This is a genomic window from Pseudomonas sp. TMW22080, assembly GCF_022496745.1.
Lineage (GTDB): Bacteria > Pseudomonadota > Gammaproteobacteria > Pseudomonadales > Pseudomonadaceae > Aquipseudomonas > Aquipseudomonas bubulae.
The window spans coordinates 570,218-626,656 of sequence record NZ_SCFF01000003.1 but is presented as its reverse complement, the minus strand read 5'-3'; the positions used below and the strand labels follow the sequence as shown (position 1 = coordinate 626,656).

At 57.9% G+C, this 56,439-nt stretch carries 53 protein-coding genes (2 of these 53 only partly in view); 34 read left to right on the top strand and 19 right to left on the bottom strand.

Annotation, left to right across the window (positions count from 1 at the left end):
* Positions 1–961 carry the 5' portion of an NCS2 family permease gene (locus tag EQV96_RS13175; RefSeq protein ID WP_094999374.1) on the bottom strand. Its footprint begins 335 nt before the window's first position, so only the first 961 of its 1,296 coding nucleotides appear in the window; its start codon is at positions 959–961; its stop codon lies off the left edge, out of view.
* 210 nt (positions 962–1,171) lie between these two features.
* Here EQV96_RS13175 and EQV96_RS13170 point away from each other — a divergent pair, with 210 nt between their 5' ends.
* The gene (locus tag EQV96_RS13170; protein ID WP_094999373.1) at positions 1,172–1,609 is read left to right on the top strand and encodes a DUF4879 domain-containing protein; all 438 of its coding nucleotides are present in this window, start codon (positions 1,172–1,174) and stop codon (positions 1,607–1,609) included.
* Positions 1,610–1,711: 102 nt separating this feature from the next.
* On the opposite strand, the gene EQV96_RS13165 is transcribed toward EQV96_RS13170, so the two are convergent.
* Positions 1,712–2,941, bottom strand: coding sequence for an MFS transporter (locus EQV96_RS13165; protein WP_095018390.1), 1,230 nt, complete (start codon positions 2,939–2,941; stop codon positions 1,712–1,714).
* Between the two features lie 392 nt (positions 2,942–3,333).
* Between EQV96_RS13165 and EQV96_RS13160 the strand changes: the two genes are divergently transcribed.
* The 3 genes from EQV96_RS13160 to EQV96_RS13150 are packed head-to-tail and all read left to right on the top strand — an operon-like array spanning position 3,334 to position 6,009.
* A complete protein-coding gene (locus EQV96_RS13160; protein ID WP_240882102.1) occupies positions 3,334–4,773 on the top strand; it encodes a cytochrome ubiquinol oxidase subunit I in 1,440 nt (479 codons plus the stop codon).
* A 3-nt stretch (positions 4,774–4,776) separates the two neighbouring features.
* Complete coding sequence (cydB, locus tag EQV96_RS13155; RefSeq protein WP_094999370.1) at positions 4,777–5,784, top strand: cytochrome d ubiquinol oxidase subunit II; 1,008 nt, start codon at positions 4,777–4,779, stop codon at positions 5,782–5,784.
* Between the two features lie 57 nt (positions 5,785–5,841).
* Positions 5,842–6,009: a DUF2474 domain-containing protein gene (locus EQV96_RS13150; RefSeq protein WP_016779358.1), complete on the top strand. Its 168-nt coding sequence runs from the start codon at positions 5,842–5,844 to the stop codon at positions 6,007–6,009.
* A gap of 178 nt (positions 6,010–6,187) precedes the next feature.
* Here EQV96_RS13150 and EQV96_RS13145 read toward each other — a convergent pair whose 3' ends face one another.
* Together EQV96_RS13145 and EQV96_RS13140 are read right to left on the bottom strand one after the other, a co-directional pair.
* Positions 6,188–7,312 (bottom strand): class I SAM-dependent methyltransferase, encoded by a 1,125-nt coding sequence (locus EQV96_RS13145; RefSeq protein ID WP_094999369.1) that lies wholly within the window; start codon positions 7,310–7,312, stop codon positions 6,188–6,190.
* 152 nt (positions 7,313–7,464) lie between these two features.
* A complete protein-coding gene (locus EQV96_RS13140) occupies positions 7,465–8,178 on the bottom strand; it encodes a LuxR family transcriptional regulator (protein ID WP_240882101.1) in 714 nt (237 codons plus the stop codon).
* Between the two features lie 367 nt (positions 8,179–8,545).
* Between EQV96_RS13140 and EQV96_RS13135 the strand changes: the two genes are divergently transcribed.
* A complete protein-coding gene (locus EQV96_RS13135; RefSeq protein WP_094999367.1) occupies positions 8,546–9,322 on the top strand; it encodes a ferredoxin--NADP reductase in 777 nt (258 codons plus the stop codon).
* Between the two features lie 70 nt (positions 9,323–9,392).
* Here EQV96_RS13135 and mscL read toward each other — a convergent pair whose 3' ends face one another.
* Entirely contained in the window at positions 9,393–9,806 is a 414-nt protein-coding gene (mscL, locus tag EQV96_RS13130) for a large-conductance mechanosensitive channel protein MscL (RefSeq protein ID WP_094999366.1), read from the bottom strand.
* Between the two features lie 266 nt (positions 9,807–10,072).
* Here mscL and katB point away from each other — a divergent pair, with 266 nt between their 5' ends.
* The 6 genes from katB to yjiA all read left to right on the top strand — a co-directional run bounded on the left by katB (position 10,073) and on the right by yjiA (position 17,239).
* Positions 10,073–11,614: a catalase KatB gene (gene katB / locus EQV96_RS13125; RefSeq protein WP_094999365.1), complete on the top strand. Its 1,542-nt coding sequence runs from the start codon at positions 10,073–10,075 to the stop codon at positions 11,612–11,614.
* A gap of 71 nt (positions 11,615–11,685) precedes the next feature.
* A complete protein-coding gene (locus EQV96_RS13120; RefSeq protein WP_095018386.1) occupies positions 11,686–12,216 on the top strand; it encodes an ankyrin repeat domain-containing protein in 531 nt (176 codons plus the stop codon).
* 45 nt (positions 12,217–12,261) lie between these two features.
* On the top strand, positions 12,262–13,629 hold the full coding sequence (gene radA / locus EQV96_RS13115; protein WP_083369766.1) for a DNA repair protein RadA: 1,368 nt from the start codon (positions 12,262–12,264) through the stop codon (positions 13,627–13,629).
* 215 nt (positions 13,630–13,844) lie between these two features.
* Entirely contained in the window at positions 13,845–15,911 is a 2,067-nt protein-coding gene (locus EQV96_RS13110) for a carbon starvation CstA family protein (RefSeq protein ID WP_240882100.1), read from the top strand.
* A 15-nt stretch (positions 15,912–15,926) separates the two neighbouring features.
* On the top strand, positions 15,927–16,124 hold the full coding sequence (locus EQV96_RS13105) for a YbdD/YjiX family protein (protein ID WP_007937254.1): 198 nt from the start codon (positions 15,927–15,929) through the stop codon (positions 16,122–16,124).
* A 146-nt stretch (positions 16,125–16,270) separates the two neighbouring features.
* Positions 16,271–17,239, top strand: a complete 969-nt coding sequence (yjiA, locus tag EQV96_RS13100) for a GTPase (RefSeq protein ID WP_153400103.1) — start codon at positions 16,271–16,273, stop codon at positions 17,237–17,239.
* A gap of 100 nt (positions 17,240–17,339) precedes the next feature.
* Here the strand turns inward: yjiA and EQV96_RS13095 are convergent, their stop codons facing one another.
* From EQV96_RS13095 to EQV96_RS13085, 3 genes are all read right to left on the bottom strand, one after another.
* Positions 17,340–17,894 (bottom strand): hypothetical protein, encoded by a 555-nt coding sequence (locus EQV96_RS13095; protein WP_240882099.1) that lies wholly within the window; start codon positions 17,892–17,894, stop codon positions 17,340–17,342.
* A gap of 142 nt (positions 17,895–18,036) precedes the next feature.
* Complete coding sequence (gene glyA, locus EQV96_RS13090; RefSeq protein WP_088378929.1) at positions 18,037–19,290, bottom strand: serine hydroxymethyltransferase; 1,254 nt, start codon at positions 19,288–19,290, stop codon at positions 18,037–18,039.
* A gap of 99 nt (positions 19,291–19,389) precedes the next feature.
* Complete coding sequence (locus EQV96_RS13085; RefSeq protein WP_094999966.1) at positions 19,390–23,253, bottom strand: EAL domain-containing protein; 3,864 nt, start codon at positions 23,251–23,253, stop codon at positions 19,390–19,392.
* Between the two features lie 256 nt (positions 23,254–23,509).
* On the opposite strand from EQV96_RS13085, the gene ettA reads away from it, so the two are divergent.
* Positions 23,510–25,177: an energy-dependent translational throttle protein EttA gene (gene ettA / locus EQV96_RS13080; protein ID WP_094999360.1), complete on the top strand. Its 1,668-nt coding sequence runs from the start codon at positions 23,510–23,512 to the stop codon at positions 25,175–25,177.
* A gap of 283 nt (positions 25,178–25,460) precedes the next feature.
* Positions 25,461–26,798, top strand: coding sequence for an NADP-specific glutamate dehydrogenase (gene gdhA / locus EQV96_RS13075; RefSeq protein WP_094999359.1), 1,338 nt, complete (start codon positions 25,461–25,463; stop codon positions 26,796–26,798).
* 46 nt (positions 26,799–26,844) lie between these two features.
* On the opposite strand, the gene EQV96_RS13070 is transcribed toward gdhA, so the two are convergent.
* The 3 genes from EQV96_RS13070 to EQV96_RS13060 all read right to left on the bottom strand — a co-directional run bounded on the left by EQV96_RS13070 (position 26,845) and on the right by EQV96_RS13060 (position 29,574).
* Positions 26,845–27,138: a chorismate mutase gene (locus EQV96_RS13070; RefSeq protein ID WP_095018382.1), complete on the bottom strand. Its 294-nt coding sequence runs from the start codon at positions 27,136–27,138 to the stop codon at positions 26,845–26,847.
* A gap of 14 nt (positions 27,139–27,152) precedes the next feature.
* Positions 27,153–29,006, bottom strand: a complete 1,854-nt coding sequence (locus tag EQV96_RS13065; RefSeq protein ID WP_094999357.1) for a DUF4105 domain-containing protein — start codon at positions 29,004–29,006, stop codon at positions 27,153–27,155.
* 79 nt (positions 29,007–29,085) lie between these two features.
* On the bottom strand, positions 29,086–29,574 hold the full coding sequence (locus EQV96_RS13060; protein WP_029611228.1) for a DUF3015 domain-containing protein: 489 nt from the start codon (positions 29,572–29,574) through the stop codon (positions 29,086–29,088).
* A gap of 273 nt (positions 29,575–29,847) precedes the next feature.
* Here EQV96_RS13060 and EQV96_RS13055 point away from each other — a divergent pair, with 273 nt between their 5' ends.
* Together EQV96_RS13055 and EQV96_RS13050 are read left to right on the top strand one after the other, a co-directional pair.
* Positions 29,848–32,286, top strand: coding sequence for an ATP-binding protein (locus tag EQV96_RS13055; RefSeq protein WP_094999356.1), 2,439 nt, complete (start codon positions 29,848–29,850; stop codon positions 32,284–32,286).
* Positions 32,287–32,601: 315 nt separating this feature from the next.
* Positions 32,602–32,913, top strand: coding sequence for a hypothetical protein (locus EQV96_RS13050; RefSeq protein ID WP_094999355.1), 312 nt, complete (start codon positions 32,602–32,604; stop codon positions 32,911–32,913).
* An 8-nt stretch (positions 32,914–32,921) separates the two neighbouring features.
* Here the strand turns inward: EQV96_RS13050 and EQV96_RS13045 are convergent, their stop codons facing one another.
* A complete protein-coding gene (locus EQV96_RS13045; RefSeq protein WP_095024964.1) occupies positions 32,922–34,754 on the bottom strand; it encodes a hypothetical protein in 1,833 nt (610 codons plus the stop codon).
* A gap of 142 nt (positions 34,755–34,896) precedes the next feature.
* Between EQV96_RS13045 and EQV96_RS13040 the strand changes: the two genes are divergently transcribed.
* Positions 34,897–35,385 carry a TIGR00645 family protein gene (locus EQV96_RS13040; RefSeq protein ID WP_016779412.1) on the top strand — a complete coding sequence of 163 codons (489 nt, stop codon included), beginning with the start codon at positions 34,897–34,899 and terminating at the stop codon, positions 35,383–35,385.
* A 124-nt stretch (positions 35,386–35,509) separates the two neighbouring features.
* Positions 35,510–36,127, top strand: a complete 618-nt coding sequence (locus EQV96_RS13035) for an FKBP-type peptidyl-prolyl cis-trans isomerase (RefSeq protein ID WP_016779413.1) — start codon at positions 35,510–35,512, stop codon at positions 36,125–36,127.
* 62 nt (positions 36,128–36,189) lie between these two features.
* Here EQV96_RS13035 and EQV96_RS13030 read toward each other — a convergent pair whose 3' ends face one another.
* From EQV96_RS13030 to EQV96_RS13020, 3 genes are all read right to left on the bottom strand, one after another.
* Positions 36,190–36,462, bottom strand: coding sequence for a hypothetical protein (locus tag EQV96_RS13030; RefSeq protein WP_094999353.1), 273 nt, complete (start codon positions 36,460–36,462; stop codon positions 36,190–36,192).
* Between the two features lie 190 nt (positions 36,463–36,652).
* The gene (locus tag EQV96_RS13025) at positions 36,653–36,994 is read right to left on the bottom strand and encodes a zinc ribbon domain-containing protein YjdM (RefSeq protein ID WP_094999352.1); all 342 of its coding nucleotides are present in this window, start codon (positions 36,992–36,994) and stop codon (positions 36,653–36,655) included.
* 122 nt (positions 36,995–37,116) lie between these two features.
* A complete protein-coding gene (locus tag EQV96_RS13020; protein ID WP_095021257.1) occupies positions 37,117–38,085 on the bottom strand; it encodes a polyprenyl synthetase family protein in 969 nt (322 codons plus the stop codon).
* Positions 38,086–38,325: 240 nt separating this feature from the next.
* Here EQV96_RS13020 and rplU point away from each other — a divergent pair, with 240 nt between their 5' ends.
* The 5 genes from rplU to EQV96_RS12995 all read left to right on the top strand — a co-directional run bounded on the left by rplU (position 38,326) and on the right by EQV96_RS12995 (position 42,092).
* On the top strand, positions 38,326–38,640 hold the full coding sequence (gene rplU / locus EQV96_RS13015) for a 50S ribosomal protein L21 (protein WP_007901869.1): 315 nt from the start codon (positions 38,326–38,328) through the stop codon (positions 38,638–38,640).
* A 34-nt stretch (positions 38,641–38,674) separates the two neighbouring features.
* Positions 38,675–38,950: a 50S ribosomal protein L27 gene (rpmA, locus tag EQV96_RS13010; protein ID WP_003443913.1), complete on the top strand. Its 276-nt coding sequence runs from the start codon at positions 38,675–38,677 to the stop codon at positions 38,948–38,950.
* Between the two features lie 197 nt (positions 38,951–39,147).
* Positions 39,148–40,374, top strand: a complete 1,227-nt coding sequence (cgtA, locus tag EQV96_RS13005; RefSeq protein WP_094999350.1) for an Obg family GTPase CgtA — start codon at positions 39,148–39,150, stop codon at positions 40,372–40,374.
* Between the two features lie 123 nt (positions 40,375–40,497).
* Positions 40,498–41,616, top strand: coding sequence for a glutamate 5-kinase (gene proB, locus EQV96_RS13000; protein ID WP_019824017.1), 1,119 nt, complete (start codon positions 40,498–40,500; stop codon positions 41,614–41,616).
* A gap of 14 nt (positions 41,617–41,630) precedes the next feature.
* Positions 41,631–42,092, top strand: a complete 462-nt coding sequence (locus EQV96_RS12995) for a CreA family protein (RefSeq protein WP_094999349.1) — start codon at positions 41,631–41,633, stop codon at positions 42,090–42,092.
* Positions 42,093–42,366: 274 nt separating this feature from the next.
* On the opposite strand, the gene rpsT is transcribed toward EQV96_RS12995, so the two are convergent.
* On the bottom strand, positions 42,367–42,645 hold the full coding sequence (gene rpsT, locus EQV96_RS12990) for a 30S ribosomal protein S20 (protein ID WP_003443902.1): 279 nt from the start codon (positions 42,643–42,645) through the stop codon (positions 42,367–42,369).
* 250 nt (positions 42,646–42,895) lie between these two features.
* Here rpsT and murJ point away from each other — a divergent pair, with 250 nt between their 5' ends.
* The 6 genes from murJ (at position 42,896) to ispH (ending at position 50,285) form a co-directional block, all read left to right on the top strand.
* The gene (gene murJ / locus EQV96_RS12985) at positions 42,896–44,434 is read left to right on the top strand and encodes a murein biosynthesis integral membrane protein MurJ (protein ID WP_095018378.1); all 1,539 of its coding nucleotides are present in this window, start codon (positions 42,896–42,898) and stop codon (positions 44,432–44,434) included.
* 118 nt (positions 44,435–44,552) lie between these two features.
* The gene (ribF, locus tag EQV96_RS12980; RefSeq protein WP_094999347.1) at positions 44,553–45,503 is read left to right on the top strand and encodes a bifunctional riboflavin kinase/FAD synthetase; all 951 of its coding nucleotides are present in this window, start codon (positions 44,553–44,555) and stop codon (positions 45,501–45,503) included.
* Entirely contained in the window at positions 45,500–48,331 is a 2,832-nt protein-coding gene (ileS, locus tag EQV96_RS12975) for an isoleucine--tRNA ligase (protein WP_095018377.1), read from the top strand. The genes ribF and ileS overlap by 4 nt, the downstream gene beginning before the upstream one ends.
* Positions 48,324–48,842, top strand: a complete 519-nt coding sequence (gene lspA, locus EQV96_RS12970; RefSeq protein WP_094999345.1) for a signal peptidase II — start codon at positions 48,324–48,326, stop codon at positions 48,840–48,842. The genes ileS and lspA overlap by 8 nt, the downstream gene beginning before the upstream one ends.
* Positions 48,835–49,272: an FKBP-type peptidyl-prolyl cis-trans isomerase gene (fkpB, locus tag EQV96_RS12965; protein ID WP_086795845.1), complete on the top strand. Its 438-nt coding sequence runs from the start codon at positions 48,835–48,837 to the stop codon at positions 49,270–49,272. The genes lspA and fkpB overlap by 8 nt, the downstream gene beginning before the upstream one ends.
* 65 nt (positions 49,273–49,337) lie before the next feature.
* Positions 49,338–50,285 (top strand): 4-hydroxy-3-methylbut-2-enyl diphosphate reductase, encoded by a 948-nt coding sequence (gene ispH, locus EQV96_RS12960; protein ID WP_094999344.1) that lies wholly within the window; start codon positions 49,338–49,340, stop codon positions 50,283–50,285.
* On the opposite strand, the gene EQV96_RS12955 is transcribed toward ispH, so the two are convergent.
* Positions 50,282–50,803, bottom strand: coding sequence for a GspH/FimT family protein (locus EQV96_RS12955; protein ID WP_240043139.1), 522 nt, complete (start codon positions 50,801–50,803; stop codon positions 50,282–50,284). The two genes, ispH and EQV96_RS12955, sit on opposite strands and share 4 nt — an antisense overlap.
* A 234-nt stretch (positions 50,804–51,037) precedes the next feature.
* On the opposite strand from EQV96_RS12955, the gene pilV reads away from it, so the two are divergent.
* The 5 genes from pilV to thiO are packed head-to-tail and all read left to right on the top strand — an operon-like array spanning position 51,038 to position 54,059.
* On the top strand, positions 51,038–51,280 hold the full coding sequence (gene pilV, locus EQV96_RS12950) for a type IV pilus modification protein PilV (protein ID WP_094999343.1): 243 nt from the start codon (positions 51,038–51,040) through the stop codon (positions 51,278–51,280).
* Positions 51,277–51,960: a prepilin-type N-terminal cleavage/methylation domain-containing protein gene (locus EQV96_RS12945; protein ID WP_240882098.1), complete on the top strand. Its 684-nt coding sequence runs from the start codon at positions 51,277–51,279 to the stop codon at positions 51,958–51,960. The genes pilV and EQV96_RS12945 overlap by 4 nt, the downstream gene beginning before the upstream one ends.
* A gap of 10 nt (positions 51,961–51,970) precedes the next feature.
* Entirely contained in the window at positions 51,971–52,513 is a 543-nt protein-coding gene (locus tag EQV96_RS12940; protein ID WP_240882097.1) for a PilX N-terminal domain-containing pilus assembly protein, read from the top strand.
* Positions 52,514–52,523: 10 nt separating this feature from the next.
* Positions 52,524–52,925 (top strand): type IV pilin protein, encoded by a 402-nt coding sequence (locus tag EQV96_RS12935; RefSeq protein ID WP_094999340.1) that lies wholly within the window; start codon positions 52,524–52,526, stop codon positions 52,923–52,925.
* A gap of 33 nt (positions 52,926–52,958) precedes the next feature.
* Positions 52,959–54,059: a glycine oxidase ThiO gene (gene thiO / locus EQV96_RS12930; RefSeq protein ID WP_095018372.1), complete on the top strand. Its 1,101-nt coding sequence runs from the start codon at positions 52,959–52,961 to the stop codon at positions 54,057–54,059.
* 154 nt (positions 54,060–54,213) lie between these two features.
* Here the strand turns inward: thiO and EQV96_RS12925 are convergent, their stop codons facing one another.
* Positions 54,214–54,444, bottom strand: a complete 231-nt coding sequence (locus tag EQV96_RS12925; RefSeq protein WP_094999338.1) for a PP0621 family protein — start codon at positions 54,442–54,444, stop codon at positions 54,214–54,216.
* Between the two features lie 118 nt (positions 54,445–54,562).
* Positions 54,563–55,576 (bottom strand): outer membrane protein assembly factor BamD, encoded by a 1,014-nt coding sequence (locus EQV96_RS12920; RefSeq protein WP_094999337.1) that lies wholly within the window; start codon positions 55,574–55,576, stop codon positions 54,563–54,565.
* Between the two features lie 148 nt (positions 55,577–55,724).
* Here EQV96_RS12920 and rluD point away from each other — a divergent pair, with 148 nt between their 5' ends.
* Positions 55,725–56,439 carry the 5' portion of a 23S rRNA pseudouridine(1911/1915/1917) synthase RluD gene (gene rluD / locus EQV96_RS12915; protein ID WP_094999964.1) on the top strand. It continues 248 nt past the right edge of the window, so only the first 715 of its 963 coding nucleotides appear in the window; its start codon is at positions 55,725–55,727; its stop codon lies off the right edge, out of view.

The following is a 56,439-nucleotide window of genomic DNA, read 5'->3' as shown; positions in this document are numbered from 1 at the left end:
TGGCGGTCAGGCCGGTACGGCCACCGGCGCTCACGCCCGCTGCCGACTCGATGTAGCTGGTGGTGGTCGAAGTGCCCAGCAGCGAACCGGCCATGGCCGCGGTGCTGTCGGCGATCAGGGCGCGGCCCATTTTCGGCATGTGGCCGTCCTTGCCCATCAGCCCGGCGCGCTTGGCAACGCCGATCAGGGTGCCGGAGTTGTCGAACAGGTCAACAAACAGGAAGGCAAAGATCACGCTGATCAGGCCGATATCCAGCGCGCCTTTGATATCCAGCTGCAGGAAGGTCGGAGCCAGGGAGGGCGGCATCGACACGACACCACCGAAATCGGTCACGCCCATGGCAATCGAGGCAATGGTCACGGCCAGGATGCCAATCAGCACCGCCCCGCGCACTTTCATCGCTTCAAGGGCCACGATCAGGGCAAAGCCCAGGGAGGCGAGGATCACTTTTGGCTGAGCCAGATCGCCCATACCTACCAGGGTAGCCTTGTTGGCAACCACGATACCGGCGTTGCCCAGGGCGATCAGCGCCAGGAACAGGCCGATACCGGCGGCAATGGCCGAGCGCAGCGGTAGCGGGATGCTGTTGATGATCCATTCGCGGATGCGAAAGATCGACAGCAGGAAGAACAGCACTGCCGAGATAAACACTGCGCCCAGCGCGACCTGCCAGGTATGGCCAAGGTGCAGCACCACGGTGTAGGTGAAAAAGGCGTTCAGGCCCATGCCCGGTGCCAGTGCAATCGGGTAGTTGGCGATAATGCCCATGGTGGCTGAACCGATGGCGGCCGCCAGACAGGTGGCAACAAACACGGCGCCCTTGTCCATGCCCGTTTCACCGAGGATGCTCGGGTTTACGAACAGGATATAGGCCATCGCCAGGAAGGTGGTGATACCCGCAAGTATCTCGGTACGCACATTGGTGTTGTGTGCTTTGAGTTGAAACAGCCTTTCCAGCATGCCAGTCCCCGTGGCGCCAAATGCGCCGTGATTAAATCGTTTTCAACAGCAAAGCACAGACGCGGACCGCCTGAAGATTTTCTGTCTGTCGGAAAAAGCCGCGCATCATACCAGCAGCTCGTGGATATGGCTGCTTTGGTTACCTTGCGAGGCCATGTTTTATAACCTTGATGTGGCAGGCATACTGCGTGCCAGTTTTCGGAGGGACCCATGAAGCACTTCATCAAACCTGTTTCAGCCTGTTTTGGCCTCTTTATAAGTGCCGCTGTCAGCGCTGCGCCTGCCATGCCTTTGAGCACTGTCGAGATCCTCAAGGTAGCGTCTGTTTCCTGTGCGGTGGAGGATGTGTCCGATGGTCGCGAGCAGACCCGCTGCGACCATAACGGCCCCCATATCAAGGTCTATGTGCTGGAACGCGGTTACGGCGGCCAGCCCAATGTGACTCTGGACGGCCAGGAAGTGGATGGCGTACGGGCGCCGGTATGCAATCAGGGCGAGGGGCTGGTGGCCTGTAACGGTTCAGGCACCACCGTGGGGCACTTGTACACCTTTGATCTGGGTAACAAGAACGGTGGCTGGTTCGAGTTCAGTAACAGTTCGCTGGTACCGCCGCACAATCGGCTGGGTGTGAAGCTATATATAAGGTAGCAGCGGCTACAGAAAACCTCCGCCGTGGGAGCGAGCCTGCTCGCGAACGCTTTTCGCGAGCAGGCTCGCTCCCACGGAAGGGCTTGATCGGGAACAGAATATCTAGAGGGTATTGCGCTCTTCCACCATCCGGTCCCGATTGGCCAGCCCCGGGAACAGTTTTATCCACAGCCCGGTAACAATCAGCGTACCGACGCCGCCCAGCACGACAGCAGGCACTGTGCCCAGCCAGTGAGCCGTGGCCCCGGATTCAAACTCCCCCAACTGGTTGGACGCGCCGATAAACAGACCGTTAACCGCGCTCACCCGGCCACGCATCTCGTCCGGGGTCTCCAGTTGCACAAACGAGGCGCGAATCACCATGCTGATCATGTCCGCCGCGCCGAGTACCACCAGTACCGCCAATGAAAACCAGAACGAGGTCGACAGGCCGAAGGCGATGGTGGCAACGCCGAAGACCCCCACAGCGGTGAACATCACGCGCCCCACCTTGCGCTCCACCGGGAATCTGGCCAACCACAGTGACATCAGCAAGGCGCCGATCGCCGGTGCCGAACGCAACATGCCCAGACCCCAGGGGCCGGTCAGCAGAATATCCTTGGCAAACACCGGCAGCAGCGCCGTGGCCCCGCCCAGCAGCACGGCAAACAGGTCCAGGGAGATAGCGCCCAGCACGTCCGGGCGACTGCGAATAAAACGAATGCCCGCCAGCAATGAGTCCAGCGTGGCCTTGGCCTTGTTCAACGGCAACTGACGGGCTGGCAGGTTGCTCATCAGCAGTGCCGCAATCAGGTACAGCGCCACGCTCGGGCCATACACCCACACGCTGCCAAAGGCATACAACAGGCCGCCAAACGCCGGTGCGACGATGGTGGCCGATTGCTGTGCCGCTTGTGCCGCCGCCACGGCCCGGGGAAACAGTTCAACTGGCACGATGGAAGGTAGCAGCGCCTGGGTGGCAGGCATTTCGAAGGAGCGGGCCGCGCCGAGCAAAAACGCGAGGATAAAGATCATTTCCCGGGTGATATGGTCGCTGGCACTGCTAATGGCCAGTGTCAGGGCAATCATCGCCTGCAGTGACTGGCACACGGCGGCCACCCTGCGGCGGTCATAGCGGTCGGCCACATGCCCGGTGTGCAGCATGAACAGCAGGCGTGGAGCGAACTCGATCAAGCCCACCCAACCCAGGTCCATCACGTTGCCGGTGAGCTGATAAAGGTTCCAGCCGATGGCCACTGTCAGCATCTGAAATGCACTGGCGGTGAAGATGCGGGCAAACCAGAAGGCCACAAAGGGTCGGTGATGGCGTAGCAGAAGGGGCTGGCTGGTCATGTGGGAGGATCGTGCTGAAGGGTTGGGGGAGGCCGAGATTATCACTGTTTTGTAACAAATAATGACTCAAAACATCATGATCTCCGGGAGCCTGATAAGGGATTTCTGCGATTCCCTGCACTTCTTGCAACGGTCTATATCAAGGGCTGAGGCATCGTGTCACGCGACAACAAACCACATTAGCCGTGTGTCAGGAATGGACTACTCTTTCCTCCATGCTTGATCCAGATCAAAACCTCTCCGGTTTTGTCTGAGTGGCCAGTCGGCCAGATCCCTTTTTGTTGTGGTTAAAAAGCGAGCAGCGATTCGCAGCGGCCATGGCTTGCGGGGAAGTTGGATTCGGGCGCGACGCTCGGGTCCTCAACGACCTGATACCTGATAGAGGAAGACTTATGTTCGGTTTGGAGGCTCTCGATCTCGCCCGAATTCAGTTCGCGTTTACCGTGTCGTTCCACATTCTTTTTCCCGCCATTACCATCGGTCTCGCCAGTTATCTCATGGTGCTCGAAGGCATGTGGCTGAAAACCCGTGACGACACCTACCGCGACCTGTACCACTTTTGGTCGAAGATATTCGCCGTCAACTTTGGGATGGGCGTGGTGTCGGGCCTGGTCATGGCCTATCAGTTCGGTACCAACTGGTCGAGGTTCTCGGACTTCGCCGGTGCTGTTACCGGGCCGCTACTGACCTATGAAGTACTCACCGCATTCTTCCTTGAAGCAGGTTTTCTGGGGGTCATGCTGTTTGGCTGGAACCGCGTCGGTCGCGGGATGCACTTTTTCTCGACCGTCATGGTGGCCATCGGCACACTGATCTCGACCTTCTGGATCCTGGCCTCCAACAGCTGGATGCAGACCCCGCAAGGTTTTGAAATCATCGATGGCCGAGTCATTCCGGTGGACTGGCTGGCGGTGATTTTCAACCCGTCGTTCCCTTACCGTCTGGCGCACATGGCCACGGCCGCCTTTGTTGCCACGGCATTTTTCGTCGGTGCCTCGGCCGCCTGGCACCTGTTGCGCGGTCGCAATACACCGGCCATTCGTCGCATGTTCTCGATGGCGATGTGGATGGCCCTGGTGGTTGCGCCGGTGCAGGCCTTTATTGGTGACGCCCACGGCCTGAATACCCTTGAGTATCAGCCGGTGAAAATCGCCGCGATCGAAGGTCACTGGGAAAACAATCCGGGTGAACCGACGCCGCTGATTCTGTTCGGCATTCCCAACATGAAAACCGAGACCACGGACTACAAGATCGAGGTGCCATACTTGGGCAGCCTGATCCTGACCCATAGTCTGGACAAGCAGATCCCGGCCATGAAGGACTATCCGGCAGCGGATCGTCCGAACTCGACCATCGTGTTCTTCACCTTCCGCATCATGGTTGCGTTGGGCATGTTGATGATCTTTATCGGCCTGTGGAGCGTGTGGCTGCGGAAACGCGGCACCCTCTACGAGAACCGCTGGTTCTTGCGCCTGGTGCTGTGGATGGGGCCATCGGGCCTGATCGCGATCCTCGCGGGCTGGTTTACTACCGAGATTGGTCGTCAACCGTGGGTGGTCTACGGGCTGATGCGCACGGCTGATGCTTCGTCCAACCACAGCGTCACGCAAATGAGCATCACGCTGGTCATGTTTGTCGTGGTGTATTTCTCGCTGTTCGGTGTAGGTCTGGGCTACATGATGCGTCTGGTACGCAAGGGCCCGATCACCCACGAAGGCGATGACGAAACCCACGGTGGCCCAGGCCAGCAACGCACGCCTGCCCGTCCTCTGTCTGCAGCCCATGAGGGTACAGATGAAGGCCACAGCGACAGCCTGACGAAGGGGAATTGAGTCATGGGTATTGATCTGCCACTTATCTGGGCAATCATCATCATCTTCGGGATCATGATGTATGTGGTCATGGATGGTTTCGATCTGGGGATCGGCATCCTCTTTCCCTTTATCAAGGGCGAGAAAGATCGCGATGTGATGATGAACACGGTCGCCCCTGTCTGGGACGGTAACGAAACCTGGCTGGTACTGGGCGGCGCGGCGCTGTTCGGTGCCTTCCCGCTGGCCTACTCGGTCGTGTTGTCGGCGTTGTACCTGCCACTGATCCTGATGCTGATGGGCCTGATCTTCCGCGGCGTGGCCTTTGAGTTCCGCTTCAAGGCACGCCCGGAAAAACGCCATATCTGGGACAAGTCCTTTATTGGCGGTTCGCTGGTGGCGACGTTCTTTCAGGGCGTGGCATTGGGGGCCTTTATTGATGGCCTGCCGGTAGTCAACCGCCAGTACGCCGGTGGCGGGCTGGACTGGCTGTCACCGTTCACGGTGTTCTGCGGTATTGCCCTGATCGTGGCTTACGCCTTGCTCGGCTGCACCTGGCTGATCATGAAGACCGAAGGCGAGCTGCAAGAGCGCATGCACAAGCTGGGTCGTCCGTTGGCACTGGCCGTGCTGGCATTGATGGGTGTCGTCAGCCTGTGGACGCCGCTGGCCCACACAGACATCGCGGCCCGCTGGTTTACCCTGCCTAACCTGTTCTGGTTCCTGCCGGTGCCGATCCTGGTGCTGGTGACCATGTACGGTCTGCTCAAGGCAATCGCGCGCAAGGCCCACTACACGCCGTTCCTGCTGACCCTGGTGCTGATATTCCTGGGTTACAGCGGCCTGGGCATCAGCCTGTGGCCGAATATCATTCCGCCTTCGATCTCGATCTGGGACGCGGCGGCACCGCCGCAAAGCCAGGGCTTCATGCTGGTGGGCACCCTGTTTATCATCCCGTTCATTCTGGGCTACACCTTCTGGAGCTACTACGTGTTCCGCGGCAAGGTGACCCACGAAGACGGTTATCACTAGTAGCAAGTGCCGCTGTGGCCTGAGGGCCACAGCCTTTTCCCCAAGAGGAGGCCCCACATGGCTGGCAAGGATTATCTACACGACGTGCAAGAATGCGAAAAGAAGCCTTTATGGCAACGCATAGGCTGGCTGCTGGTGATCTGGACCGGCAGTGTGGCCACCCTGGCAGTATTTGCCTGGCTGATCCGCATGTTCATGACGGCGGCAGGCATGAAAAGCCACTGACTTCCCATCCCGTTGCCTTGCGGCTACGGTTTTATGACCCGCTTCGGCGGGTTTTTTTTGTACTGTCTTCTGTGGGAGCGAGCCTGCTCGCGATACAGGCGCTGCGCGCTTGTCGGTTCAATCGAGTCGGCGCTTTGCGGGCAGGCCCGCTCCCACAAGGGGCTTGCAAGGATCAGGTTTACTTGCGCGCCTTGAGGATCACGAACTTGGGCGTGGCGGCCACTTGCTCGACACCACGAAACAGCTTGGCCAGCTTGCTGTGATAGCCCAGGTGGCGATTGCCGACGATATACAGCGCCCCGCCCACCACCAGCGCTTCACGCGCCTGCTGGAACATGCGCCAGGCCAGAAAATCCCCCACCACCTGTTGCTGGTGAAACGGCGGGTTGCACAGCACCACGTCCAGTGAGTCCGGTGCCTGGCTCGCCAGCCCGTCATCGGCCCGCACTGTCACTTCGCGATCACCCAGGGCCGCTTGCCAGTTTTCCCGGGCGGACTGCACGGCCATAAACGACTCGTCGACCAGCGTGTACTGCGCCTGCGGGTTGGCCAGTGCGCTGGCAATGGCGAGCACGCCGTTGCCGCAGCCCAGGTCGGCAACCCGGGCCGAGCCCAGGTTTTTCGGCAGGTGGGGCAGGAACGCCCGGGTACCGATATCCAGGTCTTCGCGGCAGAACACGTTGGCATGGTTGAGCAGCTCGATGGCCGGCTTGTCCAGTCGATAGCGGGTAGGGTAGGGCGAGGTAAATGGTCCCAGGCCCTGTGCTGTGGCGATCAGCAGCCGGGCCTTCTTGACCGCCAGCGAGGCATGCATCGGGCCGATATAACGCTCCAGCAAATCGCCAGCAGCCCGCGGCAGGTGCTTGACCATCGCGCCCGCGATCACTTGGGCACCCGGTGCCAGCTGACCTTGCAGGCGGATCAGTTGTTCTTCAAGCAAGGCCAGGGTCTTCGGCACGCGTACCAGCACGCAGTCGAATGGCCCTGCCAGTGGTTCACTGGCCGGAATGATCGAGACCGCATCGTAAGCATGGCCGTTGCGCACCAGGTTTTTTTCCAGCGCTTGCATGGCCAGGAAGGAGTCACTGCTGCTGGTGACCTGCATTGTGCCCACCAGGCTGATCGCCAGGGCCCCAAAGCTGTCATTGAGCACCAGCACCCGGCTGTTTGCGGGCAGCGCCTGTTCGGCCAAGTGATTAAGCAAATACTCATCCGCCGCATCAAAGGCCTGCAAGGGCTCGTTCTGCTGCTCGGGTTGGCGGATCAGGCGAAGTTGGGCGAAAGGGCTTTCTAGCACGGGCATTTATACAAACTCTGAGGAATCAACTGTTGCATGGCCTGCCCCTGAGGGAGTCTGGCAAGCAGAAGCGTCCGTGGGTTTTACAGGTGGCGGTGATTTTACTTTTTTTTACCGAAGATTACCTGATGGGTTTATTGCTGCTGCGCAGGGCAGGCCTACAACAGGCCTGACTTGGCCGCCATGACCACCGCGGAGGTTTTGTTGTTGGCCCCCAGTTTTTTCATGGCGCTGCTGATGTGAAAGTTCACGGTACGGGTGCTCAGGCCCAGAATCATGCCGATGTCGGAAGCGATTTTACCTTCGGCAGTCCATTTCAATATCTCCAGCTCGCGACAAGACAGGCGGATGATATGAATCTCCAGCCGGTGATGAAGGTGGCAGCGCTCGAGCATGGCACTGTGCAGTTGGTTGCAGAGCCACAACACATTGGCAGCCTTATCTGAAAACTCGTCCTCGGTGACTGGCGTGCTTTTTCTGGCGAGGCTCAACATGCTCACAGCGCCATTGGGGTCGTGTACCGATTGCGACCAGCCATAGGTCAGCCCGCAGTTTTGCGTGGCTCTCCACTGGTCAGGCGTCTCACGAAAGACATCAGAACTCCAGATAATGGGCAGGATCGATAACTGGCAGTGGGTCAGCAGAGGGTTTTTTTGCGAGAGGTGACCTTTTTCATATCTATCGACATAGTCATTTGGATAGTTTGTAATTACTTTGCTATTCGTTGTGGTGTTTCCAAGGCGAGGAATCATTCGAAAGAAGAAATAGTCAAAGCCGTATTCTTCTATTCGTTTGAGTGTGTTTGAACAGAGTTCAGCCTCGCTTATGCAAGAAAGGTAATGGTTTTTACTGATTGAATGATGTGCGGTCATAAGGCGCTCCTGCGGCCCGGCAGTAAGTAAGCGGTGTTGTGAGGTGGCCCGTTAAGAAGATTTTAGGTGCTGTTTCGAATAATGCTAATTATTCGAAAGTAGGGGTTGGTATGTGAAAACTTTGTTAGTTGTAGATGTGGGTGCTCATGTAATAACAGCATCTAATTATACGTTTTCGGGTGTTTCTATATAGCAGTTGCGTGGGGTTAACGGCACCGGATCCAAAAGCTCAATGCAAAGCTATCTTTCCGGCTGCAGTCCGGGCGGTGTTTGCGATGCGGCTGGATGCCGTAAAGCCATCACAAACCATCGGTTTTTCTCAGGCCCTCTTTGCGCGACACTAGGGCATTCGCCATTGGAGTGCCCCATGACTGCCACTGCAGAAAAATTCACCCAACAGACGCTTCTCGACGTCACACCGCTGACGCCCAGCCTGTTCACGTTGCGTACCACACGTGATCCGGGTTTTCGCTTTCGCGCAGGGCAATTCGCCAGGCTGGGGGTGACCAAGGCCGATGGCAGCACGGTGTGGCGCGCCTATTCAATGGTCTCTTCCCCCCATGACGAGTTTCTGGAGTTCTTTTCGATCGTGGTGCCAGGCGGGGAATTTACCAGTGAGCTCAGTCGCCTGGAAGTGGGTGACACCTTGTTGGTGGAGCGTCAGGCCTACGGCTTCCTGACTCTGGACCGCTTTGTCGACGGTCGTGACCTGTGGCTGTTGGCAACCGGCACTGGCATCGCGCCTTTCCTCTCGATCCTGCAGGATTTTGAGGTGTGGGAAAAGTTCGAGCGCATCGTGCTTGTTTACAGCGCCCGCCATGCCTGCGAAATGGCCTATCAGGAACTGATCGCCGGGCTATGCAGCCGTGAATACCTGGCCGACTATGCGCACAAATTTATCTACATACCGGTGGTTACCCGGGAGCAGGTACCCGGTGCATTGAACGGGCGCATTACTGCATTGATCGAAAATGGCGAACTTGAACACGCCGCAGGTATTGAATTGAGCAGTGAGCACTCACGGGCCATGTTGTGCGGTAACCCGCAAATGATCGATGACACGCGCAAGTTGCTCAAGGCACGGGACATGCAGTTGAGTCTGAGCCGCCGGCCAGGTCAAGTTGCTGTTGAGAACTATTGGTAGTTGTTTTGTATTGTGTGTGACATGGAAAAACAAAGGCGCCCCTGAGGGCGCCGTTGTTTTTATTGAGCACTTATGGCCGGTTATTTTGAACTTTGAGCAAGTCGCGAATTTCGCCCAGTAGTTCCTCTTCTTTAGAGGGCAGCGGTGGTACGCTCGGAGCGACCGCCTCTTCGCGTTTCAGGCGGTTGATTGCCTTTACACCCATAAAGATAGCGAACGCGACGATGATAAAGTCGATCACGCTCTGGATGAATTTGCCGTAGGCCACAACCACTGCTGGCGCATCGCCAACGGCGGCTTTCAGCGTAATGGCCAGGTCACTGAAGTCGACTCCGCCAATCAGCAACCCCAGTGGTGGCATGACCACGTCCCCCACAAAGGACGAAACGATTTTGCCGAATGCCGCGCCGATAATGATACCGACGGCCATATCGACCACGTTCCCTTTGACCGCGAAGGCCTTGAACTCACTTATCACGCCCATAGGTTATTCCTTGTTACAGATGAGGTTGGTGGGTGCAGTGTAAATCAGCATGGCTGATCTTGCCCGTACAGCTGTTTGCGGGTAAGCAATCGACCCGTTTGGCCGTGAGAAGTTTTCTATTGGCTTTCACTACGCGATTGAATGGCGCAATACCAGACCTTTTTCTCAATGGCCGGCTTGAGACCTTTCTATTTAGAGTTTGCGTTGCATGCCTCTAGCCTTTGGTCAGCGCTCCATTGCGCAACCAATAACCAGAGGACTTACGCATGACCACCCCCCTAGGCTTCGGCGCGCTTTCACAGCGCCGCCTGCTGTGTGTATTAAGCGCCAGCCTGCTGTCGGTTACAGCCCAGGCCGCAACACTGACCCGTGACAACGGTGCCGCTGTCGGTGACAACCAGAACTCCCAGACGGCAGGGGCCAATGGTCCGGTTCTGCTGCAAGACGTGCAGCTGCTGCAAAAGCTGCAGCGTTTTGATCGCGAGCGTATCCCGGAGCGAGTTGTTCACGCTCGTGGCACAGGCGCACACGGCACGTTTACAGTCACCAATGACTTGAGCGACCTGACCAAGGCCAAAGTATTTGCCAAAGGCGAAACCACCCCGGTATTTGTGCGTTTCTCGGCCGTGGTACACAGCGCCCACTCACCAGAAACCCTGCGTGACCCACGGGGTTTTGCCACCAAGTTCTACACCGCGGACGGCAACTGGGACCTGGTGGGTAACAACTTCCCCACCTTCTTTATCCGTGATGCGATCAAGTTCCCGGACATGGTTCACGCCTTCAAGCCTGACCCGCGTACCAACCTGGATGACGACTCGCGCCGTTTCGACTTCTTCTCTCACGTACCGGAAGCCACACGCACCCTGACCGAGCTGTACTCCAACGCGGGTACCCCCGCCAGTTACCGGGAAATGGATGGTAACGGTGTACACGCCTACAAACTGGTCAATGCCAAGGGGGACGTGCGCTATGTGAAGTTTCACTGGAAGAGCCTGCAGGGGTTGAAAAACCTTGATCCGAAACAAGTGACGCAGGTTCAGGGCCAGGACTACAGCCACATGACCAACGATCTGGTTACGCATATCAATAAGGGGGACTTCCCCAAGTGGGACTTGTATGTGCAGGTCCTCAAGCCTGAAGACTTGAAATCCTTTGATTTCGACCCGCTGGATGCCACCAAGATCTGGCCTAACGTGGCTGAGCGAAAAGTCGGGCAAATGGTCCTGAACCGCAACCCGGCCAATGTCTTCCAGGAAACCGAGCAGGTCGCCATGGCCCCGGCCAACCTGGTACCAGGTATCGAGCCTTCCGAAGACCGTCTGTTGCAGGGCCGGGTGTTCTCCTATGCCGATACGCAGATGTACCGCCTGGGTGCCAATGCCATGCAATTGCCGATCAACGCCCCCCGGGTCGCGGTAAACAATGGCAACCAGGACGGCGCGATGAACCTGGGCCACACCACGTCGGGGGTGAACTACCAGCCAAGCCGCTTGATGCCGCGTGAAGAGCCGCAAGCTGCGCGCTACAGCGAAATGCCATTGGCGGGTACTACCCAGCAAGCGAAGATTCAGCGTGAGCAGAACTTCAAGCAGGCCGGTGATCTTTACCGTTCATTCAGCCAGAAAGAGCGTCAGGATTTGATTGAAAGCTTCGGTGGTTCGCTGGCAACTACAGACGATGAAAGCAAGCACATCATCCTGTCGTTCCTTTACAAGGCCGACCCTGAGTACGGCACTGGCGTAGCCAAAGTGGCCAAGGGCGATCTGAGTCGGGTCAAGGCGCTGGCTGCCAAGCTGGCGGATTAACCCGCAGCCCTCACCCCGATCCTCTCCCTTTTGGAGGGTCGGGGTGAGGGCTTTTGATTCAGGAGAGAAGCATGCGAACGTTTATTTCCCTGGCCTTGCTGTTTTTCAGCGGCCTGAGCCTGGCCGATGGGGCCGACACCCGGGGCCAGCTTCAGGATTACTTTTTTGATGCCGCCCGTCGTGGCGATGTGCCAATGCTCGAGACCTTTATCGAATCCGGCTACACCCTCGATATTCAAGACAGCAAAGGCTATACCGCGCTGATTCTGGCTGCCTATAACGGCCAGCCCAAGGCGGTGGAGCATTTGCTCAAGGCAGGCGCCAATGCCTGCGTGCAGGACAAACGCGGTAACACGGCCCTGATGGGGGCGATTTTCAAGGGTGAACTCAAGATTGCCCACCGCCTGATGGCAGCCGACTGCAACCCTGATCAGCGCAATGGTGCAGGGCAGACGGCGGCCATGTATGCAGGCCTGTTTCAGCGGGTCGAGTTGCTCAAGGATTTATCCCGCAAAGGGGCTGACCTGAATGCCGTAGATGCATCGGGCAACAGTGCCGCTCGGCTGGCCAATGGCGAAATCCGCATGCCCGTAGCGCGCTGACCAAAGCCTAGTGGGCTATCATCGCGGTTTTTCCGTGGAGTTCAGATGGCCAAGCCCAAGCGCATTTACGGCTGCACCGAGTGCGGCGCAACTTTCCCCAAGTGGGCCGGGCAGTGCGGCGAGTGCGGCGTCTGGAACACCCTGGTGGAAACCATCGTTGAAAGCGGGGCTGCGGCGCCGCCCAGCGGCCGTACCGGCTGGACCGGACAACAGGCCCAGCTCAAGACCCTGGCTGAAGTCAGCATCGAGGAACTGCCGCGCTTCTCCACCGCTTCTGGCGAGCTGGATCGGGTGCTTGGCGGCGGTCTGGTGGATGGCTCGGTGGTGTTGATTGGTGGCGATCCGGGGATCGGCAAATCCACCATCCTGCTGCAAACCTTGTGTCAGATGGCTACACGCATGCCTGCGTTGTACGTCACCGGCGAGGAGTCCCAGCAGCAAGTGGCCATGCGCGCCCGGCGCCTGGGGCTGCCGCAGGATCAGCTCAAGGTGATGACCGAAACCTGCATTGAAAGCATCATCGCCACTGCCAAGCTGGAAAAGCCCAAGGTCATGGTCATCGACTCGATTCAGACCATCTTTACCGAGCAACTGCAATCGGCCCCCGGCGGCGTGTCGCAAGTGCGTGAAAGTGCGGCCTTGCTGGTGCGTTATGCCAAGTCCAGCGGCACGGCGATTTTCCTGGTGGGCCATGTGACCAAAGAAGGCGCATTGGCCGGGCCGCGGGTGCTGGAGCATATGGTGGATACCGTACTGTATTTCGAGGGTGAATCCGACGGGCGGCTGCGCTTGCTGCGGGCAGTGAAAAACCGTTTTGGCGCGGTCAACGAGCTGGGCGTATTCGGTATGACCGACAAAGGCCTGAAGGAAGTTTCCAACCCTTCCGCAATTTTCCTTACCCGCGCCCAGGAAGAAGTCCCTGGCAGTGTGGTGATGGCCACCTGGGAAGGGACTCGCCCGATGCTGGTGGAGGTGCAGGCGCTGGTGGACGACAGCCATATGTCCAACCCGCGGCGGGTGACCCTGGGCCTGGACCAGAATCGTCTGGCCATGTTATTGGCCGTATTGCACCGACACGGCGGTATTCCAACCCACGATCAGGATGTTTTCCTGAACGTGGTGGGCGGGGTCAAGGTGCTGGAAACCGCATCGGACCTGGCGCTGATGGCCGCCGTGATGTCCAGCCTGCGTAATCGTCCGTTGCCCCATGATCTGCTGGTGTTCGGTGAAGTCGGCCTGTCGGGTGAGGTGCGCCCTGTGCCAAGCGGCCAGGAGCGGCTCAAGGAAGCGGCCAAGCACGGTTTCAAGCGCGCCATCGTGCCCAAGGGCAATGCGCCCAAGGAGTCGCCGCCGGGGCTGAAAGTCATTGGCGTTACCCGTCTGGAACAGGCGTTGGATGCGTTGTTCGAATAAGCGTTCAAAGGTGTAAAAAATCTGCAAGGGTTGGGCGCGGTATCGGGCTGACAGCCTGGGACAGACAGCGGCGTTGCACGGAAAAAATGTGCAGCACCGCCTGCCAAAAAACCGCAAAAGAAGGCTCTAGACCAATGTTGGGGGCTGGTCTTTAAAGCCAGTAGCGCTAAACTCCGGGTGCAGTCTTTCTTGTCCAACTGGCCGGAATTAAAAAAATGAATAATAAAAATAGCCTGCTCCGCCACATCCCGTGGCTGGTGCTGGCAATTGTAGGAGCCTGCGCCCTTGGCGTAGTGGCATTGCGCCGGGGCGAGGCGATCAACGCCTTGTGGATTGTTGTGGCAGCTGTTGCCATTTATCTGGTTGCTTACCGTTATTACAGCCTGTTTATCGCCACCAAGGTGATGCAACTGGACTCCAGCCGCGCAACACCTGCGGTGCTCAACAACGACGGTCTGGACTATGTGCCGACCAACAAACACATTCTCTTTGGTCACCACTTTGCCGCCATTGCTGGCGCTGGCCCTCTGGTCGGGCCGGTATTGGCCGCGCAAATGGGTTACCTGCCGGGCACACTCTGGCTGATCGCCGGCGTGGTACTGGCCGGTGCGGTGCAGGACTTCATGGTCCTGTTCATGTCCACCCGCCGCAACGGTCGCTCCCTGGGCGACATGGTGCGCGAGGAAATGGGCAAGATCCCGGGCACCATCGCGCTGTTTGGCTGCTTCCTGATCATGATCATCATCCTCGCGGTGCTGGCGCTGATCGTGGTCAAGGCCCTGGCCGAGAGCCCGTGGGGCATGTTCACGGTGATGGCGACCATCCCGATCGCGATGTTCATGGGCATTTACATGCGCTACATCCGCCCGGGCCGCATAGGTGAAATCTCCATCGTCGGTGTGCTGCTGCTACTTGGCTCCATCTGGCTGGGGGGCCAGATTGCGGCGAGCCCCGAGTGGGCGCCGGTGTTCACCTTTACCGGTACGCAAATCACCTGGATGCTCATCGGCTACGGCTTTGTTGCGGCGGTTCTGCCGGTATGGCTGGTACTGGCACCTCGTGACTATCTGTCGACCTTCCTCAAGATCGGCACTATCGTTGCGCTGGCCATCGGCATCCTGGTCACCATGCCCGAGCTGAAAATGCCCGCGCTGACCCAGTTCACCGACGGCACCGGCCCGGTCTGGAAAGGCGGCCTGTTCCCGTTCCTGTTCATCACCATTGCCTGCGGTGCGGTATCGGGCTTCCATGCGCTGATTTCTTCGGGTACTACGCCAAAACTGCTGGATAACGAAAGCAACGCCCGTTATATCGGTTACGGCGGCATGCTGATGGAGTCCTTCGTGGCCATTATGGCGATGGTTGCTGCTTCGGTGATCGAGCCGGGTGTGTACTTCGCCATGAACAGCCCGGCAGCGATTGTCGGCGGTGACGTGGTTACCGTTGCGCAAAACATCACCAACTGGGGCTTTGCCATTACCCCGGATGCGTTGACCGCGCTGGCCAAGGACATCGGTGAAACCACCGTCCTGGCACGTGCCGGCGGTGCACCGACCCTGGCGGTGGGTATCGCGCAGATCCTGCACAACGTGTTGCCGGGTGAAAACACTATGGCGTTCTGGTATCACTTCGCCATTTTGTTTGAAGCCCTGTTTATCCTGACCGCAGTTGACGCCGGTACCCGTGCCGGTCGCTTTATGCTGCAAGACTTGCTGGGCAGCTTTGTGCCTGCACTCAAACGTACCGAGTCCTGGGGCGCCAACTTGCTGGCCACCGGCCTGTGTGTGGCGATGTGGGGCTACCTGCTGTATCAGGGCGTGATCGATCCACTGGGCGGCATCAACACCCTGTGGCCGCTGTTCGGTATCTCCAACCAGATGCTGGCGGGTATCGCGCTGATGCTGGCAACCGTTGTGCTGATCAAAATGAAGCGCCAGCGCTACATTTGGGTGACCATGCTGCCAGCCGTCTGGCTGCTGATCTGCACCACCGTGGCAGGCTTTATCAAGCTGTTCGACGCCAACCCGGCAGTGGGCTTCCTGTCCCTGGCCAACAAATACAGCACTGCGCTGGAAGCCGGCCAAGTGATTGCCCCGGCGAAAAACATCGACCAGATGCAACATGTGATCATCAACGCCTACACCAACGCCGGTCTGACCGTGCTGTTTCTGTTCGTGGTGTTCAGCATTCTGTTCTTTGCGATCAAAGTGGGTGTCGCTGCATGGGGCAGCAAAGTACGTACGGATAAAGAGTCGCCGTACCAAGCCATGCCAGATGCTTGATAGAGGGTTGCAACCATGTTCAATGACCTGAGTCGCCTCGGTAAATACCTCGGTCAGGCCGCACGCCTGATGGTCGGCATGCCCGACTACGACAACTACGTCGAGCATATGCAAACCAAGCACCCGGACAAGCCGGTGATGAGCTACGAGGCGTTCTTTCGTGAACGCCAGGAAGCGCGTTACGGCGGCAAGGGCGGGCCCAAGTGTTGTTAACCCGTCAGGGCTGAGCTGTATCTGACTGTGGGAGCGGGCTTGCTCGCGATAAGAACGGCGCGGTGTGTCAGTGACACCGTGTCGCCTGAATCGCGAGCAAGCCCGCTCCCACATTTGTTTTGGCGTTATGTTTAAGGAGGCACTGCATGACCTCTCCAATCCCCGTCACCATTCTCAGCGGCTTCCTGGGGGCCGGTAAAACCACCTTGTTGCGTTATTTGCTCAAGGCAGAACACGGCCTGAAAATCGCCGTGATCGAAAACGAATTCAGCGATGCCGGGATCGACACCCAACTGTTGGGGGACGAGCCGGTGCAAGTCATGACCCTGGCCAATGGCTGTGTGTGCTGCACCATCCACACCGACCTGACCAAGGCGCTGTTCCTGCTGCTTGAGCGTCTGGACAATGGCGAAATTGCCTTCGACCGCCTGGTGATCGAGTGCACCGGCCTGGCCGACCCGGCACCGGTGGCGCAAACCTTCTTTATCGATGAAGAGCTGCGCGAGCGTTATCTGCTGGACGGCATTATTACCCTGGTGGATGCAGCCCACGCCGATGTGCATTTGAGTCAGACCATTGCCCAGGCGCAGATCGGTTTTGCTGACCGCTTACTGGTGAGCAAGCGCGATCTGGTGGATGACGCCACCTTTGATGCCTTGAGCGAGCGTTTGACCCGTATCAACCGCCGGGCGCCGATCCGCGTGGTTGAGCACGGCAAGATCGATCTGGCCGAATTACTGGATGTGCGCGGGTTTAACCTCAACGCAGACTTGGGGGGTGGCCTGAGCTTGCGCCCGGTACAGCCTGCGGCTTCTATCGATCGTATCTCCAGTCTGGTGCTACGCACCGATAAGCCGCTGGATATCGACAGCCTTAGCGCCTTCATGAACGAGCTGCTGGAAGAGCACGGCAAGCAATTGCTGCGCTACAAAGGCGTGCTGAGCATTGCCGGTGAAGATCGCAGGCTGGTGTTTCAGGGGGTGCTCAAGTTGTATGGCTTTGATTGGGACACCGAGTGGGCCGAAGGTGAAGCCCGTGAAAGTGTGATGGTGTTTATTGCCGATGATTTGCCAGAGGCCAAGATTCGCGAGGGTTTTGCCCGGCTTGGGGTTTGAGTGATAGCTGACCCTCTCCCTCCGGGAGAGGGTCAGGGGCTTTTGATTTTTTTGTCTTACTGCAATAACAGCTATTTCGCACAACTTCACGGTTGTAAAATCAATAGGGCACATTTCTTTCAATAATATTTAAAAGAAATACCATTTTTTTATGTTCGGCTGTTTCACCAAGATAGTAATGAGGTGAGCCTTTGGCTTTTCTTACGCCGATATACTTGTTGTTATGGGTTTTAAGTGTGATAAGGGTATGGGGTTCACTCAAGTTCCTCTCTGTCACTGTTCGGTTGTTTTGATCGAGTAGTGTGAAGGCAAGTGGATGCTTTAGTGTCGGACTTCTCGCATAGAGTATATCCATATGGTTCATGGCCAGCCGGTGCCGGTCATACTGGCCAGGGTGTTTGATATGTATCTCATAGCCCTTGGCGGTATGCCGGAAATAAAGCTTGAGCGTAGCCTTGATCCCGCCTGTGGCGTGGGCTTGAATGCCCATGGCTGCGGAGTCGTCCCTCAACTGGGGTTTGCCGGAGAAGACACCGCCACTGCCCAGCAAGTCAGTTACTATGACCGACTGGCCATGAAGAGCCCCCAAAAGATGAAGGTTATGGTTCGGTACATGCAAGGTGGCGATAAAGGAGTGTTGCGAATCGTTAGTCATTGTCTGAACTCTGCAGTTGATAAGAATGCATAAATTCAGACTAGGCTGTTATTGTTCGGGGGGAGCGGCCAAGTGTTTCAAAATAACAGATGCAATAAAAAGCCCAGCTTGAAAGCCGGGCTTTTTATTCAGCTATTTGCGATCAGTTGCCGTATACCGGCAGCTTGGCGCAGATGGCTTTGACTTTCTCGCGAACGGCGTCGATAACGGCTTCGTTGTTGATATCTGCCAGGATGTCGCAGATCCAGCCAGCCAGCTCACGGCACTCTTCAACTTTGAAGCCGCGAGTGGTGACAGCTGGAGTACCGAAACGCAGACCCGAAGTGACGAACGGGGAGCGTGGATCGTTTGGTACGGAGTTTTTGTTTACGGTGATAAAGGCTTTGCCCAGAGCCGCGTCGGCGTCTTTACCGGAGATTTCCTGCTTGATCAGCGACAGCAGGAACAGGTGGTTTTCAGTACCGCCCGAAACCACGTCAAAACCGCGCTCGATAAATACCGAAGCCATGGCCTGAGCGTTTTTTACCACTTGTTGCTGGTAAGCCTTGAACTCTGGTTGCAGAGCTTCTTTGAAGCACACGGCCTTGGCCGCGATAACGTGCTCCAGCGGGCCGCCTTGCGAGCCCGGGAAAACAGCCGAGTTCAGCTTTTTCTCGATGTCGGCGTTGGCCTTGGCCAGGATCAGGCCACCACGTGGACCGCGCAGGGTCTTGTGGGTAGTGGTGGTCACTACGTCAGCGAATGGAACCGGGTTCGGGTAAACGCCAGCAGCCACCAGACCGGCTACGTGTGCCATGTCCACGAACAGGTAGGCGCCAACCTTGTCCGCGATAGCGCGGAAACGTGGGAAGTCCAGAACCTGCGAGTAGGCAGAGAAGCCAGCCACGATCATTTTTGGCTTGTGCTCAACGGCCAGACGCTCAACTTCGTCGTAGTCGATCAGGCCATTGGCGTCGATGCCGTACTGGATGGCGTTGTACAGCTTGCCCGAAGACGAAACGCTGGCACCGTGGGTCAGGTGACCGCCGTGAGCCAGGCTCATGCCCAGGATGGTGTCGCCAGCCGACAGCAGGGCCAGGTAAACGGCGCTGTTGGCCTGGGAACCGGCGTGCGGTTGAACGTTGGCGTAATCGGCGCCGAACAGTTCTTTTGCACGGTCGATAGCCAGTTGCTCTACCACGTCTACGTATTCGCAGCCGCCGTAGTAGCGCTTGCCAGGGTAGCCTTCGGCGTATTTGTTGGTCAGAACCGAGCCTTGAGCTTCCATCACCGCTGGGCTGGTGTAGTTTTCCGAAGCGATCAGCTCAATATGTTCTTCCTGGCGCTGAGCTTCTTGCTCCATGGCGGCAAAAAGGTCGGCGTCGAACTTGGCAAGTGTCAAATCACGGCTGAACATGGCGGTCCTCAAGGATCGGGGGGCAGAAAAGGAGGGCATTCTAACTCAATGGGTTTTATCTGGCATATGAATGCGATTCACGGTGAGCAACTATGAGCTTCAAGCTTGTAGATCCGCGCTTGCCGCTTGCAGTTGCTCCACCAATTGGCCCGCCGGCATCGGTCGCCCGAACAGATAGCCTTGCACTTCGTCGCAACCGTGTTCACGCAAGAAATCCAGCTGCTCGTGGGTCTCTACACCTTCGGCGATTACCGCAAGGTTCAGGCTGTGGGCCATGGCGATAATGGCCCTGGCGATTTGCGCGTCCTGCTCGCCGGAGGGCAGGCCGTCGACAAAGGTACGGTCGATTTTCAGTACGTCGATGGGGAATTGCTTGAGGTAGTTGAGCGACGAATAACCGGTGCCAAAGTCGTCCACGGCAATGCTCAGGCCGAGGTTTTTCAGGCTGGCCAGGATATGCAGCGCTTCGCTGACCTCGCGCATGAGGATGCTTTCGGTCAGCTCAAGCTCCAGGCAGGCCGGGGACAGGCCGGTTTCCTTGAGGATATTGGCAATGCGCGTACCCAACTGGCCGTCGGAGAACTGGCGCGCCGATATGTTGACCGAGACTTTGGGCACGCGAACCTTGGCCTGATGCCAGAGCTTGAGCTGGCGACAGGCCTCGGCCAGCACCCAGTCGCCGACTTCGACCACCAGTCCCAGTTCTTCGAGTACCGGGATAAAGTCGCCGGGTGGCACCAGCCCGCGCCTTGAGTGATTCCAGCGCAACAGTGCCTCAACGCCGGTCAGACGTTTGCCGTCGCCGCTGAACTGCGGCTGGTAATAAAGAATGAATTCCTGCTGCTCCAGGGCATGACGCAGGTCGCTTTCCAGTTCAAGGCGCTCAAGAGCGCTGGCGTTCATGTCTGCCTGGTAGAACTGGAAGTTGTTTTTGCCGCGCTCCTTGGCGTGATACATCGCGGTATCGGCGTTTTTCATCAACTGGCTGAGTTCGTTGCCGTCTTGCGGGCTCAAGGCAATACCAATACTGGCGGTTACAAAGAACTCGCGGCTTTCGAGTACAAAGGGCTTTACCAGACTGGCGAGGATCTGTTCGGCCACATTGATAGCGCGGTTCAAGGCCTTCTGACGGGTGGTGCGAGGCTGCAGAAGCAGGGTGAACTCGTCACCGCCCATGCGCGCCACAGTATCGTCGTCACCCACACAGGCAAGCAGGCGGATGGCCATGTCCTTGAGCATGCGGTCGCCGGCTGCGTGGCCCAGGGAGTCGTTGATCGGTTTGAAGCGGTCGAGGTCAAGAAACATCAGCACCACCCACGACTTGTTGCGCTCGGCCTGTTGCAGCGCGGTGTGCAGACGGTCCTGGAACAGGGTGCGATTGGGCAGGTGAGTCAGGGCGTCGTAGTAGGCCAGGCGGTGGATTCGCTGTTCGCTGGCCTTGCGCTCGCTGATATCACTGAAGAAGCACACATAGCTGGCCAGATCGCCTTCATCATCGAGCACTGCCGTGATGCCGACCCAGGCCGGGTAGTGTTCACCGTTCAGGCGCTTGAGCCAGACTTCACCCTCCCATGTGCCGTGCAAATGCAGTTGCTTGAGCACATAGGCGAGGTGTGCGCGTTGTTGGTCATCGACAGTGAGCATGCTTGGTAGCTGGTCGAGGACTTGTGCGACGGCGTAACCGCTGACCCGGCTGAAAGCCTCGTTGGCTTGCACGATATAGCCTGCAGGGTCGGTAATAAGGATGGCCGAGGTGGAGTGTTCAAAAACCGTGGCGGCCATGCGCAGGTCTTTTTCGGCACGGCGTTGCTGGCTCATGTCGCGACCAACACCCAGAATGCCTTCAAAACCGTCGTCTTCATCCCATACCAGCACCAGGCGCAGTTCGATGGGCACCTTGTGCCCGTCAGCGCGCAGGCAGTCGAACAGAAACAGCTGGGTTTGCACCTGAGCACGCAAAGCCGACAGTTGCTGGGGCTTGTGCAGTGCGCCACGGATACGCTCGATCAGGTTGTAGATACCCTCCAGCTGTTGCGGCGTGGCAATAATAGACTGCCAGCCATTGTCGAATACCCATTGTGCGTCATAGCCCAGTACAGTCTGTATGGAGGGGCTGAGGTAGTTCATGCGCAGCGAGCTGTCAGTGGAGAAAATCACGTCGCTGATGCTTTCGGCCAGCATCCGGTAGCGTTGCTCGCTGTCGCGCAATGACTCGCTGGCTTCGATCTGGTCGGTGATGTCCTTGGCCACCCCTACAATTCGCGAGACTTGATCACCGGTATGACGGGCAAAGGCTTGCTCACGGATGTCAAAGCGCCGCCAGGTGCCCTGCTGATGGCGAAACCGCAGTTGGCATTGCATCAGTTGCTTGTAGCCGTTTTCCTGCTGCTCTTTGCGCAACTGGTGATAGCGCTCGGCGTCTTCAGGGTGCAACAGCAACTCCCAGAAGTAAGCGCCCATTTCCTGCAGTTCAACAGCGCTATAGCCCAGGGTCTGGCCAAGGTGATGGTTGCTGAAAATGATCCGCTGGCTGATTACATTTTGTACATATAGATGGTCGGGAACGGTTCGCACCACATCGGACCAGAAGCTTTCGCGCTCTTGCAGGGACAGTTCGATCAACTTGCGGCTGGTGATATCGCTGATGCTCAAAATGACGGCATGGTAGTCCTGCTGATCCACAGGCAGACGCAGCACCAGCCATAAGTGCTGGTCGCGACCGCTGGCATCGGTCAGTTTTATTTCCAGCTCAAGCTGTTGCTGCTGGTCGAGCACGGCCTCGACGACCTGATAGCCAATGGCTGAACTGCTCAGCGGGCAGCCGTTGATCAGCTTGTGCCAGGCACCTTCTCCTGAATCGACCTCCAGTAGCTGCATGGCTACCTGGTTGACTTCGGTGATGCGCAGTTGCTCGAATAACTGGCGACGATGTTCCGGATGATCGCTGAGCCAATGCTTGAGGGCATCAGTGTCATGGAGTTTTTCGCGCTCAAGAAACCCTGGCAGGCTGGACAGGTCGAGCACGCAGAGGGCGACCCCGGTGCCTTCAAAAATATCGTGGTAACGCCGGCGGCCTTCATGCAACTGGCGCTGGCGGCGGCGCATGTTCAACAGCGCCATAATGGGCAGCAACGAAAACACCAAGCCGAGCAGGCATTTGCCGATCAGTCCGGGCAGTAGCTGCTCGATTGCCTGGCGGTCATTGAACAGCCCGCGCAGTTGCCAGTCGCTGTGGCTGATAGCTGCCAGCAGTACGGTGTCGTCTTCATCGCGCTGGCTCAGGGCCGAGGGGGGCGAGACGTTTTTATCCGCGCGGCTGAGTACCTTGCGGGTCTGGCTGTTTTCCACCAGCCACTGCGGCCGGTTGCTGCTGTTGGCGTTCTGATGCGTGAGGTTTTGCAGCAGGTCCGGGCTCATGCGCAGCAGCCAGTAGCCGTCGATGGCGCCGCTGGGCTGGCGCAGCAACAGGTAGATGATGCTGGCATCACTGTTGTTGCTGAAGTAGTAACCTTCAGTGCGGTTGCGCGACGGGCTGCGTTTGACCCAGTCGGCCAGATACGCAGCGTCGGGGCTGGTCCCGGTACTGTCGAGCAACACTTCGCCGGCTGGACTGAGCAGGGCCAGGCTTTGCAGGGATGGCAAGGACTGGCCCAGTTGCTTGACCAGCGCCTGTTGCTGGCGCTGGTTTCTTGGCGACTTGTCTACGGGCAGCAGATTGAGCGCGGTTTCGGCCCGCAAGGCCATGCTCAGGCCGATATGGTCGGCCAGGTCGGCGCTGTAGTTGATGCTGGTCTGGCGCTCTTGCTGCAGGGTTTCCTGAAACTGCTCGACCAACAGCCAGAACAGCATCGCCAGCAGCAGTAAAACCAGGGTCGCCAATGCACTTTTCAACGTTCCGCGCACAGGTGTCCCGAGTAATTGGCTGGACGCTTTGACACGAGTGGGCGGGGTGACATTGGGCAACTTGTGATCCTGCGATTTGGCGGCAATGGCGCGAGGCCCCCTAAAGGCGCCAAGCATGCCTTGGGTTGTGGCAAAGTGCCAGTCCTCTGGTCTGCGCTGGTTTGCCCTGCATCACGCATTCAGGTAGATTCTGGGGTCTACATTTGTGCTTTTTCTGCGAGCAGGCATTGATCTCGATCAGTCCCTGACTTTCTGCTATGGCCTGATCCGGGCATTGCTCGCGCCTTATTCACCCGTCACTGACCCTAGGTTATCCATGGCTCAATACGTTTTCACCATGCATCGGCTGAGCAAAGTTGTTCCGCCGAAGCGGGAAATCCTGAAAAACATCTCCCTGTCGTTTTTCCCGGGGGCCAAAATCGGCGTACTCGGCTTGAACGGTTCGGGTAAATCCACCCTGTTGAAAATCATGGCAGGCGTTGACACCGAGTTCGACGGCGAAGCCCGTCCGATGCCGGACCTGAACATCGGTTACCTGCCGCAGGAACCGCAGCTGGATCCGAGCAAAACCGTACGCGAAGTGGTTGAAGAAGCCGTTAGCGTGATCAAGGACGCCCAGGCGCGTCTTGATCAAGTGTATGCCGAATATGCCGACCCTGATGCCGACTTCGACAAGCTGGCCGCAGAACAGGCCAAGCTCGAAGCGATCCTGCAAGCAAGCGACGGGCACAACCTTGAGCGCCAGCTGGAAGTTGCAGCCGATGCGCTGCGCCTGCCAGCCTGGGATGCCAAGGTAGAGCACCTGTCGGGTGGTGAGAAGCGCCGTGTTGCCCTTTGCCGCCTGCTGCTGTCGGCCCCGGACATGCTGCTGCTCGATGAACCGACCAACCACCTGGATGCCGATTCGGTCGCCTGGCTGGAGCACTTCCTGCACGACTTCCCGGGTACCGTGGTTGCGATTACGCACGACCGTTACTTCCTGGACAACGTAGCGGGCTGGATTCTGGAGCTTGACCGCGGTGCGGGCATTCCTTACGAGGGCAACTATTCGGGCTGGCTGGAAGCCAAGTCCGATCGTCTGGCCCAGGAATCCAAGCAGCAGTCGGCCCATGAAAAGGCCATGAAAGACGAGCTGGAATGGGTTCGCAAAGGTGCCAAGGCGCGTCAGTCCAAGTCCAAGGCCCGTCTGCAACGTTTCGAAGAACTGCAGTCGCAGGAATTCCAGAAGCGCAGCGAAACCAACGAAATCTACATCCCGGCCGGTCCGCGCCTGGGTGACAAGGTTATCGAGTTCAAGAACGTCTCCAAGGGTTACGGTGATCGCGTGCTGATCGACAACCTGTCGTTCGCCATGCCCAAAGGCGCCATCGTTGGCGTGATCGGTGGTAACGGTGCCGGTAAATCGACCCTGTTCCGCATGCTCATGGGCAAGGAGCAGCCGGATTCGGGCAGCATCGAAATCGGTGAAACCGTGCAACTGGCGTGCGTTGACCAGAGCCGTGACGACCTGGATGGCAGCAAGACGGTGTTCCAGGCGATTTCTGACGGTTCCGATGTGATCCGTATTGGTAACTATGAAATCCCGTCGCGTACCTATGTAGGTCGTTTCAACTTCAAAGGTGGCGATCAGCAGAAGTTCGTCAAGGATCTGTCCGGTGGTGAGCGTGGTCGCCTGCACCTGGCCCTGACCTTGAAAGAGGGGGCCAACGTGCTGCTGCTCGACGAACCGTCCAACGACCTTGACGTTGAGACATTGCGTTCGCTTGAAGAAGCACTGCTGGACTTCCCTGGCGCCGCCATTGTGATCTCTCACGATCGGTGGTTCCTTGACCGCGTCGCGACTCACATCCTGGCCTACGAAGACGACTCGCAGGCGATCTTCTTCGAAGGTAACTACACCGAGTACGAAGCTGACCGTAAAAAGCGCCTCGGCGAAGCGGCTACCCTGCCGCACCGTGTGCGTCACAAAAAACTGGCCCAGTAAGGGCAGTTTGCATAACAGAACGGCGCCTTCGGGCGCCGTTTTTTTTGCGCATCACAAACCTTTTCCCCCTCCCACAATGGGATTTTGGCGTTTATAAGTTGGTGCGAAACTGGGTACAAGAAGTATTTTTTTGGTGCGCAAAAGCCCGATAAATCGGTGCTATTTATATAAATGCACCATTTAAATTCATAACTGCGACATTTTGCGCTGTCGCGGTGCCACATGAATTGATAAAGTTCCGGTCAATCTCCGTTTAACGACAATAAATTTGCCGAGACTTACCATGATCGAATCCGTCGACCAGTTCCTTGCCCGCCTGAAAAAACGTGACCCGGACCAACCAGAATTCCACCAGGCAGTGGAAGAGGTCCTTCGCAGTCTGTGGCCGTTTCTTGAAGCCAATCCGCATTATCTGACTTCAGGGATTCTTGAGCGCATTTGCGAACCAGAGCGTGCGATCGTGTTCCGCGTTTCGTGGGTAGATGACGAAGGCAAAGTGCGGGTTAACCGCGGCTTCCGTATCCAGATGAACAGCGCCATTGGTCCGTACAAGGGCGGTCTGCGTTTTCATCCGTCGGTGAATCTGGGCGTCCTCAAGTTTCTGGCCTTTGAGCAAACCTTCAAGAACTCCCTGACCTCCTTGCCCATGGGCGGCGGCAAGGGCGGTTCGGACTTCAACCCCAAGGGCAAGAGCGACGCCGAAGTCATGCGTTTCTGCCAGGCCTTTATGAGCGAGCTGTATCGCCATATCGGTTCGGATGTTGATGTGCCAGCAGGCGACATCGGTGTCGGCGCCCGCGAAATCGGCTTTATGTTTGGTCAGTACAAGCGCCTGAGCAACCAGTTCACCTCCGTGTTGACCGGCAAAGGCATGAGCTACGGTGGCAGCCTGATCCGTCCTGAAGCTACTGGCTTTGGTTGTGTGTACTTCGCCCAGGAAATGCTCAAGCGCAGCGGTCAGCGCATCGACGGCAAGCGCGTGGCGATTTCGGGCTCGGGCAACGTGGCGCAATACGCCGCGCGCAAGGTCATGGACCTGGGCGGCAAGGTTATTTCGCTGTCGGATTCCGAAGGCACGCTGTATTGCGAAGCCGGTTTGAGCGAAGAGCAGTGGGAAGCGCTCATGGAACTGAAAAACGTCAAGCGCGGCCGTATCAGCGAGTTGGCGGGGCAGTTCGGGGTTGAATTCCTGGCAGGGCAGCACCCGTGGAGCCTGGCGTGTGATATCGCGCTGCCATGCGCTACCCAGAATGAACTGGACGCTGAAGCGGCCCGTACGTTGCTGGCCAATGGCTGCGTGTGCGTGGCTGAAGGTGCGAACATGCCGACCACCCTGGAAGCGGTCGATCTGTTTATCGAAGCAGGTATTTTGTTTGCACCGGGCAAGGCATCCAACGCCGGTGGCGTGGCGGTGAGCGGGCTGGAAATGTCGCAAAACGCCATGCGTCTGCTGTGGACGGCCGGCGAAGTGGACAGCAAGTTGCACAACATCATGCAGTCGATCCACCACGCTTGCGTGCACTACGGCGAGGAAAACGGGCGGATCAACTACGTAAAAGGCGCGAACATTGCCGGTTTCGTCAAAGTTGCCGACGCAATGCTGGCCCAAGGCGTGGTGTAACCCCATCCTGTGGGAGCGGGCAAGCCCGCTCCCACATTGGGGCTGTCTATTTTGCAAGCGTCTTGTGTTCAGCCAGTTCCTGTTCGATAAAGGCCGCGATCATGGCGCGGTAGACGCTTTCAGTGACGTCCGGGTTGGCGCCCAGCTCATCGGCCAACGTCCGCACCTTGCCAATCACCTGCTCAACCCGCTGCGGCGCCCTGACCGCATCGCTGTCTTTTTTAAACCGCGCCGCCTGCGATACGTAAGCCCCGCGCTCGGCGATCAGGCCGACAATCTGGCGATCCAGCCCGTCGATTTTCTCGCGCACCTGCTCGAGGGAATCACAATTAACAACCATGTCTTGAAAACTCCTTAGTAGTGATACCACTTCAGCTCCAGCATCACTTCGTTGATAGGGGTGGTCAGTTTGCTGAACTCACGCTGTGCGCTCAGGCGCAGACCAAGATTTCGCGAAACTTCCCATTGCTGATTAAGGCTCAGGCTACGACGGACTTCACCGTTGGTGAAGTAGTCGCCCTTGGCTTCCAGGCTCAGGTTGCCCACCGGGTTACGCCAAAGAAGCCCGGTATTGAAGCCCGCTGCCGGTGATACAAACGCCGCGAAGTCGTTGTTGTGCTCGATGCGTACCGTACCGAGAGCGAAACCGAGCATATTGTCCGCCAATTGCCAGGTGCCGCCTGCACCGCCATTGACATGACTGACCAGGTTTTCGTCGCCATGTTTGCCGAGTACCCGTTCCAGCCCGCCGCCCACTTGCCATGACCAGGGTTGCAGCAGGTCATTGCGCGGGGTCAGGGAGCGGATATTGGCCAGGTCCAGTTGTTGCACTTGCCACTTGTTGCCTTCGTACTGGCGCAGTTTCAGTTGCAGAATTTCAATCTGCGCGCCCAGGGGAAAGCCCGGTGCGTTGTCGTTGAGGTCGTGGTAAGCCATGCGCAGGCCATATTCGGCAAAGGCCTTGTCGTCACGGCTACCGGCGCCCAGCTGCCAGGTGCGCGACTCGTGGCCGTTTTCAGGCAGTTCGGGTTTGTCGACTTGCAGTTCTGGCGCGGGGTTCTGATTGATCGCCCGTAGCAGTTCGAAACTGCGCTGCGAGCGTGCAGGATCGCGCTCAAGGCCATTGGCCCGGTACCGTTCAAGCCGGTAAGCCGCGTCGATAATCAGCGCCTGGCGCGCTTTGGGCAGCGCCTTGAAGGCCGGGGTTTGCAATTGGGCCTGATCGGCGCTGACCTGCAATACCCATTGCTGCTCTTCTGGATCGAGGGCCTTGGCCCGGTCCAGCAGCTCCCGTTCGCGGGACGGGCGGTACTCGATACTTTCAACCAGTCCGGCTTCCTTGACCGCTTTCACGGTGTCGGTGGGGATCGCGGTCAGCGGAAACTGGGTGGTCAGTTGCAGGCCCGGGCGGGCCACTTGCAGCAGCTCCAGCAGGCGGTAGGAGCAGTTTTCGTCAAAGAAGAAATAGTCGAACTGGATCTGTTTGAGTTCCCACACATGTTCAACCATGCGTTGGGTTTCTTCGGGTGTCAGATTAAGGCGGTATTCCCACAGGTCGCGGTTTTCAAGGCTCCGGTACTCCGAGAGTTTCTCTTGATAGGGCACCAGGGCGAACAGGCCCGGATAGCCACCGGCCAAGCCCTTCCAGGCGTACAGGATGCTGTTGTCGGAACCTTCGATATAGGCACCGAAGTTGATCGCGTAGCTGAGCAGGGCGGTCTTGTTGTCCTGCACATCGGCCTGGTCGATGCGTAACAGGGTATGGCCGAACATGGAGGACGGGCTGTTGAGGTAGGCCGCCGGGAAAATCATCACCGTGCTGTGGGGTGCCACGTCCTTGAACCATTGGCTGAACTCTGCGCATTCGGCCTTGGGCAGGTCGGTCAGATTCAGTTGGGCCTTGAGCCAGCGGGTACGGGCCGGGTACACGCACTGCGGGTGTTTGTCGCCCAGGCTCAAGGGCGCATACAACGCCTCAACCGTGGCACGCAGTTCGGCATCAGGGTGATGGGCACCCTCGGCGGCGAGAAAGAATTTGTCGTCGCTGACATAGCTTCGCCAGCCGCTCAGCTTGCCGGCTTCGTAGTGCCCCAGCGAAATCCAGAAAGGGTCGTTGGCCAACTGCTGCACACGTTGATCGTCGATATGGGGTGCGGCATACAGCGGGGCGCAGGCACAGAGCGCCAGATAGGCAAGGCGTTTGAGCATGTTCGGCAACTGTTGTCAGACGAAGAGAAGTGAAGCAGGAGAATACCCGCTCCGAGAGGAGCGGGCGGGTCTCATTTACTTACGCCGCGGTGGCGTATTTGGCCAGGCGTGCATCGCCCTTGAGGATGGCCAGAGTATTGCTGTGTACGTCTTCAGCCGTGACATCGGCTTTGCTGAAGATTTGCTGGAAGTGCTCGTGGGTGACGGCGGCGAAATGCTCGCGGTCTTCAGGGGCGACGCCCAGTACCACCGCGTAGGTGGTCAGTGCTTCGCCATTGCCTTTGGCCATGTCTTCGGACAGCTCGTTCATCATGCCATTCATGGCAATCCACGATTTGCCGCCGTAAGTCAGGGCGTCCTTGGTGGTACAGCCGTTGGTGCCGGAGGTCATGCCGAAGGTGGCGTTGCCGGACGTGCCGTTTGTGGTGGATGCCAGGAAGTGGGCAGGAGTGCCGCGCTGGCCTTCAAACAGCATGTTGCCCCAACCGCAGTTAGGGCCGCCCGGTGCCTGGGCCATGGCGTTGAGGGAAACAACTGTAAAGAGAGTACCAAGAAGAATCCGTTTCATAAGCTTTGTTCTCTATAGGTATGCAACCAATGGACAAGGGTTTCTGGCCCTGAAGCGCCAGTACGGGCCGGTTATACCGTCCAGCCGCGTAACAGCTTGGAGTCTAGGCACGATCGGGGGGTTCCGTGGCTTTTTGTAAAACAATCGCTGTTGCTGCACATTTTTGGCCCCTAAACATTGGGGGGCGTGCTTTCCCGTGTTGTTCGCCTTGCCAGTGATGTACAGCCAGCGCCAGAATGCTGCCATCTGCCCCGCCCGATGTAAGGAAGCCCGATGCCTGATTCTGTTGCCACCAGCTTGCGTCTAGCGCCTGATGCGCTAACCCGTCCTTTTTCTGCTGAACAGTTCAGCTTCTCGAACACCAATGATCTGGAGCCTTTTCGCGGCATTCTCGGCCAGGAACGTGCGGTCGAGGCCTTGCAGTTCGGCGTGGCCATGCCACGTCCGGGTTACAACGTTTTTGTCATGGGCGAGCCGGGAACCGGTCGTTTCTCGTTCGTCAAACGCTACCTCAAGGCCGAGGGCAAGCGCCTGAAGTCGCCGAGCGACTGGGTCTACGTCAACAACTTCGATGAGCCCCGTGAGCCGCGAGCCCTGGAGCTGCCGTCCAGTAGCGCTGGTGCCTTTATTGGCGATATCAATCACTTGATCGACAACCTGCTGGCGACCTTCCCGGCAGTGTTTGAACACCCGACGTATCAACAACGCAAAAGCGCGATCGACCGCGGCTTCAATCAGCGTTACGACCGTGCGCTGGATGTGATCGAGCGTCTGGCCCTGGAAAAAGGCGTGGCGCTCTATCGCGACAGCAGCAACGTGGCATTTACGCCGATGAGTGATGGCAAGGCGCTGGATGAGGCCGAGTTTTCGCAATTGCCTGAGGCTGATCGCGAACGCTTCCATGAAGATATTTCCGAGCTGGAGGAGCGACTGAACGAAGAGCTGGCCAGTCTGCCGCAGTGGAAGCGTGAGTCGAACAATCAGCTGCGCCAACTGAACGAAGAAACCATCACCCTGGCCTTGCAGCCGTTGCTGTCGCCGTTGTCGCAAAAATACGCCGAAAATGCCGCGGTTTGCGGTTATCTGCAGGCGATGCAGGTTTACTTGCTGAAAACCGTGGTCGAGCAACTGGTCGACGACAGCAAGACCGACGCCCAGGCGCGCAAGCTGCTCGAAGAGCAGTACCTGCCGAGCCTGGTGGTAGGGCAGCCGCTAAGCGGCGGTGCGCCGGTAGTGTTCGAGCCGCACCCGACCTACGACAACCTGTTTGGCCGTATCGAATACAGCACCGACCAGGGCGCGCTCTACACCACTTATCGGCAGTTGCGTCCGGGCGCCTTGCACCGTGCCAATGGCGGCTTTTTGATTCTTGAAGCCGAGAAAATGCTCAGCGAGCCTTTTGTCTGGGATGCTCTCAAGCGTGCCCTGCAATCACGCAAGCTGAAGATGGAGTCGCCGCTGGGCGAAATGGGGCGCCTGGCCACCGTGACGCTCAACCCGCAGGTCATCCCCCTGCAGGTCAAGGTCATCATCATCGGTGCCCGCCAGCTGTATTACACGCTGCAGGACCTGGATCCGGACTTCCAGGAAATGTTCCGGGTTCTGGTGGACTTCGACGAAGATATCCCGATGGTTGATGAGAGCCTTGAGCAGTTTGCCCAGTTGCTCACGACACGCACTTCGGAAGAAGGCATGGCACCGCTGACCGCCGGTGCGGTGGCGCGGCTGGCGACCTACAGCGCGCGTCTGGCCGAGCACCAGGGACGTTTGTCGGCGCGTATTGGCGATCTGTTCCAACTGGTCAGCGAAGCGGACTTCATCCGTCACCTGGCGGGCGATGAAATGACCGATGCGGGTCATATCGAGCGTGCGCTCAAGGCCAAGGCCACCCGTACCGGACGAGTCTCGGCGCGTATCCTGGATGACATGCTGGCGGGGATCATCCTGATCGATACCGATGGCGCGGCCGTGGGCAAGTGCAACGGCCTGACGGTGCTGGAAGTCGGCGACTCGGCCTTTGGTGTGCCTGCGCGGATTTCCGCCACGGTGTATCCGGGCGGCAGCGGTATTGTCGATATCGAGCGCGAAGTTAACCTGGGGCAGCCTATCCACTCCAAGGGCGTGATGATTCTGACCGGATACCTGGGCAGCCGTTATGCCCAGGAGTTCCCGCTGGCGATTTCGGCCAGCATCGCGCTGGAGCAGTCCTACGGTTATGTCGATGGCGACAGTGCGTCGCTGGGGGAGGCCTGTACGCTGATTTCGGCACTGTCAAAAACCCCGCTCAAGCAGTGTTTTGCCATTACCGGCTCGATCAACCAGTTCGGCGAAGTGCAGGCCGTGGGTGGGGTCAACGAGAAGATCGAAGGCTTCTTCCGACTCTGCGAAGCACGCGGGCTGACAGGCGAGCAGGGCGCGATCATTCCGCAGGCCAACGTGGCTACCCTGATGCTGGACGAGAAGGTGCTGCAGGCAGTGCGTGATGGCAAGTTCCACGTCTATGCCGTGCGTCAGGCCGATGAGGCCCTGAGTTTGCTGGTGGGTGAGCCTGCGGGAGAGCCGGATGCAGAGGGACAATTCCCGGAAGGCAGCGTCAATGCCCGGGTAGTCGAGCGGTTGCGGGTGATTGCTGAAATGATCAACGACGACGACCTCAAGGAAGCCGAAAAGGAGTTGCTGGCGGAAGCCCTGGCAGCGAAAAAACCGGCCTGATCCTGAATCTGTGAATGTTCAGTTGCCGGTCAAGCCCTTCTGTGGGAGCGAGCCTGCTCGCGAACGACCTTCGCGAGCAGGCTCGCTCCCACAGTTGAGGTTTTCCTGTAGCAATTGGCGTATTCACGATCGCTTTGCCACTGGACGTCGTCCCCGGCAAGGGCTACCCGCCCCTCTTGGGCAAGCCGTTGGTCATTGGTGACTTTTCATACGCAAATTTTCTTCTATTCTCAGGTCATGGACACCACTGTCGTCACCGGATCGATGCAGCCCGTAGTCTGCGGCTGAAGACAGACTCTACCGAGGGTCGCCGTCATGTCGCGCAACCTTTGCCTTACTCGCCAATGCTTGGGCCTGGTGACCCGTATTGAATGCAGCATTCGACCGCTGGCAGGCAACAACGGGATGTGGACACTGCTCTTCGCCGCCGGCCTGGCAGGCGAACAACCCTCAACGATCAAGGCGCAGGGCCCGTTTCCCGGGCCGTTCGTGGCCGAAACCATTCTTGAATCAATCGTTGAAAGCCTGACCCTGCATGGTTATGAACTCGCCAACGACCCGCAGATCTGGTGCCTGCATGTGCAGGCCCAGTTGCGGCAGATCAATGGTGGGCGTTGCCACGGCTAGGCAGCGTTTTATTGTGGCGTGCTGGCTTCAGGGGCTTTGTCGAGTTTGACTTCAAATCCGTACTCGACAGGGTTCAGCGCGGTGCGGGCATAGCTTTCCAGTCGGGTCGGCTGGCCATAAAAGTAGTGCACGTCAAATACGGCCGCCCCATCGGGTTCGCTGCTATGGCTGACTGCGGCCACTTCCTTCAGATAATTACCCGTGTCGTCCTTGGCATAAAAGCGCCAGGCCTCGGCCGGGAACACTTTTTGATCAACGATCAGGGCATTGCCCTTGAGTTCAAGGCCTTTGGGCAGGCGAGTGATATCCAGCTCTTGCTTGTCGATGTCGGCAATAAACAGGGGGATTGAGCCCACCGCATAGGCTGGCGTCTCGGGGAACAGGTTGAGGTCGTAGGTGATAACGCCTGCATGCGGGTCCACATCGAAGGCTTCGGCGGGCAGTTCCAGTGGCTCGCTGCGATTACCGTTGTCGTCTTCAGCAAAAAAGGTCACCGGCGCGTCAGACGTGTCCGGGAGCGTACCGAGCATTTCACCGTTGAAAGTGGCAGGGTGGCTGAACTCAAGGGACGCGGCACTGGCATCGTCCACCGACTGGCTGATCACCACGCTTTTTTCCAGTTGCTCGGGTGCCAGCGTGGCGTCTTTCAAATAGTTGGCGGCCTGATCGTCATACACCACGACGTTGAGCGGCAGGGGCTGTATGTCTTTGCCCAGCACGTTTTTGTCCAGTGTGCGCACAGGCAGGTCGAGGGACTTGCGGGTGACATTGGCGGTGGAGAAATCGAGCACGTTGATGTCGACATTTTCCACTGTACCGTTGAAGTACACCTTGCTGTAGTGATGCGGGTGCTGCTGATCGAAGGCCTTTTGCTCGTTATCCAGTTGTTGCTCGAAAGCGTCACTCCAGGCAGTTTGCTTGAGCATTTCGGCCAATTGCTGCTGATAAAACGCCAGTTGTTCGGCGTTTTCGTTGATTGAGCCTGAGCGTGTCAGGAACTGCCCGGTACGGTCGCGGGCCTGGATGATCAGCGGATTGAGCGGGGTGTCACGCACTTGTTCGGCCAGTGCAGCGCTGTTGACGATATCCACTTCGGCAAAGTTCTTGCCCAGTGCCAGCAGGGTTACGCTGATCGTGCCGTGGGTGCTGGTTTTACCCACGTCCTTGGCAGTGAGGTTGAAATTGACCACTTTGCCCGGCGCGATGACTTCGACTTTGCCGTGCAGTGTCAGGGGTTGAGGTTGTTGGGTGTTGGCGGTTTCAACCCCGTCGATATAGGGGTAAGTGACGGTCAGGTCGTCAGGGTTGCTCAGGTTGGCGCTGGAGGGGCTCAGCTGGATGCCGGGATCGCTCTCGGACCATTCCGGCGCAAAAGGCACCTCTTGCTTGTTGCTCAGGGTTACCGACTGCCATTCCAGCGCATGGGGGAACGGGAACTCGGATGCACTGTTAAGCGGGAACGGGAAGACCGGCTCCAGGTCCGTCAGGTAATCGGAACTTGTATTTTTGCGCAGTACAAACAAACCGTTGATATAGGTATCGGTAAGCGCCTGGCTGCTCGGGTAGTGCTTGAGCACCGCCAGGTCGTCGGCACCGTATTCGGTTTCTATCGGCTTGTCTTGCAGCTTGAGGCGTGCCCGTTCGAGCAACAACAAGGAGCCGCCGAGGTCGGCCACAGCATCCTTGAGCTGCTGATCCTTGATCCCGTCCAGGCTCTGTTCGAACGCTGCGCTGCGTTCCTCAAGGCTGGCCTGCTGATGTTCGTCGTCAGGAGAGCAGCCGCCGACAGCGAGCAAAGCCATCGAAAGCCCAAAACAAGCCAGGGGGAATCGCAGATCCATGGTTCGGTTTTCCTGTCCGTAAACAATGCTGAGAGGGTGGACACTAGCAGAAAATGTTTTTACAGGCTGTTTCCAAGCCTTTAACACAGTGCTTTTCGCACTGATATACTCGCGCCCATTTTGTAATAGCCTGTGAGATTCAATGGAACGCTTTATCGAAAACGCAATGTACGCCTCGCGCTGGATTTTGGCGCCTATTTACTTCGGGCTCTCACTGGGCCTGCTGGCTTTGGCATTGAAGTTCTTTCAGGAAGTGTTTCACGTAATCCCCAACGTGTTTGCGCTAACTGAGTCTGACTTGATCCTGGTCATTCTGTCGCTGATCGACATGGCGCTGGTAGGCGGTTTGCTGGTCATGGTGATGATTTCCGGTTATGAGAACTTTGTTTCGCAACTGGATATCGACGAGCACAAGGAGAAGCTCAGCTGGTTGGGCACCATGGACTCCACCTCGCTGAAGATGAAAGTCGCGGCATCGATTGTGGCCATTTCGTCGATCCACCTGCTGCGGGTGTTTATGGACGCGCGCAATATCGAGACCGAGTACCTGATGTGGTACGTGATTATTCACATGACCTTTGTGGTGTCGGCGTTTGCAATGGGCTATCTGGACAAGCTGACCAAACACTGAAGCCAACCCCGGGCTGCGAAGGCTTTGGGGGCTGTGGTAGTCTGCTGGCCCTTTTTTGGTTCAGGGTGTTCGGGGTCGCGGTTGACGCGGCTTCTTTCCGGCCCCTCCACAGCGGAGCAGTGTTATGTCCGAAGTAAATCTGTCGACCGACGAAACCCGCGTCAGCTACGGCATTGGCCGCCAGTTGGGCGACCAGTTGCGCGACAACCCGCCACCTGGCATCAGCCTGGATGCAATCCTGGCTGGTCTGACTGACGCCTACGCAGGCAAGGAAAGCCGTGTAGGCCAGGAAGAAATGTCGGCTAGCTTCAAGGTGATCCGCGAGATCATGCAAGCTGAAGCCGCTGCCAAGGCAGAAGCTGCTGCGGGCGAAGGCAAGGCTTTCCTGGCTGAAAACGCCAAGAAAGACGGTATCACCACCCTGGCTTCCGGCCTGCAATTTGAAGTGGTAACCGCGGGTGAAGGCGCCAAGCCATCCCGTGAAGACACCGTACGTGTTCACTACCACGGCACCCTGATTGATGGCACTGTGTTCGACAGCTCCTACGATCGTGGTCAGCCGGCTGAATTCCCGGTTGGCGGCGTGATCGCTGGCTGGACTGAAGCCCTGCAACTGATGAACGCCGGTAGCAAATGGCGCATCTACGTGCCGAGCGAACTGGCCTACGGCGCCCAAGGCGTTGGCAGCATTGCTCCGCACAGCGTGCTGGTATTCGACGTAGAGCTGCTGGACGTTCTGTAAGAACCCCGCGTTTTAACGTTGGCTGCGGGTTTGCTGGCAAACCCGCAGCTACACCGGTGCCGTCATATCTGTATCTTGGCGTGGTGCGGGTGAGTGTCAGTCGTGCCGCAAGGGCGCAATGCCCGGGCATAGCAGAACAGAAACAGATTGCGCACCAACTCCTTGAGCACCACCGGCTCGCTGGAATTGAGGCCGTTGAAATCCAGGTCGCCCTGATCCTGTAGCTCGCTTAGTGCTTCTTCTTCCAGTACCGCACAGACTTCCCCGGTTTCCCGATGCAGGATTCGCAGATAAGGGTGTGGACGGTCCAGCCAGGCATCAATTAAATAAGTCATGGTCGTCATCTCCTTGATGAATACCAATGAGAATAATTCTTATTCAATTAATAGCAAGTGCCTATTGGCGGATTTCTGATCTTTCTGCGTTAGAACTGCTGGGGATCAAGGTTGCTGGCTTTTTGATGTTGCTGGGCGGGGGAGGGTGTAGCACCTTCCTGCGCAGGGCACAGGAAGGCATGCAGCAGAATCAGACCTTGCGTACGAACTCGGATTTGAGTTTCATCGGGCCAATGCCATCGATCTTGCAGTCGATATCGTGGTCGCCGTCGCACAGGCGGATATTCTTGACCTTGGTGCCCACTTTAACCACCAGGGAAGTACCCTTGATTTTCAGGTCCTTGATCACGGTGATGGTGTCACCGTCGGTCAGTACGGTGCCTGCGGAGTCTTTGTAGACTTTCACGTCATCGGCTGTTTCAGCGTCGCCACTGGCAGACCACTCGTGGGCGCATTCCGGGCAGATCAGCTGGGCGCCGTCTTCGTAGGTGTATTCGGAATTGCATTTTGGGCAGGGTGGCAACGTGCTCACTCAAAGCTCCTTAAGAGTCAGGATGGCTAAAAGGCACGTATTGTATAGGGTTTTAGTGCGAGGCGGGTAATGGCGGGGCAGATTGACCCTGTGGGAGCGGGCTTGCCCGCTCCCACAGGCAGTCAGTGCGTGCGTGCTACAGCAAACTCGCTCAGCTCAACCAGCGCATCGCGGTATTCGCTTGGCGGCAAGGCTTCGAGGCACACAATGGCGCGGGCCACGAAGTCGCGAGCCAGCCGGGCGGTGTAGTCCAGGGAACCAGAGGCCTCAACGGCTTCGCGAATGCTCTCCAGGTCCTCGATACCGCCTTTCTGGATCGCTTTGCGCACCAGGGCTGCCTGTTCAGGCGTACCTTCACGCATGGTGTAGATCAGCGGCAGGGTCGGTTTGCCTTCGGCCAGATCGTCACCGACGTTCTTGCCCAGGGTTTCGGCATCGCCACGGTAGTCGAGCAGGTCGTCCACCAGCTGGAATGCCACGCCCAGGTGATCGCCAAAGGTGCGCAGCGCTTCGCTCTGCTCTGGCGTGGCACCGGCCAGCGCTGCAGCGCTGTGGGTCGAAGCCTCGAACAGCATCGCGGTCTTGCCGCGGATGACTTCCATGTAGGTTTCTTCGGTGGTGCTGGCGTCGCGCACTTTGGACAGCTGCAATACTTCGCCTTCGGCGATGATGCGGGTGGCTTGCGACAGGATTTTCATCACTGGCATCGAGCCCAGCTCAACCATCATCTCGAAGGAGCGCGAGTACAAAAAGTCGCCGACCAGTACGCTGGGGGCATTGCCCCAGGTAGCATTGGCAGTCTTGCGGCCACGGCGCATGCCCGACATGTCGACCACGTCGTCGTGCAGCAGGGTGGCGGTGTGCAGGAACTCAATGGTGGCGGCCAGCAGGCGCAAGTCGTCGCCTTCGCGACCCAGGGCCTTGCCACACAGCAACACTAATAAAGGACGCAGGCGCTTGCCGCCGGCCGAAGTAATGTAGTCGCCGATTTTTGAGACCAGCGGTACGCGTGAAGTCAGCTGCTTCTTGATGATGCCATCGACGGCGCTAAAATCGTCCGCCACCGCGCGGTAGAAAGCTTGGGGTTGCATCAGCGACAGGTGCTCCAGAAGGGTTGCGCGGCATGCTAGGTCGGGGGGCTGGGCCTGTCAAGGCGGATGGACGGCCCCTTGCAAGCCTGACTTGCCTTGCGTACAATCGCGCACCCTGAACTTCCTGGGCAGCACCTGCCTTACGCAATTGCATCTGGGCCGTTCCAGCCCCATGCAGCCATGCCAGCCAATACCTTTACCTATAAAGCGCTGGGTGAGCAGGATTATCGGAGAAATACCATGTCGTACGCAGTAATCGTTACTGGTGGCAAGCAATACAAAGTAGCTCCAGGTGAATACCTGAAGATCGAAAAACTGGAAATCGCTACCGGCGAATCCGTAACTTTTGATCGCGTTCTGTTGGTCGCCAATGGCGATGACGTGAACATCGGCGCTCCAGTTGTACCTGGCGCCACTGTTGTGGCTGAAGTGATCTCCCAAGGTCGTCACGATAAAGTCCGCATCATCAAGTTCCGTCGTCGTAAGCACCACATGAAGCGTATGGGCCACCGCCAGTGGTACACCGAGATCAAAATCACCGGTATTCAGGCTTAATTTCAGCCTAATTCCTCACTAGGAGAATTGACTCATGGCACACAAAAAAGCTGGTGGTAGTACCCGTAACGGTCGCGACTCAGAAGCCAAACGCCTTGGCGTGAAGATGTATGGCGGCCAGGCTATCATTCCGGGCAACATCATCGTGCGTCAGCGCGGCACCCAATTCCACGCTGGCTACGGCGTTGGTATGGGCAAAGATCACACCCTGTTCGCGAAAGTGGAAGGCGTGATCAAGTTCCAGGTTAAAGGCGCCTTCGGTCGTCGCTATGTAAGCATCGTTCCGAAGACTGCAGTCGTCGCGGCGTAATAGCTTGGTAGCTGGAAGAGCCCTGTCTTGCGACGGGGCTTTTTCGTTTGTGGGGTGAGTCTCTTGCAAAACTGTTTGTATGGGCTGCTGGCGCTGGATTTAACGGTCGTTGATTGAGGTCGCTGCGCTCATTTTTGCAAGAGTCTTATGTCTTGGTTTTTATCGGCTCGTCCTGATGACGAGAGGCGCGTTTTGTTATGAAGTTTGTAGATGAAGTATCGATCAAAGTAAAAGCAGGCGACGGTGGTAACGGTTGCATGAGTTTCCGTCGTGAGAAGTTCATCGAAAACGGTGGGCCAAACGGTGGTGATGGCGGTGATGGCGGCTCGATCTACATGGTCGCCGACGAAAACCTCAACACCCTGGTTGACTACCGTTACACCCGTCACTTTGACGCCCAGCGTGGCTCGAATGGCGGCAGTACGGATTGCACCGGTCGCAAGGGTGAGGATCTGGAGCTGCGTGTTCCGGTCGGCACTACCGTGATCGACGCTGGCACCCAGGAAATCATTGGCGACCTGACCAAGGCCGGCCAGCGTTTGCTGGTGGTGCATGGCGGTTGGCACGGTCTGGGTAATACCCGATTCAAATCCAGTACCAACCGTGCGCCACGCCAGACCACACCGGGTAAGCCGGGTGAGCAGCGTGACCTGAAACTGGAGTTGAAGGTGTTGGCTGACGTTGGCCTGTTGGGCTTGCCGAATGCCGGTAAAAGTACCTTTATTCGTTCGGTGTCTGCGGCCAAGCCAAAAGTGGCGGATTATCCGTTCACCACCCTGGTGCCAAACCTGGGTGTGGTCAGCGTGGATCGCTGGAAGAGCTTTGTGATCGCCGATATTCCGGGTCTGATCGAAGGGGCTTCCGATGGTGCTGGCCTGGGGATCCGCTTCCTCAAGCACCTGGCGCGTACCCGTCTGTTGTTGCACCTCGTTGACATGGCGCCGGTTGAGGGTAGCGAGAGCGCTGCTGATACCGCGGAAGTCATCGTTAACGAACTGACCAAGTTCAGCCCGTCGCTGGCTGAGCGTGATCGTTGGCTGGTGCTGAACAAGTGCGATTCGCTGCCACAAGACGAGCACGAAGCGCGCGTCAAGGAAGTGGTTGATCGCCTTGAGTGGACTGGCCCGGTTTACGTGATCTCGGCCATTGCCAAGATCGGTACCGAAAAGCTGTGCCACGACATCATGCGTTATCTGGAAGATCGTGCTGATCGTCTGGCTGCTGACCCTGCCTACAAGCAAGAGTTGGCCGAGCTGGATCAGCGTATCGAAGATGAAGCGCGTGCGCAGTTGCAGGCGCTGGATGACAAGCGTGCCCTGCGTCGCAGCGGCGTGAAGAGCGTCCATGACATCGGTGAAGATGACTGGGACGAAGAAGATGTTGATGATGAAGATGGTCCGGAAATCATTTACGTCCGCGACTGATTCGTTGCAGTAAACTACAGCGCCGCTCAATGAGCGGCGTTTTAGCATCTACGATTTGGTAATCAAAAATAATTCCATGGGTGGCGCTCGGTCGCGCTGCTCTCAGGCATAGGTTGGATGATGATGCGGAGCAAGGTGACGGGTGCGCAGCGCTGGGTCGTGAAGATCGGCAGCGCGTTGCTGACAGCGGATGGCAAGGGCCTGGATCGCGCGGCGATGGGCGTTTGGGTTGAACAGATGGTGGCGTTGCACGAGGCTGGCGTAGAGCTGGTGCTGGTGTCTTCGGGTGCGGTTGCGGCCGGAATGAGCCGCTTGGGCTGGACGGTGCGACCGAGTGCCATGCACGAGCTGCAAGCTGCTGCGGCTATTGGTCAGATGGGGTTGGTGCAGGCCTGGGAGTCGAGCTTTGCCGAGCATTCCCGGCATACCGCGCAGATCCTGCTGACCCATGACGATCTGTCTGATCGCAAACGCTACCTCAATGCCCGCAGCACCCTGCGTGCGCTGGTGGAATTGGGCGTGATCCCGGTCATCAATGAAAATGACACGGTGGTCACGGACGAAATCCGCTTCGGTGACAACGATACGCTGGCCGCGTTGGTGGCTAATCTGGTCGAGGCTGATCTGCTGGTGATCCTGACCGATCGCGACGGCATGTTTGATGCTGATCCGCGCAACAATCCTGATGCCAAGATGATCTACGAGGCGCGTGCCGATGATCCGGCGCTGGATGCAGTGGCAGGCGGTACCGGTGGTGCGTTGGGGCGTGGCGGCATGCAGACCAAGTTGCGTGCGGCGCGCCTGGCGGCGCGTTCCGGTGCGCACACGATCATTGTGGGTGGGCGTCTGGAGCGGGTGCTGGATCGTCTCAAGGCGGGCGAGCGACTGGGTACCTTGCTGTCCCCGGAGCGTGGCCTGCTGGCTGCGCGCAAGCAGTGGCTGGCCGGGCACTTGCAGACCCGTGGCACGCTGGTGCTGGATGAAGGCGCTGTGGCGGCCTTGTCCAAGGGCAATAAAAGCCTGTTGCCTGTAGGGGTCAAGGCGGTTCAGGGCGGTTTCCGTCGTGGCGAGATGGTGGTGTGCGTCGCGCCGGACGGGCGGGAGATCGCTCGTGGCCTGGCGAACTACAGTGCTGCCGAGGCGCAAAAAATTATCGGGCAATCGTCGGATGCGATTGTCGGCTTGTTGGGTTATATGGCGGAACCTGAGCTGGTTCATCGCGATAACCTGATTCTGGTTTGAATTTGAGGTGTGGTATGCGCTTGATTGGCGGTTTATTGGGTTTGATGTTGGCGATGCCGCTAATGGCCTCGGCGGAAGAAATTGGCTCGGTGTCGACGGTCTTCAAATTTGTCGGGCCTAATGACCGTATCGTCGTAGAAGCATTCGATGATCCCAAGGTAGATGGCGTGACTTGCTACCTTTCTCGTGCCAAGACGGGTGGCATGAAAGGTGGTCTGGGTTTGGCTGAAGACCGCGCCGAGGCGTCGATTGCCTGCCGTCAGACCGGGCCGATCAGCTTCAAGGGTGACCTGAAAGAGGGTGATGAGGTGTTCAAGGAGCGGACTTCGCTGGTCTTCAAGACCATGCAGGTGGTGCGTTTCCTGGATAAAAAGCGTAATACGCTGGTGTATCTGGTGTACAGCGACCGCTTGATCGAAGGCAGTCCGCAGAATGCCGTAACGGCAATCCCGATTTTGCCGTGGCCACACGAGTAACGCTCTTCAAGAAAAGCCGCGCTGGTCGCGGCTTTTTATTGTGCGGATTTTACCGGCTCTGTAGCAGCTGCCGAAGGAGCGAGGCTGCGTTCGGCGGCGGAGCCGTCGTAAAACCGGGTTTTGCTGTGTGTCAGACAAGCTTGGGTTTGAATATTTGCGGTCGCTGCGCAACCGAACGCAGCCTCGTTCCTTCGGCAGCTGCTACAAGGGTGTCGCTTAAATCGCAGGCAATAAAAAACCGACCCTAAGGTCGGTTTTTTAAAAAGCTTATCGCTTAAGCAGCAGTCGCAAGGTTCAACGCCTTGACGTGGCCATTCAGGCGGCTCTTATGGCGAGCAGCTTTGTTCTTGTGGATGATACCTTTATCGGCCATACGGTCGATAACAGGAACAGCCAGAACATAAGCAGCTTGCGCTTTAGCAGCGTCTTTTGCGTCGATGGCTTTAACTACATTCTTGATGTAGGTACGAACCATGGAACGCAGGCTGGCGTTGTGGCTGCGACGCTTCTCAGCCTGTTTTGCACGTTTTTTGGCGGAAGGTGTGTTGGCCACCGTCGAGCTCCTCGAAAGACTTTTGGGAAATAACAAACAAAATAGGCCGCGAATCATGCCGATGACGAGAACTCTTGTCAAGGGCGTTTGATGCGATCCGCTGAGTGGTGGATCGAGGCAGACGGGATATTTATTTCCGGCGCTTGACCTGTAAACTCGCGAGCTTGGCTCTGTGCTGTTGCGGCGCGCAGTATCGCATAAGTGGGCGCTTTGTTCGCCTGCTCTTTCTCTATAGGCAAAAACTCTTTCAATGAATTTGCTCAAGTCGTTGGCTGCCGTCAGCTCAATCACCATGATTTCCAGGGTTCTGGGCTTCATTCGCGACACCATTATTGCCCGTGCCTTCGGTGCCGGAATGGCCACGGATGCATTCTTTATTGCCTTCAAACTGCCAAACCTGCTGCGCAGGATCTTCGCCGAGGGCGCTTTTTCCCAGGCCTTTGTGCCGATTCTGGCCGAGTACAAAAGCCAGCAGGGCGAGGAGGCGACCCGCACTTTTGTCGCTTATGTCGCCGGGCTTTTGACCCTGGTGCTGGCGATTGTCACCGTGCTGGGCATGGTGGCGGCCCCCTGGGTCATCTGGGCAACGGCCCCGGGGTTCGCCACGACCCCTGAAAAATTCGAGCTCACCAGCGACATGCTGCGGGTCACCTTCCCTTATATCCTGCTGATCTCGCTGTCATCCCTGGCGGGGGCGATCCTCAATACCTGGAACCGTTTTGCGGTGCCGGCCTTTGTGCCGACCCTGCTTAACGTCAGCATGATTGTGTTTGCGTTGTTCCTGACGCCGTATTTCGATCCGCCGGTGATGGCTCTGGGCTGGGCCGTGCTGGTGGGTGGTCTGGCGCAGTTGCTGTTTCAACTGCCACACCTGAAAAAGATCGGCATGCTGGTGCTGCCAAGGCTCAATTTGCGCGATACCGGCGTGTGGCGGGTGATGAAACAGATGCTGCCAGCCATCCTTGGGGTCTCGGTCAGTCAGATCTCTCTGATCATCAATACGATATTTGCCTCATTCCTTGTGGCTGGATCGGTGTCATGGATGTACTACGCGGACCGTCTAATGGAGTTGCCTTCAGGAGTGCTGGGGGTGGCGCTGGGCACCATCCTGCTGCCAACCCTGTCCAAGACCTACGCCAACAAAGACCGTCAGGAGTATTCGCGTATTCTCGACTGGGGCTTGCGCCTGTGTTTTGTGCTGGTGCTTCCATGTTCCCTGGCGCTGGCCATCCTGTCCGAGCCGCTTACCGTTTCGCTATTCCAGTACGGCCAGTTCACGGCGCTGGATGCGGCCATGACCCAGCGTGCATTGATCGCTTATTCGCTGGGCCTGCTCGGAATCATCATTATCAAGGTGTTGGCGCCAGGCTTTTATGCACAGCAAAACATTCGCACGCCAGTCAAAATAGCGGTATTCACCCTGGTGGTGACGCAGTTGCTCAACCTGGTCTTTATCGTTCCGTTGCAGCATGCGGGGCTGGCGTTGGCCATCAGCGTAGGCGCCTGTATCAATGCCGGGCTGCTGTTCTGGCAGTTGCGCCGGCAAAAGCTGTTTGTCGCCCAGCCGGGCTGGACCAAATACCTGTTCAAGCTGGTGCTGGCCGTAGCCGTGATGTCGGCGGTATTGCTGGGCTTGATGCACCTGATGCCGGCCTGGGATCACGGCAATATGCTGGAGCGCTTTATTCGTCTGGGCGGCTTGGTTGTCGCGGGCGTGCTGGCGTATTTCGGTATGCTGCTGCTGTTGGGGCTGCGTTTGAAGGATTTCGCCCGCAAGTCACTTATGTAAGCTAATGACGGGTCAGACGTCGATTTTGTCGAATTGACCCGATTTGCCTTGCGCTGTTGCCTGTCGTACTGGGCCGGGTGTGGTTATAATCGACCACTTTATGAGCAAGAAGCGCGTTATGCAGCTGGTTCTAGGCCTTCACAATCTGCGGCCCCAGCATCGGGGCTGTGTCGCCACTATTGGCAACTTTGACGGTGTACACCGTGGTCACCAGGCTATCCTGGGCCGGCTGCGTGAGCGTGCACTGGAGTTGGGCGTGCCCAGCTGCGTGGTGATTTTCGAGCCGCAGCCGCGCGAATTCTTCGCCCCGGATACGGCTCCTGCACGTCTGGCCCGGTTGCGCGACAAGCTGCAACTGCTGGCAGACGCCGGAGTCGACCGGGTGCTGTGCCTGGCGTTCAATCAACGTCTGTGCAAGCTCAGCGCCGCCGAATTCGTCGATACCATTCTGGTCGACGGCCTGGGCGTGCAGCATCTGGAGGTCGGTGACGACTTCCGTTTTGGCTGCGATCGCGTCGGCGATTTTGACTTTTTGCAGCAGGCTGGCCAGATGCAGGGTTTCACCGTCGAGGCGGCGCAAACGGTTGAGCTTGATGGCGTACGCATCAGCAGCACCAAGGTGCGTGATGCTCTGGCCAGTGCCGACTTCTCCCTGGCAGAGCGTTTGCTGGGGCGCCCTTTTCAAATCGCTGGCCGGGTATTGCACGGGCAAAAACTGGCGCGCCAGTTGGGCACGCCGACCGCCAATATCCAGCTCAAGCGTCGTCGTGTGCCGTTGACCGGGGTGTACCTGGCCAGCGTCGAGATCGACGGTAAAACCTGGCCCGGCGTCGCCAATATCGGCGTGCGGCCAACCGTAGCAGGGGATGGCAGCGCCCATCTTGAAGTACATCTGTTGGATTTCGCCGGCGATCTGTATGGTCGGCGTTTGAACGTGGCATTCCACCACAAGCTGCGTGATGAGCAGCGTTTCGCCTCCCTGGAGGCGCTCAAGACGGCGATCAATGCGGACGTCGCCGCCGCCCGAGCCTTTTGGCTGGGTCAACCGCTTAAAAAGAGCCTGAAATGACCGACTACAAAGCCACGCTAAACCTCCCGGACACCGCCTTCCCAATGAAGGCCGGCCTGCCACAGCGCGAACCGCAAATTTTGCAGCGCTGGGACAGCATTGGCCTGTACGGGAAGTTGCGCGAGATTGGCAAGGATCGTCCGAAGTTCGTACTTCACGACGGTCCTCCGTACGCCAACGGCACTATCCATATCGGTCATGCGCTGAACAAGATTCTGAAAGACATGATCATCCGCTCCAAGACCCTGTCGGGTTTTGACGCGCCGTATGTGCCGGGCTGGGATTGCCATGGTTTGCCGATTGAACACAAGGTCGAAGTGACCCACGGTAAAAACCTGAGCGCGGATAAAACCCGCGAGCTGTGCCGTGCCTACGCCACCGAGCAGATCGAGGGGCAGAAGTCCGAGTTCATCCGTCTGGGTGTGCTGGGTGATTTCGCCAACCCGTACAAAACCATGGACTTCAAAAACGAAGCCGGTGAAATCCGTGCTTTGGCTGAGATCGTCAAGGGCGGTTTTGTGTTCAAGGGCCTCAAGCCGGTGAACTGGTGCTTCGATTGCGGTTCGGCCCTGGCTGAAGCTGAAGTTGAATACCAGGACAAGAAGTCTGCGGCCATCGACGTTGCCTTCCCGGTTGCCGACGAAGCCAGGCTGGCAGAGGCCTTTGGCCTGGCGGCACTGAGCAAACCTGCTTCGATCGTGATCTGGACCACCACCCCGTGGACCATTCCGGCCAACCAGGCGCTTAACGTACACCCGGAATTCACCTACGCGCTGGTCGACGTGGGCGACAAGTTGCTGGTACTGGCTGAAGAACTGGTCGAATCGAGTCTGGCGCGTTACAACCTGCAGGGTTCGGTCATCGCCACCACCACTGGCTCAGCGCTTGAACTGATCAACTTCCGTCACCCGTTCTATGACCGTCTGTCGCCTGTTTATCTGGCCGACTACGTTGAGCTGGGTGCTGGCACTGGTGTGGTTCACTCGGCTCCAGCCTACGGCGTAGACGACTTCGTGACCTGCAAAGCCTATGGCATGGTCAACGACGACATCATCAACCCGGTGCAAAGCAATGGCGTTTACGTGCCGTCGCTGGAGTTCTTCGGTGGCCAGTTCATCTGGAAGGCCAACCAGAACATCATCGACAAGCTGATCGAAGTCGGTTCGCTGATGTTCACCGAGACCATCAGCCACAGCTATATGCACTGCTGGCGCCACAAGACGCCGCTGATCTACCGTGCCACCGCCCAGTGGTTTATCGGTATGGACAAGCAGCCGACTGATGGCGATACCTTGCGCACCCGTGCGCTGCAAGCGATCGAAGACACCCAGTTCGTTCCGGCCTGGGGTCAGGCGCGCCTGCACTCGATGATCGCCAACCGCCCGGACTGGTGCATCTCGCGTCAACGCAACTGGGGCGTGCCGATCCCGTTTTTCCTGAACAAGGAAAGCGGCGAGCTGCACCCGCGCACCGTCGAAATGATGGAAGAAGTGGCCAAGCGCGTTGAAGTCGAAGGCATCGAGGCGTGGTTCAAGCTGGATGCTGCCGAGCTGCTGGGCGACGAAGCGCCGCTGTACGACAAGATCAGCGATACCCTGGATGTATGGTTCGATTCGGGCACCACGCACTGGCATGTTCTGCGCGGTTCGCACCCGATGGGTCACGAGACCGGCCCGCGTGCCGACCTCTACCTTGAAGGCTCCGACCAGCACCGTGGCTGGTTCCACTCGTCGTTGCTGACCGGTTGCGCCATCGACAACCACGCGCCGTACCGCGAGCTGCTGACCCACGGTTTTACCGTGGACGAAGCGGGCCGCAAGATGTCCAAGTCGCTGGGCAACGTGATTGCACCGCAAAAGGTCAACGACACCCTGGGCGCCGACATCATGCGTCTGTGGGTTGCCTCGACCGACTACTCGGGCGAAATCGCGGTTTCCGACCAGATCCTGCAGCGCAGTGCGGACGCCTACCGACGTATCCGCAATACCGCACGCTTCCTGCTGTCGAACCTGACCGGTTTCAATCCAGCCACCGACATCCTGCCTGCCGAAGAAATGCTGGCACTGGACCGTTGGGCGGTGGATCGTGCGTTGCTGCTGCAACGTGAGCTGGAGCTGCATTACGGCGAATACCGTTTCTGGAACGTGTACTCCAAGGTGCACAACTTCTGCGTTCAGGAGCTGGGCGGTTTCTATCTCGACATCATCAAGGACCGCCAGTACACCACCGGCGCCAACAGCAAGGCTCGCCGTTCGTGCCAGACCGCGCTGTTCCACATCTCTGAAGCGCTGGTGCGCTGGATCGCTCCGATCCTGGCGTTCACCGCTGATGAGTTGTGGCAGTACCTGCCGGGCGAGCGCAACGAATCGGTCATGCTCAACACCTGGTACGAAGGCCTGACTGAACTGCCGGAAGGCACCGAACTGGATCGCGCCTACTGGGAGCGAATCATGGCGGTCAAGGTTGCGGTCAACAAGGAAATGGAAAACTTGCGCGCAGCCAAGGCCATTGGCGGTAACTTGCAAGCAGAAGTGACCTTGTTCGCCGAAGATCAGCTGGCTGCTGATTTGTCCAAGTTGAGCAACGAGCTGCGTTTCGTGTTGATCACCTCCACTGCCAGCGTTGCGCCTTTTGCGCAGGCTCCAGCAGATGCCGTGGTTACCGAAGTGGCTGGCCTCAAACTCAAGGTGGTCAAGTCGGCCCATGCCAAGTGCGCCCGTTGCTGGCACTGCCGTGAAGACGTAGGCGTTAACCCCGAGCACCCTGAAATCTGCGGTCGTTGTGTAGACAATATCAGCGGCGCTGGTGAGGTACGTCACTATGCCTAATACCAGCACTACCGGGCGCTTCGGGCGCCTGGGCTGGCTCTGGTTGACTGTGCTGGTCCTGGTCATTGACCTGACCAGCAAGGTCTACTTCGACAATTCGCTGCAGATGTACCAGCAGATTGTGGTGATTCCCGACCTGTTCAGCTGGACCCTGGCTTACAACACCGGTGCGGCCTTCAGCTTCCTGGCGGACAGTGCCGGCTGGCAGCGCTGGCTGTTTGCCCTGATCGCGGTCGTGGTCAGTGCCGTGCTGGTGGTCTGGCTCAAGCGTCTGGGGCGCAATGACACCTGGTTGGCCATTGCCCTTGCCCTGATTCTGGGCGGCGCACTGGGTAACCTGTATGACCGTATTGTCTACGGTCATGTGGTCGATTTCATTCTGGTGCATTGGCAAAATCGCTGGTACTTCCCTGCGTTCAACTTCGCCGACAGTGCGATTTGCGTAGGTGCCGTGATGCTGGCACTGGATATGTTCAAAAGTAAAAAGCCCGAGGAACCCGCTCATGACTGAGCAGCGTATTGGTCAGAACACGCAGGTCACTCTGCATTTTGCTTTGCGTCTGGAAAATGGCGACACCGTTGACAGCACCTTCGACAAATCCCCGGCCACTTTCAAGGTGGGTGATGGCAGCTTGCTGCCAGGGTTTGAAGCGGCGTTGTTCGGTTTCAAGGCGGGTGACAAGCGCACACTGGAGATTCTTCCGGAAAACGCCTTTGGCCAGCCTAACCCGCAAAACGTGCAGATCATTCCGCGTTCGCAGTTCAAGGACATGGAGTTGTCGCAAGGTTTGCTGGTGATCTTCAACGATGCGGCCAATACCGAGCTTCCGGGTGTGGTCAAAGAGTTCGATGACGAGCAAGTCACCATTGATTTCAACCATCCGCTGGCAGGTAAAACCCTGACCTTCGACGTGGAAATCAAAGACGTTCAAGCGCTGTAATCCAGTGCCCGGCTGCGGCCGGGCCTGATTGGCATTATTTTTCTGCGCGTCCCACGAGGCCCAGCATGCATATCAAACTCGCCAACCCCCGTGGCTTCTGCGCCGGGGTGGACCGTGCGATTGAAATCGTCAATCGTGCTCTGGAAGTTTTCGGTCCGCCTATCTATGTTCGCCACGAAGTGGTGCACAACAAATTTGTCGTTGAAGACCTGCGTTCCCGTGGCGCTATTTTCGTCGAAGAGCTGGATCAGGTGCCGGACGACGTCATTGTGATATTCAGTGCCCACGGCGTTTCCCAGGCCGTGCGTACAGAGGCTGCCGGGCGTGGTCTCAAGGTGTTCGACGCGACCTGCCCGCTGGTGACAAAGGTGCATATTGAGGTCGCGCGCTATAGCCGTGATGGCCGTGAGTGCATTTTGATTGGTCATGCCGGTCATCCGGAAGTCGAAGGCACCATGGGCCAGTACGACGCCAGTAATGGTGGCGCGATCTACCTGGTCGAAGATGAAAAGGATGTTGCGAACCTGCAGGTCAAAGACCCGGAAAAACTGGCCTTTGTAACCCAGACAACCTTGTCGATGGACGACACCAGTCGTGTGATCGACGCCCTGCGTTCGCGCTTCCCGGCCATTGGCGGACCGCGCAAGGACGATATCTGCTATGCCACGCAAAACCGTCAGGATGCGGTCAAGCAACTGGCTGATGAGTGCGATGTCGTGTTGGTAGTTGGCAGCCCGAACAGCTCCAACTCCAACCGCCTGCGCGAACTGGCGGAGCGTATGCAGACCCCCGCCTACCTGATCGACGGTGCTGAAGACCTGCAAAAAAGCTGGTTCGACGGCGTAAACAGCATCGGTATCACCGCCGGTGCATCGGCCCCAGAGGTACTGGTACGTGGCGTGATTCAACAGCTGCATGCCTGGGGCGCAACCGGTGCCGACGAGCTGGCCGGCCGTGAAGAGAATGTTACGTTCTCCATGCCCAAAGAGTTGCGCGTTCGCGCCATTACCTAAGCGTGCCTGCATAAGGCCTGTGCAGTTTTATCGCTGCGCAGGCTGATGCGCCCGCTCTTGGCCAGCACCACTTGATAGTGGCTCTGTGCAGTCCTTGCCTGACAAACATGCAGTGTCCCGGCTTGAAAGGCGCCTCCAATCAGTTGTGGCTCGCCCAGCGGGTTGAAGCGCACATACCGTTTAACCGGTGTATTGCCCGCAATGGGTATGCGCCCACTGCCCTGTGACTCGACCAGCACCGGGTTGCCCTTGTCCAGATGGCCTTGGCCGCTCAAGTCCAGAATCGTCCTCCAGCCTCGGCTCCAATCTTCTTCGTACGGATAAACCACCACAAATTGTTGGCGTAGCAGTGCTTGTGCGCGTGCATTGCGCAGGCTGCTGGCCAGTTGTTCGGCAGTGATCTGGCGCTGATGATGCTCGACAAGGGCGCTATAGGCCGGGCTGGCAAAACGGGCCGTAAGCGCCACGATCGTCAGCGTCAGTAGCAGCTGGATCAGACTCATGCCACGTTGATGCATAGCGTCCTCCCTGGACGGTTCAAGTGTGTTTTCTCTGTATAGCGAACTCTGGCACTACAGGTTCACGGCAATGGTTTCATCATGTTTTCTGACCGTTAACAGCTTACGAAGTCAGGCGAAAAATCCGGCTGGTTTGCTTGGCTTCGTCCTGCCGTGCAGAGCAGCGGGGGAGGCTAGGCTTTTGTCTGGGCGGCACAGGGCGTGCCGTCGAACCCTCTGATATGGACGATTCGGATGCCTCGATTAGTTAAAAGTCGACAAGACGGGATGAGCTTGATCGAAGTGCTTATCGCGCTGTTGATTCTGTTTATCAGCCTGATGGGCTCTGCTGCTATGCAACTCAATGCCTTGAAACATACGGCAAGCGCGCTGATAAGCACCCAGGACAGTTTTATTGCCTACAGCAGGCTGGATCAGATGCGCGCGGAGGTCGTCCACCCCTTGTCGAGCGGTCATGCCGGGGCCGGGTCATCATGAGCAATCCCCGTTCAGGTTTTGGCCTGATCGAGCTGATGGTGGCTCTGGCGCTGGGAATGCTGGTAGTGCTGGGCATGACGCAGATTTTCTCAAGCAGCCGCGAGGCTTACTTAAGCCAGCGGTCGTCGGCAAGGCTGCAGGAGGATGCGCGTTATGTGCTGAGTAAACTGGCTCGGGAGATTCGCATGGCGGGCATGTTTGGCTGCCTGTCAGTCGATCGTATTGTTGATGCGCCCTCTGTTTTTAAGACACCGGTCTCCTGGCAGAGGGGGGTGTTGCGCATGATCAGTTCGGACGTGGCGCTTCAGGTTGCCAAGCCTGACTGGACTGTGGTCTCGGACTGCACAAGTTTCGCCCGGGCACATCCCGGGGCAAGGTCGTTTTTGGCTCCCGGTGAAACGGCATTTCCCGTGCGTGAATTGTTTTACCGTCATGAGCACGGGCAGTTAAAGATCGGGCCCAATAAAGCGGTGCTGCTCGATAATGTGGCTGCCTTTGACGTGAGTTTTGGCGTGGCCGGTACGGCAGGTTCGCACTCCGTGCTGCGTTATGAGAGTCGTCTGGTCAAAGGTTCCAGCCTGCGCAGCATCCGTATCGGCCTGACATTGCGAGACCGCGCCGGGCGGGTCAAGGACCAGATCTATCAGTTGGAAGTCGCTTTGCGTAACCGGCTGGCTTAGGGCGCGCATCATGCCTTTGCCATTGATTTGTCAGCGCGGCATGGCACTGCTGGTCAGCCTGGTTTTCATGCTGTTGCTGAGCCTGATCGGGATGGCTGCAATGGTCAGTGCGACCCTTCAGGAAAAAATGTCTGCAGGCGTTCAACATGCCAACCACTCATTTCAGGCCGCAGAAGCGGCGCTTGGCAGTGGGGAGGCCTGGCTTCAGATCCAAGGGGGCAGGGTATTGCCTTGCACTTCGCCAGCAAGCTGTAACCCGCCCCCAGAGGCGCGTACTCAGGCTGTGCCAGGCATCGATCCGGCCTCCGGGGTACGTTGGATAAGCGTTGCGAACGGGCTGTATGGTGTTCAGAACCTTGGGCCAAGCATTACGCCAGCCCATTTGCCAGTGACCACCACTACCCGTTTGTATCGAGTTACCGGTATTGGCTGGCACGGGCAGTCGCGCACCGTACTGGAGAGTATTTATGCGCGTTATCAAGGGCCGGATAACGCTTCGCAAGAGCGTGTTGCCAGGGGTTTTCACCGGGTCATGTGGCGACAGCTGCAATAGGACGCACGAAATGTACAGGTATGTAGCAGGTTTTACCCTGATCGAACTGATGATCGTCGTGGTTATCACCGGTATCCTTGGCGCATTCGTTTATCCGTTGTACGGCGATTATGTAAAGCGGGCTTACCGCTCTCAAGTTGTTGTCCTGTTGACGGAGCAAGCCCAAAGTCTTGAGCGCTTTTACACAAAGAACGCGGTATATAGCGGTATGAAAGACCTTAGTTCAGGCAATCAGCACTACGACATCAGTGCCGATCTCGTCGACCACGGCTACTGGCTGAAGGCGACGCCCAAACAAGGTTCGGCAATGGCGGGGGATTCGTGCGGGAGCTTTACGCTGGCTCACACCGGTATGGCAACGATAACCCAGGCCGCCCCTGGCCTGACACTGCAGCAGTGTTGGGGGCGCTAACGATTGATTTTGAATGACGGGCTGGATTAACAGATGGCTAGGCAGCAACGGGTGGTGATTGTCGGGGGCGGTGTCATAGGCCTGCTGACTGCGTTTAATCTGGCGGCTGATGTAGAGCAGGTGATTGTGCTGGAGCGTGGCGGGGCGGGCCAGGAGTCCTCCTGGGCCGGCGGCGGTATTGTTTCGCCGCTTTATCCGTGGCGCTATAACTGTGCTGTAACGGCCCTGGCGCACTGGTCTCAGGACTTTTATCCGCAATTGGCCGAGCGTCTGTTTGCTTCGACGGGTATTGATCCTGAAGTACACACCACCGGGCTGTACTGGCTGGACCTGGACGATGAGGCTCAGGCGCTGGAGTGGGCCGGGCGCGAAGGGCGACCTCTGGGGGCGGTCGATATGTCGGCAGTCCATGATGCCGTGCCCGTGCTGGGCGGTGGTTATGCACACGCAATTTATATGGCTAATGTGGCCAATGTGCGGAATCCGCGGTTGGTGAAATCGCTGAAGGCTGCACTGCAGGCGATGCCGAATGTCACTGTGCATGAGCAGTGCGAGGTGCTCGGCTTTGTTCGCGAAGGCGAAAGAGTTTGCGGGGTCAATACGGCCCGGGGTGAGATTCGCGGCGACGAGGTGGTGTTGTCGGCCGGGGCCTGGAGCGGTGAGTTGTTGAGCGGGCTGGGGCTGGAGTTGCCTGTGGAGCCGGTCAAGGGGCAGATGATCCTGTACAAATGCGCATCTGACTTTTTGTCGTGCATGGTGCTGGCAAAAGGGCGTTATGCCATTCCCCGCCGCGACGGTCATATCCTGATCGGTAGCACGCTGGAGCATGAAGGCTTTGATAAAACCCCGACCCTTACGGCCCTTGAGAGCCTCAAGGCCTCGGCAGTCGAATTGATCCCGGCCCTGGCCGATGCTGAAGTGGTGGGGCACTGGGCTGGGCTGCGGCCAGGTTCGCCCGAGGGCATTCCGTATATTGGGCGGGTGTCAGGTTTTGATGGTCTGTGGCTCAACTGCGGGCACTATCGCAACGGTCTGGTATTGGCACCGGCGTCCTGCCAATTATTCGCGGACTTGCTGCTGGGGCGTGAGCCGATTATCGACCCGACGCCTTATGCGCCAGAGGGGCGGATTTAAGCGGCTACAAACACAGAGGGATTTCTGTCGATACTCTGTTGTAGATCAAGCCCTATTGTGGGAGCGAGCCTGCTCGCGAACGACCTTCGCGAGCAGGCTCGCTCCCACAGTTGCCGTTTTCCTGTCGTAGCCTGCGGCAGCGACCACAGGTGGCTTAACCCCTTGGTTTTGGCCCTTGCTCCAGATGCTGCTGGGTGCAATACCACTCTTGTTGCTGGCTCAGGGCGCGGTCACGGGGCAGGTGTACGCCACAGTGGGCGCAGCGCACCATTGGTTGAGCGCTCGGGTCGACCGGTTTTTTGGTCGCGGCCATACCGGTCTTGTATTTGCGCCACAGCCAAACGCCTGCAGCAATCAGCGCTGCCCAGATCAGTAAACGAAGCATGGTAATTCGCTATTCGAGAAAAGATTCACCAGTTTAGCCAAGGACCTGGCAGGCGCACAGCGGTAAATCAAACATAAAAAAAGAGCTCCGAAGAGCTCTTTTTTTATGTGCTGAACGATCAGTCGAACAGGCCCAGGGTCATGTAGCTGAACCAGGAGCGGCTTTTACCTTCAGCTTGCGGTTCTTCGATGATGTCGCCATCGGCATCCTTTGGCTTCAGTTCTGCCGGGATTGCATCCTTGGCGTCCTGGTACTGCTTCTGGATATCCATGTTTGCACGGGTTTCACCCGGTGGCAGCGGTGTGCTGGATTCGATCAGGCCTAATGTGGCCTTGCTCAGCCATGAACGGTTGTCCGACTCGGAAACCTGCGGCACAAACTGGCCGTCTACCAGGCTCGGGTGGTCCGGGTAGTTGGTCTTGAGCACTTCAAGGCTGGTGTTGGCCAGCTGGTCGAGATGCATGCGCTGGTAGGACTCAACCATTACCGCCAGGCCGTCGCCGACCGAAGGAGTTTCCTGGAAGTTTTCGACCACATAGCGGCCACGGTTGGCAGCGGCTACATAAGCCTGACGAGTCAGGTAGTAATCGGCTACGTGGATTTCATACGCTGCCAACAGGTTGCGCAGGTAGATCATGCGCTGCTTGGCGTCGGGTGCGTAGCGGCTGTTGGGGAAGCGGCTGGTGAGCTGGGCGAACTCGTTGTAGGAGTCGCGTGCAGCGCCCGGGTCACGCTTGCTCATGTCCAGCGGCAGGAAGCGCGCCAGCAGGCCAACGTCCTGGTCAAAGGAGGTCAGGCCCTTGAGGTAGTAGGCGTAGTCAACGTTCGGATGCTGTGGATGCAGGCGGATAAACCGTTCGGCAGCCGACTTGGCCGCTTCGGGCTCGGAGTTCTTGTAGTAGGCGTAAATAAGTTCAAGCTGGGCCTGGTCGGCGTAGCGACCGAACGGGTAGCGTGACTCAAGGGCCTTGAGTTTGGCGGTAGCACTGGTATAGCTGTGGTTGTCCAGGTCGGCCTGTGCCTGCTGGTACAGCTCCACTTCGCTGAGGTTTTCGTCAACGACTTCTTTAGTCGACGAGCAAGCGGCGGTCAGTGCGAGGATGGCGATCAGCAGCAGGTGTCTCACTTGCATGGCGGCTTGCGTCCCTATGACGGCCGCTGTCTTGGGCGGGTCCGTCCTGTTATGATGAGTGCCCCGTGAAAAGCCTCGGGGCAAAAGACGCCGTATTTAACCACAAGCGCGCAGCCGAAACCAAAGGCTTGGCGCGGTCCTGATGAGCATGTCCGAGAAAATTCAACTTCGCGAAGAGGTGCCGTCCGAACTGGGTGGCCAACGCCTCGATCAAGTCGCCGCACAATTATTCGCTGAGCACTCGCGCTCGCGCCTTTCCGCCTGGATCAAAGACGGCCGCCTTACTGTGGACGGAGCCGTCATACGCCCCCGTGACATCGTACACGGCGGTGCCATCCTGGAGCTGACTGCAGAGCAGGAAGCCCAGGGTGAGTGGATCGCTGAAGACATCCCCCTGGATATCGTCTACGAAGACGATGACATCCTGGTCATCAACAAGCCTGCGGGCCTGGTGGTGCACCCGGCTGCAGGGCATGCCAGTGGTACTTTGCTCAATGCCTTGCTGCATCACGTACCGGACATTATCAATGTGCCGCGTGCGGGGATCGTGCATCGCCTGGACAAGGACACCACCGGTCTGATGGTGGTCGCCAAGACCATTCAGGCGCAGACACAACTGGTTACACAGTTGCAGAGCCGCAGTGTCAGTCGTATCTATGAGTGCATCGTTATCGGTGTCGTGACCGCCGGGGGCAAGATCGACGCGCCTATCGGCCGTCACGGCCAGCAGCGCCAGCGCATGGCGGTAATGGAAGGCGGCAAGCAGGCGGTCAGTCATTACCGTGTGCTTGAGCGTTTCCGTTCCCACACCCATGTGCGGGTAAAGCTGGAAACCGGTCGTACGCACCAGATTCGTGTGCATA

Bases quoted from the DNA above. Each gene is read 5' to 3' on its own strand.
- fkpB (WP_086795845.1), top strand. From the start codon at position 48,835: ATGACTGAGCAGCGTATTGGTCAGAACACGCAGGTCACTCTGCATTTT.
- proB (WP_019824017.1), top strand. From the start codon at position 40,498: ATGCGGAGCAAGGTGACGGGTGCGCAGCGCTGGGTCGTGAAGATCGGC.
- EQV96_RS12940 (WP_240882097.1), top strand. From the start codon at position 51,971: ATGCCTTTGCCATTGATTTGTCAGCGCGGCATGGCACTGCTGGTCAGC.
- EQV96_RS13165 (WP_095018390.1), bottom strand. From the start codon at position 2,941: ATGACCAGCCAGCCCCTTCTGCTACGCCATCACCGACCCTTTGTGGCC.
- EQV96_RS13045 (WP_095024964.1), bottom strand. From the start codon at position 34,754: ATGGATCTGCGATTCCCCCTGGCTTGTTTTGGGCTTTCGATGGCTTTG.
- EQV96_RS13120 (WP_095018386.1), top strand. From the start codon at position 11,686: ATGCGAACGTTTATTTCCCTGGCCTTGCTGTTTTTCAGCGGCCTGAGC.
- EQV96_RS13140 (WP_240882101.1), bottom strand. From the start codon at position 8,178: ATGACCGCACATCATTCAATCAGTAAAAACCATTACCTTTCTTGCATA.
- EQV96_RS13060 (WP_029611228.1), bottom strand. From the start codon at position 29,574: ATGAAACGGATTCTTCTTGGTACTCTCTTTACAGTTGTTTCCCTCAAC.
- cgtA (WP_094999350.1), top strand. From the start codon at position 39,148: ATGAAGTTTGTAGATGAAGTATCGATCAAAGTAAAAGCAGGCGACGGT.
- mscL (WP_094999366.1), bottom strand. From the start codon at position 9,806: ATGGGCGTGATAAGTGAGTTCAAGGCCTTCGCGGTCAAAGGGAACGTG.
- lspA (WP_094999345.1), top strand. From the start codon at position 48,324: ATGCCTAATACCAGCACTACCGGGCGCTTCGGGCGCCTGGGCTGGCTC.
- EQV96_RS12925 (WP_094999338.1), bottom strand. From the start codon at position 54,444: ATGCTTCGTTTACTGATCTGGGCAGCGCTGATTGCTGCAGGCGTTTGG.
- gdhA (WP_094999359.1), top strand. From the start codon at position 25,461: ATGATCGAATCCGTCGACCAGTTCCTTGCCCGCCTGAAAAAACGTGAC.
- EQV96_RS13020 (WP_095021257.1), bottom strand. From the start codon at position 38,085: ATGCAACCCCAAGCTTTCTACCGCGCGGTGGCGGACGATTTTAGCGCC.
- EQV96_RS12955 (WP_240043139.1), bottom strand. From the start codon at position 50,803: ATGCATCAACGTGGCATGAGTCTGATCCAGCTGCTACTGACGCTGACG.
- rplU (WP_007901869.1), top strand. From the start codon at position 38,326: ATGTCGTACGCAGTAATCGTTACTGGTGGCAAGCAATACAAAGTAGCT.
- EQV96_RS12935 (WP_094999340.1), top strand. From the start codon at position 52,524: ATGTACAGGTATGTAGCAGGTTTTACCCTGATCGAACTGATGATCGTC.
- ileS (WP_095018377.1), top strand. From the start codon at position 45,500: ATGACCGACTACAAAGCCACGCTAAACCTCCCGGACACCGCCTTCCCA.
- EQV96_RS13135 (WP_094999367.1), top strand. From the start codon at position 8,546: ATGACTGCCACTGCAGAAAAATTCACCCAACAGACGCTTCTCGACGTC.
- ribF (WP_094999347.1), top strand. From the start codon at position 44,553: ATGCAGCTGGTTCTAGGCCTTCACAATCTGCGGCCCCAGCATCGGGGC.
- yjiA (WP_153400103.1), top strand. From the start codon at position 16,271: ATGACCTCTCCAATCCCCGTCACCATTCTCAGCGGCTTCCTGGGGGCC.
- EQV96_RS13040 (WP_016779412.1), top strand. From the start codon at position 34,897: ATGGAACGCTTTATCGAAAACGCAATGTACGCCTCGCGCTGGATTTTG.
- EQV96_RS13170 (WP_094999373.1), top strand. From the start codon at position 1,172: ATGAAGCACTTCATCAAACCTGTTTCAGCCTGTTTTGGCCTCTTTATA.
- EQV96_RS13030 (WP_094999353.1), bottom strand. From the start codon at position 36,462: ATGACTTATTTAATTGATGCCTGGCTGGACCGTCCACACCCTTATCTG.
- EQV96_RS13145 (WP_094999369.1), bottom strand. From the start codon at position 7,312: ATGCCCGTGCTAGAAAGCCCTTTCGCCCAACTTCGCCTGATCCGCCAA.
- ispH (WP_094999344.1), top strand. From the start codon at position 49,338: ATGCATATCAAACTCGCCAACCCCCGTGGCTTCTGCGCCGGGGTGGAC.
- EQV96_RS12920 (WP_094999337.1), bottom strand. From the start codon at position 55,576: ATGCAAGTGAGACACCTGCTGCTGATCGCCATCCTCGCACTGACCGCC.
- EQV96_RS13095 (WP_240882099.1), bottom strand. From the start codon at position 17,894: ATGACTAACGATTCGCAACACTCCTTTATCGCCACCTTGCATGTACCG.
- EQV96_RS13050 (WP_094999355.1), top strand. From the start codon at position 32,602: ATGTCGCGCAACCTTTGCCTTACTCGCCAATGCTTGGGCCTGGTGACC.
- glyA (WP_088378929.1), bottom strand. From the start codon at position 19,290: ATGTTCAGCCGTGATTTGACACTTGCCAAGTTCGACGCCGACCTTTTT.
- radA (WP_083369766.1), top strand. From the start codon at position 12,262: ATGGCCAAGCCCAAGCGCATTTACGGCTGCACCGAGTGCGGCGCAACT.
- EQV96_RS13160 (WP_240882102.1), top strand. From the start codon at position 3,334: ATGTTCGGTTTGGAGGCTCTCGATCTCGCCCGAATTCAGTTCGCGTTT.
- EQV96_RS12945 (WP_240882098.1), top strand. From the start codon at position 51,277: ATGAGCAATCCCCGTTCAGGTTTTGGCCTGATCGAGCTGATGGTGGCT.
- EQV96_RS13150 (WP_016779358.1), top strand. From the start codon at position 5,842: ATGGCTGGCAAGGATTATCTACACGACGTGCAAGAATGCGAAAAGAAG.
- EQV96_RS13110 (WP_240882100.1), top strand. From the start codon at position 13,845: ATGAATAATAAAAATAGCCTGCTCCGCCACATCCCGTGGCTGGTGCTG.
- EQV96_RS13070 (WP_095018382.1), bottom strand. From the start codon at position 27,138: ATGGTTGTTAATTGTGATTCCCTCGAGCAGGTGCGCGAGAAAATCGAC.
- EQV96_RS13035 (WP_016779413.1), top strand. From the start codon at position 35,510: ATGTCCGAAGTAAATCTGTCGACCGACGAAACCCGCGTCAGCTACGGC.
- katB (WP_094999365.1), top strand. From the start codon at position 10,073: ATGACCACCCCCCTAGGCTTCGGCGCGCTTTCACAGCGCCGCCTGCTG.
- EQV96_RS13065 (WP_094999357.1), bottom strand. From the start codon at position 29,006: ATGCTCAAACGCCTTGCCTATCTGGCGCTCTGTGCCTGCGCCCCGCTG.
- EQV96_RS12995 (WP_094999349.1), top strand. From the start codon at position 41,631: ATGCGCTTGATTGGCGGTTTATTGGGTTTGATGTTGGCGATGCCGCTA.
- rpmA (WP_003443913.1), top strand. From the start codon at position 38,675: ATGGCACACAAAAAAGCTGGTGGTAGTACCCGTAACGGTCGCGACTCA.
- EQV96_RS13055 (WP_094999356.1), top strand. From the start codon at position 29,848: ATGCCTGATTCTGTTGCCACCAGCTTGCGTCTAGCGCCTGATGCGCTA.
- murJ (WP_095018378.1), top strand. From the start codon at position 42,896: ATGAATTTGCTCAAGTCGTTGGCTGCCGTCAGCTCAATCACCATGATT.
- pilV (WP_094999343.1), top strand. From the start codon at position 51,038: ATGCCTCGATTAGTTAAAAGTCGACAAGACGGGATGAGCTTGATCGAA.
- ettA (WP_094999360.1), top strand. From the start codon at position 23,510: ATGGCTCAATACGTTTTCACCATGCATCGGCTGAGCAAAGTTGTTCCG.
- EQV96_RS13105 (WP_007937254.1), top strand. From the start codon at position 15,927: ATGTTCAATGACCTGAGTCGCCTCGGTAAATACCTCGGTCAGGCCGCA.
- thiO (WP_095018372.1), top strand. From the start codon at position 52,959: ATGGCTAGGCAGCAACGGGTGGTGATTGTCGGGGGCGGTGTCATAGGC.
- cydB (WP_094999370.1), top strand. From the start codon at position 4,777: ATGGGTATTGATCTGCCACTTATCTGGGCAATCATCATCATCTTCGGG.